The organism is Streptomyces sp. NBRC 110028, from assembly GCF_001417735.1.
Taxonomy (GTDB): Bacteria; Actinomycetota; Actinomycetes; order Streptomycetales; family Streptomycetaceae; genus Streptomyces.
Genome location: NZ_BBUZ01000033.1, coordinates 1 through 54,154 on the forward strand (window position 1 = coordinate 1; position 54,154 = coordinate 54,154).

61 protein-coding genes and 6 pseudogenes (1 of these 67 cut by a window edge) are annotated in these 54,154 nt (G+C 68.3%); 39 read left to right on the forward strand and 28 right to left on the reverse strand.

What is annotated here, in order from left to right:
* The first annotated feature begins 13 nt into the window (after positions 1-13).
* The 9 genes and pseudogenes from ASC60_RS25450 to ASC60_RS41010 all read left to right on the forward strand — a co-directional run.
* Positions 14-763 carry an enoyl-CoA hydratase/isomerase family protein gene (locus ASC60_RS25450; protein WP_055555172.1) on the forward strand — a complete coding sequence of 250 codons (750 nt, stop codon included), beginning with the start codon at positions 14-16 and terminating at the stop codon, positions 761-763.
* A 12-nt stretch (positions 764-775) separates the two neighbouring features.
* Positions 776-1,555 (forward strand): enoyl-CoA hydratase/isomerase family protein, encoded by a 780-nt coding sequence (locus tag ASC60_RS25455; protein WP_055554846.1) that lies wholly within the window; start codon positions 776-778, stop codon positions 1,553-1,555.
* Positions 1,548-2,048, forward strand: coding sequence for a flavin reductase family protein (locus tag ASC60_RS25460; protein WP_055554848.1), 501 nt, complete (start codon positions 1,548-1,550; stop codon positions 2,046-2,048). The genes ASC60_RS25455 and ASC60_RS25460 overlap by 8 nt, the downstream gene beginning before the upstream one ends.
* A 46-nt stretch (positions 2,049-2,094) precedes the next feature.
* Positions 2,095-3,924 (forward strand): long-chain fatty acid--CoA ligase, encoded by a 1,830-nt coding sequence (locus ASC60_RS25465; RefSeq protein WP_055554849.1) that lies wholly within the window; start codon positions 2,095-2,097, stop codon positions 3,922-3,924.
* A gap of 170 nt (positions 3,925-4,094) precedes the next feature.
* Positions 4,095-4,190, forward strand: a pseudogene (locus tag ASC60_RS43165) (IS982 family transposase); the annotation flags it as partial.
* Positions 4,191-4,250: 60 nt separating this feature from the next.
* A complete protein-coding gene (locus ASC60_RS25470) occupies positions 4,251-5,234 on the forward strand; it encodes a LysR family transcriptional regulator (RefSeq protein WP_055554851.1) in 984 nt (327 codons plus the stop codon).
* 295 nt (positions 5,235-5,529) lie between these two features.
* Complete coding sequence (locus ASC60_RS25475) at positions 5,530-5,730, forward strand: hypothetical protein (RefSeq protein WP_055554853.1); 201 nt, start codon at positions 5,530-5,532, stop codon at positions 5,728-5,730.
* 50 nt (positions 5,731-5,780) lie between these two features.
* The gene (locus ASC60_RS25480; protein ID WP_055554855.1) at positions 5,781-6,638 is read left to right on the forward strand and encodes a MerR family transcriptional regulator; all 858 of its coding nucleotides are present in this window, start codon (positions 5,781-5,783) and stop codon (positions 6,636-6,638) included.
* Positions 6,639-6,997: 359 nt separating this feature from the next.
* Positions 6,998-7,300, forward strand: a pseudogene (locus tag ASC60_RS41010) (AMP-binding protein); the annotation flags it as partial.
* A 229-nt stretch (positions 7,301-7,529) separates the two neighbouring features.
* Here the strand turns inward: ASC60_RS41010 and ASC60_RS25485 are convergent.
* Together ASC60_RS25485 and rpmF are read right to left on the reverse strand one after the other, a co-directional pair.
* The gene (locus ASC60_RS25485) at positions 7,530-8,750 is read right to left on the reverse strand and encodes a GTP-binding protein (protein WP_055554857.1); all 1,221 of its coding nucleotides are present in this window, start codon (positions 8,748-8,750) and stop codon (positions 7,530-7,532) included.
* A 6-nt stretch (positions 8,751-8,756) separates the two neighbouring features.
* Positions 8,757-8,927, reverse strand: coding sequence for a 50S ribosomal protein L32 (rpmF, locus tag ASC60_RS25490; protein ID WP_055554859.1), 171 nt, complete (start codon positions 8,925-8,927; stop codon positions 8,757-8,759).
* Between the two features lie 255 nt (positions 8,928-9,182).
* Between rpmF and ASC60_RS43175 the strand changes: the two genes are divergently transcribed.
* Positions 9,183-9,539, forward strand: coding sequence for a hypothetical protein (locus tag ASC60_RS43175; RefSeq protein WP_055554861.1), 357 nt, complete (start codon positions 9,183-9,185; stop codon positions 9,537-9,539).
* A 575-nt stretch (positions 9,540-10,114) separates the two neighbouring features.
* Here ASC60_RS43175 and rpsN read toward each other — a convergent pair.
* Positions 10,115-10,420: a 30S ribosomal protein S14 gene (gene rpsN, locus ASC60_RS25500; RefSeq protein ID WP_055554863.1), complete on the reverse strand. Its 306-nt coding sequence runs from the start codon at positions 10,418-10,420 to the stop codon at positions 10,115-10,117.
* Complete coding sequence (gene rpmB / locus ASC60_RS25505) at positions 10,420-10,656, reverse strand: 50S ribosomal protein L28 (protein ID WP_055554865.1); 237 nt, start codon at positions 10,654-10,656, stop codon at positions 10,420-10,422. The genes rpsN and rpmB overlap by 1 nt, the downstream gene beginning before the upstream one ends.
* Before the next feature lie 89 nt (positions 10,657-10,745).
* Between rpmB and rpmG the strand changes: the two genes are divergently transcribed.
* The 5 genes from rpmG (at position 10,746) to ASC60_RS42310 (ending at position 13,023) form a co-directional block, all read left to right on the forward strand.
* Positions 10,746-10,910, forward strand: coding sequence for a 50S ribosomal protein L33 (rpmG, locus tag ASC60_RS25510; protein ID WP_055555174.1), 165 nt, complete (start codon positions 10,746-10,748; stop codon positions 10,908-10,910).
* 5 nt (positions 10,911-10,915) lie between these two features.
* Positions 10,916-11,173: a type B 50S ribosomal protein L31 gene (locus ASC60_RS25515; RefSeq protein ID WP_055554866.1), complete on the forward strand. Its 258-nt coding sequence runs from the start codon at positions 10,916-10,918 to the stop codon at positions 11,171-11,173.
* Positions 11,170-12,336, forward strand: a complete 1,167-nt coding sequence (locus ASC60_RS25520) for a GTP-binding protein (protein WP_055554868.1) — start codon at positions 11,170-11,172, stop codon at positions 12,334-12,336. The genes ASC60_RS25515 and ASC60_RS25520 overlap by 4 nt, the downstream gene beginning before the upstream one ends.
* A gap of 36 nt (positions 12,337-12,372) precedes the next feature.
* Positions 12,373-12,615 carry a 30S ribosomal protein S18 gene (gene rpsR, locus ASC60_RS25525; RefSeq protein WP_055554870.1) on the forward strand — a complete coding sequence of 81 codons (243 nt, stop codon included), beginning with the start codon at positions 12,373-12,375 and terminating at the stop codon, positions 12,613-12,615.
* Positions 12,616-12,723: 108 nt separating this feature from the next.
* Entirely contained in the window at positions 12,724-13,023 is a 300-nt protein-coding gene (locus ASC60_RS42310; RefSeq protein WP_234357123.1) for a hypothetical protein, read from the forward strand.
* 133 nt (positions 13,024-13,156) lie between these two features.
* Here ASC60_RS42310 and ASC60_RS25535 read toward each other — a convergent pair whose 3' ends face one another.
* Positions 13,157-13,360, reverse strand: a complete 204-nt coding sequence (locus ASC60_RS25535) for an ArsR family transcriptional regulator (protein WP_055554875.1) — start codon at positions 13,358-13,360, stop codon at positions 13,157-13,159.
* A 235-nt stretch (positions 13,361-13,595) separates the two neighbouring features.
* Positions 13,596-13,838, reverse strand: a complete 243-nt coding sequence (locus ASC60_RS44150) for a Fur family transcriptional regulator (protein WP_370592964.1) — start codon at positions 13,836-13,838, stop codon at positions 13,596-13,598.
* A 102-nt stretch (positions 13,839-13,940) separates the two neighbouring features.
* On the opposite strand from ASC60_RS44150, the gene ASC60_RS25545 reads away from it, so the two are divergent.
* Together ASC60_RS25545 and ASC60_RS25550 are read left to right on the forward strand one after the other, a co-directional pair.
* A complete protein-coding gene (locus tag ASC60_RS25545; protein WP_055554877.1) occupies positions 13,941-15,011 on the forward strand; it encodes a permease in 1,071 nt (356 codons plus the stop codon).
* Complete coding sequence (locus ASC60_RS25550) at positions 15,008-15,778, forward strand: TIGR03943 family protein (RefSeq protein ID WP_055554879.1); 771 nt, start codon at positions 15,008-15,010, stop codon at positions 15,776-15,778. The genes ASC60_RS25545 and ASC60_RS25550 overlap by 4 nt, the downstream gene beginning before the upstream one ends.
* Positions 15,779-15,844: 66 nt before the next feature.
* Here ASC60_RS25550 and ASC60_RS25555 read toward each other — a convergent pair whose 3' ends face one another.
* From ASC60_RS25555 to ASC60_RS39690, 3 genes are read right to left on the reverse strand one after another with little or no spacing between them, the layout of a single operon-like run.
* Entirely contained in the window at positions 15,845-16,237 is a 393-nt protein-coding gene (locus tag ASC60_RS25555) for an SCO5389 family protein (protein WP_055554881.1), read from the reverse strand.
* Between the two features lie 45 nt (positions 16,238-16,282).
* A complete protein-coding gene (locus tag ASC60_RS25560; protein WP_055554883.1) occupies positions 16,283-17,272 on the reverse strand; it encodes an AAA family ATPase in 990 nt (329 codons plus the stop codon).
* 32 nt (positions 17,273-17,304) lie between these two features.
* Positions 17,305-17,838 carry an integrase core domain-containing protein gene (locus ASC60_RS39690; RefSeq protein ID WP_234357124.1) on the reverse strand — a complete coding sequence of 178 codons (534 nt, stop codon included), beginning with the start codon at positions 17,836-17,838 and terminating at the stop codon, positions 17,305-17,307.
* 219 nt (positions 17,839-18,057) lie between these two features.
* Here ASC60_RS39690 and ASC60_RS43180 point away from each other — a divergent pair, with 219 nt between their 5' ends.
* From ASC60_RS43180 to ASC60_RS25580, 4 genes are all read left to right on the forward strand, one after another.
* The gene (locus tag ASC60_RS43180) at positions 18,058-19,155 is read left to right on the forward strand and encodes a helix-turn-helix domain-containing protein (RefSeq protein WP_234357125.1); all 1,098 of its coding nucleotides are present in this window, start codon (positions 18,058-18,060) and stop codon (positions 19,153-19,155) included.
* Between the two features lie 286 nt (positions 19,156-19,441).
* Entirely contained in the window at positions 19,442-19,912 is a 471-nt protein-coding gene (locus ASC60_RS25570; protein ID WP_055554887.1) for a hypothetical protein, read from the forward strand.
* Between the two features lie 478 nt (positions 19,913-20,390).
* The gene (locus ASC60_RS25575) at positions 20,391-21,056 is read left to right on the forward strand and encodes a hemerythrin domain-containing protein (protein WP_055554889.1); all 666 of its coding nucleotides are present in this window, start codon (positions 20,391-20,393) and stop codon (positions 21,054-21,056) included.
* A 159-nt stretch (positions 21,057-21,215) separates the two neighbouring features.
* On the forward strand, positions 21,216-22,070 hold the full coding sequence (locus ASC60_RS25580; RefSeq protein ID WP_055554891.1) for an LLM class flavin-dependent oxidoreductase: 855 nt from the start codon (positions 21,216-21,218) through the stop codon (positions 22,068-22,070).
* Between the two features lie 412 nt (positions 22,071-22,482).
* On the opposite strand, the gene ASC60_RS42315 is transcribed toward ASC60_RS25580, so the two are convergent.
* On the reverse strand, positions 22,483-22,707 hold the full coding sequence (locus ASC60_RS42315) for a hypothetical protein (protein WP_199831044.1): 225 nt from the start codon (positions 22,705-22,707) through the stop codon (positions 22,483-22,485).
* On the opposite strand from ASC60_RS42315, the pseudogene ASC60_RS43185 reads away from it, so the two are divergent.
* A pseudogene (locus tag ASC60_RS43185) lies at positions 22,645-23,435 on the forward strand (integrase). The gene ASC60_RS42315 and the pseudogene ASC60_RS43185 sit on opposite strands and share 63 nt — an antisense overlap.
* A 255-nt stretch (positions 23,436-23,690) precedes the next feature.
* Here ASC60_RS43185 and ASC60_RS25595 read toward each other — a convergent pair.
* Positions 23,691-24,155: a MarR family winged helix-turn-helix transcriptional regulator gene (locus ASC60_RS25595; protein WP_055554895.1), complete on the reverse strand. Its 465-nt coding sequence runs from the start codon at positions 24,153-24,155 to the stop codon at positions 23,691-23,693.
* Positions 24,156-24,288: 133 nt separating this feature from the next.
* Here ASC60_RS25595 and ASC60_RS25600 point away from each other — a divergent pair, with 133 nt between their 5' ends.
* A complete protein-coding gene (locus ASC60_RS25600; protein ID WP_055554897.1) occupies positions 24,289-25,026 on the forward strand; it encodes an SDR family oxidoreductase in 738 nt (245 codons plus the stop codon).
* A gap of 157 nt (positions 25,027-25,183) precedes the next feature.
* Positions 25,184-26,077, forward strand: coding sequence for an LLM class flavin-dependent oxidoreductase (locus ASC60_RS25605; protein ID WP_055554899.1), 894 nt, complete (start codon positions 25,184-25,186; stop codon positions 26,075-26,077).
* Positions 26,078-26,526: 449 nt separating this feature from the next.
* On the opposite strand, the gene ASC60_RS39700 is transcribed toward ASC60_RS25605, so the two are convergent.
* The 3 genes from ASC60_RS39700 to ASC60_RS25615 form a co-directional block, all read right to left on the reverse strand.
* Positions 26,527-26,964, reverse strand: coding sequence for a hypothetical protein (locus tag ASC60_RS39700; protein WP_199831045.1), 438 nt, complete (start codon positions 26,962-26,964; stop codon positions 26,527-26,529).
* A 125-nt stretch (positions 26,965-27,089) separates the two neighbouring features.
* Complete coding sequence (locus ASC60_RS25610) at positions 27,090-27,338, reverse strand: hypothetical protein (RefSeq protein WP_055554901.1); 249 nt, start codon at positions 27,336-27,338, stop codon at positions 27,090-27,092.
* 113 nt (positions 27,339-27,451) lie between these two features.
* Positions 27,452-28,297 (reverse strand): enoyl-CoA hydratase/isomerase family protein, encoded by an 846-nt coding sequence (locus ASC60_RS25615; protein ID WP_055554903.1) that lies wholly within the window; start codon positions 28,295-28,297, stop codon positions 27,452-27,454.
* 333 nt (positions 28,298-28,630) lie between these two features.
* Here ASC60_RS25615 and ASC60_RS25620 point away from each other — a divergent pair, with 333 nt between their 5' ends.
* The 5 genes and pseudogenes from ASC60_RS25620 to ASC60_RS25635 all read left to right on the forward strand — a co-directional run bounded on the left by ASC60_RS25620 (position 28,631) and on the right by ASC60_RS25635 (position 32,345).
* A complete protein-coding gene (locus tag ASC60_RS25620; RefSeq protein ID WP_063787205.1) occupies positions 28,631-29,686 on the forward strand; it encodes an Lrp/AsnC family transcriptional regulator in 1,056 nt (351 codons plus the stop codon).
* A 135-nt stretch (positions 29,687-29,821) separates the two neighbouring features.
* Positions 29,822-30,001: pseudogene (locus tag ASC60_RS43900) on the forward strand (serine dehydratase beta chain); the annotation flags it as partial.
* A 1-nt stretch (position 30,002) separates the two neighbouring features.
* A complete protein-coding gene (locus ASC60_RS39705) occupies positions 30,003-30,497 on the forward strand; it encodes an L-serine ammonia-lyase, iron-sulfur-dependent, subunit alpha (protein ID WP_304956810.1) in 495 nt (164 codons plus the stop codon).
* 60 nt (positions 30,498-30,557) lie between these two features.
* Positions 30,558-31,769 (forward strand): amidohydrolase family protein, encoded by a 1,212-nt coding sequence (locus ASC60_RS25630; protein ID WP_055554907.1) that lies wholly within the window; start codon positions 30,558-30,560, stop codon positions 31,767-31,769.
* Between the two features lie 12 nt (positions 31,770-31,781).
* Complete coding sequence (locus ASC60_RS25635; RefSeq protein ID WP_159043310.1) at positions 31,782-32,345, forward strand: carboxymuconolactone decarboxylase family protein; 564 nt, start codon at positions 31,782-31,784, stop codon at positions 32,343-32,345.
* 1,855 nt (positions 32,346-34,200) lie between these two features.
* Here ASC60_RS25635 and ASC60_RS25645 read toward each other — a convergent pair.
* Both ASC60_RS25645 and ASC60_RS25650 read right to left on the reverse strand, forming a co-directional pair.
* The gene (locus ASC60_RS25645; protein ID WP_063787206.1) at positions 34,201-34,944 is read right to left on the reverse strand and encodes a short chain dehydrogenase; all 744 of its coding nucleotides are present in this window, start codon (positions 34,942-34,944) and stop codon (positions 34,201-34,203) included.
* 14 nt (positions 34,945-34,958) lie between these two features.
* The gene (locus tag ASC60_RS25650; RefSeq protein WP_159043311.1) at positions 34,959-35,402 is read right to left on the reverse strand and encodes a nuclear transport factor 2 family protein; all 444 of its coding nucleotides are present in this window, start codon (positions 35,400-35,402) and stop codon (positions 34,959-34,961) included.
* Between the two features lie 104 nt (positions 35,403-35,506).
* Between ASC60_RS25650 and ASC60_RS25655 the strand changes: the two genes are divergently transcribed.
* Positions 35,507-36,454, forward strand: coding sequence for a LysR family transcriptional regulator (locus ASC60_RS25655; protein WP_063787208.1), 948 nt, complete (start codon positions 35,507-35,509; stop codon positions 36,452-36,454).
* Positions 36,455-36,655: 201 nt separating this feature from the next.
* Positions 36,656-36,826, forward strand: coding sequence for an integrase core domain-containing protein (locus tag ASC60_RS39710; protein WP_234357126.1), 171 nt, complete (start codon positions 36,656-36,658; stop codon positions 36,824-36,826).
* Positions 36,827-37,047: 221 nt separating this feature from the next.
* On the opposite strand, the gene ASC60_RS25660 is transcribed toward ASC60_RS39710, so the two are convergent.
* Positions 37,048-37,989, reverse strand: a complete 942-nt coding sequence (locus tag ASC60_RS25660) for an AraC family transcriptional regulator (protein ID WP_055554914.1) — start codon at positions 37,987-37,989, stop codon at positions 37,048-37,050.
* Between the two features lie 81 nt (positions 37,990-38,070).
* Between ASC60_RS25660 and ASC60_RS25665 the strand changes: the two genes are divergently transcribed.
* Together ASC60_RS25665 and ASC60_RS25670 are read left to right on the forward strand one after the other, a co-directional pair.
* On the forward strand, positions 38,071-38,910 hold the full coding sequence (locus tag ASC60_RS25665) for an NAD(P)H-binding protein (protein ID WP_055554916.1): 840 nt from the start codon (positions 38,071-38,073) through the stop codon (positions 38,908-38,910).
* Positions 38,911-39,028: 118 nt separating this feature from the next.
* Entirely contained in the window at positions 39,029-39,652 is a 624-nt protein-coding gene (locus ASC60_RS25670; RefSeq protein WP_055554918.1) for an NAD(P)H-dependent oxidoreductase, read from the forward strand.
* A gap of 598 nt (positions 39,653-40,250) precedes the next feature.
* Here the strand turns inward: ASC60_RS25670 and ASC60_RS43790 are convergent.
* From ASC60_RS43790 to ASC60_RS25685, 4 genes are all read right to left on the reverse strand, one after another.
* Complete coding sequence (locus tag ASC60_RS43790) at positions 40,251-40,385, reverse strand: hypothetical protein (RefSeq protein WP_267892823.1); 135 nt, start codon at positions 40,383-40,385, stop codon at positions 40,251-40,253.
* Between the two features lie 119 nt (positions 40,386-40,504).
* Entirely contained in the window at positions 40,505-42,865 is a 2,361-nt protein-coding gene (gene secD / locus ASC60_RS25675; RefSeq protein ID WP_234357127.1) for a protein translocase subunit SecD, read from the reverse strand.
* A gap of 619 nt (positions 42,866-43,484) precedes the next feature.
* Entirely contained in the window at positions 43,485-44,192 is a 708-nt protein-coding gene (locus tag ASC60_RS25680) for a response regulator transcription factor (protein ID WP_055554920.1), read from the reverse strand.
* A 2-nt stretch (positions 44,193-44,194) separates the two neighbouring features.
* The gene (locus tag ASC60_RS25685) at positions 44,195-45,157 is read right to left on the reverse strand and encodes a HAMP domain-containing sensor histidine kinase (RefSeq protein WP_055554922.1); all 963 of its coding nucleotides are present in this window, start codon (positions 45,155-45,157) and stop codon (positions 44,195-44,197) included.
* Between the two features lie 375 nt (positions 45,158-45,532).
* Here ASC60_RS25685 and ASC60_RS25690 point away from each other — a divergent pair, with 375 nt between their 5' ends.
* From ASC60_RS25690 to ASC60_RS25705, 4 genes are all read left to right on the forward strand, one after another.
* A complete protein-coding gene (locus ASC60_RS25690) occupies positions 45,533-45,862 on the forward strand; it encodes a TraR/DksA C4-type zinc finger protein (RefSeq protein WP_055554924.1) in 330 nt (109 codons plus the stop codon).
* A 51-nt stretch (positions 45,863-45,913) separates the two neighbouring features.
* Entirely contained in the window at positions 45,914-46,282 is a 369-nt protein-coding gene (locus tag ASC60_RS25695) for a TraR/DksA C4-type zinc finger protein (protein ID WP_055554926.1), read from the forward strand.
* On the forward strand, positions 46,279-47,118 hold the full coding sequence (locus tag ASC60_RS25700; protein WP_055554928.1) for a rod shape-determining protein: 840 nt from the start codon (positions 46,279-46,281) through the stop codon (positions 47,116-47,118). Before ASC60_RS25695 ends, ASC60_RS25700 begins: the two co-directional genes overlap by 4 nt.
* A 96-nt stretch (positions 47,119-47,214) precedes the next feature.
* Positions 47,215-47,841, forward strand: coding sequence for a hypothetical protein (locus ASC60_RS25705; RefSeq protein WP_107097174.1), 627 nt, complete (start codon positions 47,215-47,217; stop codon positions 47,839-47,841).
* A gap of 186 nt (positions 47,842-48,027) precedes the next feature.
* On the opposite strand, the pseudogene ASC60_RS25710 reads toward ASC60_RS25705, so the two are convergent.
* Positions 48,028-48,351 (reverse strand): annotated as a pseudogene (locus ASC60_RS25710) (transposase); the annotation flags it as partial.
* Positions 48,352-48,539: 188 nt separating this feature from the next.
* Here ASC60_RS25710 and ASC60_RS25715 point away from each other — a divergent pair.
* A complete protein-coding gene (locus ASC60_RS25715; RefSeq protein ID WP_055555176.1) occupies positions 48,540-48,971 on the forward strand; it encodes a nitroreductase family deazaflavin-dependent oxidoreductase in 432 nt (143 codons plus the stop codon).
* Between the two features lie 124 nt (positions 48,972-49,095).
* On the opposite strand, the gene ASC60_RS43195 is transcribed toward ASC60_RS25715, so the two are convergent.
* From ASC60_RS43195 to ASC60_RS25730, 4 genes are all read right to left on the reverse strand, one after another.
* Positions 49,096-49,371: a transposase gene (locus ASC60_RS43195; protein WP_234357147.1), complete on the reverse strand. Its 276-nt coding sequence runs from the start codon at positions 49,369-49,371 to the stop codon at positions 49,096-49,098.
* A complete protein-coding gene (locus ASC60_RS43200) occupies positions 49,299-49,940 on the reverse strand; it encodes an IS3 family transposase (protein ID WP_234357128.1) in 642 nt (213 codons plus the stop codon). Before ASC60_RS43200 ends, ASC60_RS43195 begins: the two co-directional genes overlap by 73 nt.
* 460 nt (positions 49,941-50,400) lie before the next feature.
* Positions 50,401-51,162: an SDR family NAD(P)-dependent oxidoreductase gene (locus tag ASC60_RS25725; RefSeq protein WP_055554931.1), complete on the reverse strand. Its 762-nt coding sequence runs from the start codon at positions 51,160-51,162 to the stop codon at positions 50,401-50,403.
* Positions 51,163-51,222: 60 nt separating this feature from the next.
* Positions 51,223-52,362, reverse strand: coding sequence for an acyl-CoA dehydrogenase family protein (locus ASC60_RS25730; RefSeq protein ID WP_055554933.1), 1,140 nt, complete (start codon positions 52,360-52,362; stop codon positions 51,223-51,225).
* A 90-nt stretch (positions 52,363-52,452) separates the two neighbouring features.
* Here ASC60_RS25730 and ASC60_RS25735 point away from each other — a divergent pair, with 90 nt between their 5' ends.
* Positions 52,453-53,055: a TetR/AcrR family transcriptional regulator gene (locus ASC60_RS25735; RefSeq protein ID WP_055554935.1), complete on the forward strand. Its 603-nt coding sequence runs from the start codon at positions 52,453-52,455 to the stop codon at positions 53,053-53,055.
* 191 nt (positions 53,056-53,246) lie between these two features.
* On the opposite strand, the pseudogene ASC60_RS43205 reads toward ASC60_RS25735, so the two are convergent.
* Positions 53,247-53,351 (reverse strand): annotated as a pseudogene (locus ASC60_RS43205) (XRE family transcriptional regulator); the annotation flags it as partial.
* Between the two features lie 293 nt (positions 53,352-53,644).
* Positions 53,645-54,154, reverse strand: partial view of a glycosyl hydrolase 53 family protein gene (locus ASC60_RS25740; RefSeq protein WP_234357129.1) — the 3' end only. 621 nt of this gene lie beyond the right edge of the window; only the last 510 of its 1,131 coding nucleotides appear in the window; its start codon lies beyond the right edge, outside the window; its stop codon occupies positions 53,645-53,647.

Consider the following 54,154-nt stretch of genomic DNA (forward strand, 5'->3'; position numbering starts at 1 on the left):
CGGCGTCCTCCAGATCACGATCAATCGACCCGACCGGTACAACTCGCTCACCCTGCCGATGTTCGAGGAGATGAACCAGATCTGGGCCGACGTCGAGCGCGACGACCAGACCCGGGTCGTCGTCATCACCGGGGCCGGCAAGGCCTTCTGTACCGGGATGGACGTCGCTCAGCCCGATCCCACGCCCCAGGACGCGCTCGCGATGCTGGAGACCGAACGCAAGCGGGTCGCGACGATGTTGCGCATCGAGAAGCCGATCATCTCCGCGATCAACGGCCCCGCGGTCGGCTACGGGCTGTCGACCGCGCTTCTCGCCGACATCAGCATCGCCGCGGACGACGCGGTGCTGATCGAAGGCCATACCAAGGTCGGTGTGACCGCCGGCGACCACGCCGCGCTCATCTGGCCGTTGCTTGTCGGCATGGCCAAGACAAAGTACTACGTGCTCACCTCCGAGAAGCTGACGGGCGCCGAGGCCGAGCGGATCGGGCTCGTGAGCCTGTCCGTTCCCCGCGAGCAGGTGCTGCCCCGCGCCCTTGAGGTCGCGTCCCAGCTGGCCCGCGGTTCCCAGCAGGCGCTCCGTTTCACCAAGCGTGCGCTCAATGCCTGGCTCACCAACGCGGTGCCTCAGCACGAGCTGTCCGCGGCGCTCGAGATCCTCGACTTCGCCGGTGCCGACTACGCCGAAGCACGCCAGGCTTTCCGGGAGAAGCGCCCCGTGGACTTCCCCTCCGCTCGCACCGCCGGCGGACCGGCGAACTGAGGGAAGGCGAGCATGAGCATTGCCTCGCACAACACAGCGCCCAGCGCTGTGCACGCGTCCGACGAAGTGGACGGCGTGGTTGTACTCACCCTGAACCACCCGCCGGCGAACGCGCTCAGCAATTCGCTCGTCAGCGAGCTGACAACGACCCTGGAAACCCTCGCCGGCGGACCCCGCACCCCCGCGGTGGTCTTGACGGGAGCTGGTGAGCGCTTCTTCTGCGCGGGTGGCGACATCAAGGAAGCCATCGGCTTCGGCGCCGATTCGATGGTCGAACGGATGGCGTCGTTTCACGCGCTGCTCTGCGCACTGGAGGACTTTCCCCGGCCGCTGGTGTGTGCGGTCAACGGCTGGTGCGTCGGTGGCGGCATCGAAATGGCCCTGTTCGCCGACACGGTGTACGCGTCGACTGAGGCGCGTTTCGTCTTCCCCGAGATCAACCACGGGATGCTGCCGGCCGTGAAGGGGATCACTCGGGTGCGCGGGGTCCTGGGCGACCGCGCGGCCCGGCGCCTCCTGCTGGGCGGAGAGCCCGTCGACGCGTTCGACGCGGAGCGGATGGGCATCGTCGACCAGGTGGTCGAGCAGGGCGACCTGCTCGCGATCGCGATGGCGGACGCGCGGGCGGCAGCGGCGAAACCACCTGCCGTGTTCGCGGCGCTGAAACGGGCCCTGCACTCAGGAACTTCCCGTTGGCCGGTCGAAGAGCAGCTCCGCGTCACGGTCGCCGACGCGCGCACGGTCTTCGACGACCCTGCCGCCCGAGCCGCCCGCGAGGGATTTCATGGTTGATCGATTTCAAGGGCTGGACCCGGACGCCTTCCGTTCGGCGTTGGCCCGCTTCCCCTCAGGCGTGACGATCGTGACGACGCGAAGCGCGTCAGGCACGCTGCACGGGTTCACCGCGAGTTCCTTCGCGGCGCTGTCGCTCGATCCACCGCTCGTCCTGGTGTGCCTGGACCGAGGAGCGGACTGCTCCCCCGTCTTCACTGCGGCCGAGCGGTTCATCGTCAACATCGTGACTCCCGCGCACGCCGAGTTGGCGATCAAGTTCGCGACAAAGGGTGAAAACAAGTTCGCGAACGGAGCCTTCGAATTCGACGAAAGCGGTCACCCGCTACTGCCCGATGCGGCGGCAGTCATCCATTGTGAACTGGAGCACGTCGCACCCGGCGGAGATCACGTCATCCTCATCGGCCGTGTACACGACGCACGGACAGGTAGCGGCAAGCCGGTGACGTGGTACCGAGGTGGCTTCCTGCACCTCGGGGAGAGTGCCGCATGAATCTCATCGGGCCCGGGATTGTCGGCTCTGGAAGAGAGGCCGTGTGATGAATCTGACCAGTTTCGAGCCAACCCGGACGCTACCGGGGCTGCTGCTCGATCGCGCGAACAAGGAACCCGACGCCCTCGCGCTGCGCTACTGGCGTGACGGGGTGATGCAGACGATCACGTGGCGGACGTACCGGGATCGCGTGCAAGATCTCGCGCTCGGCCTTGTCGCGCAAGGTGTGCGGCACGGCGATCGCGTCGCGGTGATGAGCAGCGCACGCCCGGAGTGGGTGTTCGCCGCGCTGGCCGTGCAGAGTGTCGGCGGCGTCGTGATCGGCGTCTATCCGACCAACTCACCTGCCGAGATCGAGCAACTCCTCGTACACAGCGAGGCCGTCGCCTTCATCGGCGAGACGACGACGGAGCTCAGCAAGGTGGCGAAGGTCGCCGCACACACGCCGAAGCTGCGGCTCGTGGTCGGAATCGACGCCACTCCGCCGGAGCTACCCGAGGTGATCAGAGGGACACCGTGGGAAGCGCTGTGCGAAGAAGGAACACAGTACGCCGACGACAGCGCCGATCCTCTGTCCGAGCTGGTCGACGGCGGCTCCCTCGACGATGCCGCCGTGCTGTTCTACACGTCGGGATCCACGGGAGCTCCGAAAGGCGTCACCCACTCGCACCGCACGCTTCAGCACGCGGTTCAGACCTTCGTCGGCCTCTACCCGCAGCTCCTCCGCCACGAGCACGATGCCGTGGGCTTCCTGCCGTTGGCCCACGTGGCGCCAGCGTTGGTGTCGGTGTTCGCGCCACTGCTCTCACGGCTGATGGTCACATACTGCCCCATTGGTGACTACGAAGACGTGTTGCGCTCGGTGCGGCCGACAGCAGTGCTCTGGCCGCCGCGGTTCTACGAGAAGATCGCCAGCGAACTGATCGCACAGACGGAGGTCTGGCCGCGACTTCGTCGCTACGCCTATGGCGCCGCCATGTGGGTCGGCCGCAGAGTAGCCGAACGCCGTTGGTCCCACCGCCGGCCCTCGGTACCGCTGCGGATCGCGTACGCTGCCGCACTTCGTTGGGTGTTCTTGCCACTGCGGGCAACCGTCGGAATGGATCGCATCCGGGTTGCCTACACCGCGTCTGCCGCGATGCCCGAAAGCGTCATCGCGATTTGGCAGATCTGGGGGCTCGATCTTCGTGAGAACTACGGTCTCACCGAGACCGCCGGGTGTCCGATAGCTCATTTCAACCATCCGTTCCCCCGTCCGGGCTCCATCGGCAGGGAATTCCCGGACCCACGGTTCCAGGTGAAAGTCGCGGACGATGGCGAAATGCTGCTCCGCGCGCCGTTGCTCTTCGACGGATACTGGCGCAACCCGGCGGAGACCGAGGCTGCTTACCAGGATGGTTGGTTCCGCACCGGTGACCTGATAGAGCGCACACCCCGCGGCGACATCCGGCTCATCGGCCGGAAGAAGGACGTGATCATCACCCGAGGCGGCAAAACGATCAATCCTCAGCCCATCGAAACCCGGTTGAAGGAGAGCTCACTGATCAACGAAGCGATCATCGTCGGCGACTCCCGTAAGTACCTCACCGTCCTGCTCGAGCCGAGCGCAACCGCAGCCGCCCGGTCGGCAGAGGTGCTGGCCGAACGCCTGCGGGCGGAGGTCGATCGGGTCAACGCGGACCTCGCGCGGGTGGAGCAGTTGAAGGACTTTCGCGTTCTGCCGCGGCCCCTGGAAGTCGAGCGCGGCGAACGGACCGCGAACGGCAAGATCAAGCGCAATGCCGTCGTGAGCTCGTTCGCCACGTTGATCGACGACATGTACGGCGCGAACGACGATGCGGCGATCGCGAACCATGTGCGCTCGAGGCCGAACTAGGTGGTCGATCGCATGGAGATCGCGTGAAGAAGTGAGATCGGTCCGCAGGCGTGGGAGGAGGGCGTTCAGCTTGATGTGTGAGCGAAAAACCGAACACCCCTCTGATGGCACTCTACGTGCTGATCTACGACCAGGTGGTCGTATCCCGTGCCTGCCGTGGCCATCACCCGTTGTTGTCCGCCACCCCTGTGCCCCGCGGCATGTCGCGGGAAACGGTCAAGCGCTCGGAGCCGGCCGGGCACGCCGACAACGGCTACTACGCCGCCGGACCGCAGGTTCAGTCACGATTGCCACGTCCACCCGCGTGTACGGCAAGAGGTGGAGCCATGCCGATCCCTGACCTCACGCTGCAGCAGCTTCGCGCAGTCCGGACACTCGCCGCCTCCGGCAGTTTCACGAAAGCGGCCGCCGCAGAGCACATCTCTCAGTCGGTCCTCAGCAGAAGGATCAAGGAAGTCGAGCGTCTCCTGCGGGTGCGGTTGTTCGACCGAACCACTCGGCAACTCGACATGACGGCCGCGGGGCATGCCTTTCTCCTCATGACGGGCACCGTCCTCGACGACATGGACATGCGACTGAGCCGCTTCATGTCGTACGTAGCGGCCCAGTCCGGAACCATCGCCGTAGCCGCACTTCCGTCACTCGCAGCGGCTGTGCTGCCGGACATGATGCGCGGCTTCATGCTGGATCACCCCGAGGTGGAGTTCGAGATCATCGACGGGGCCGCGGATGAAGTTGTCGAACGGCTCGAAGGCGGGACTGTCGAACTCGTCCTGACCGCCCACGGTGACCTGCCGGACGGCCTGTGCTTCACACCACTGCTGCGGGAACAGTTCTACGGCGTCGCGCACCACAGCCATCCTTGGTCGACGCGGAGTTCCCTCTCGTGGGCGGACTTCAACGGTGAGACCGTGGTCGCGACGCGGCCCGGAACCAGCATCCGAGCGATCACCGACACCGCGTTCAACAGGTACTCGATCTCGGTGAGCCACCACTTCAATGCCTGTAGCGCGGCGACGATCCGCGGGCTACTGAGGGCCGGCGTGGGCGTAGCAGCTCTGCCGGCCTTTGAGTTGCGGGGTTTCGCTCTGGATGATCTCGTCGCGGTACCCGTGGATTCTCCGGGAGCAACCAGGGTCACCGGCGTGATGTACCGCTGCTCTCAGGATCTCTCGCCCGTCGCGGCTCGCTTTCTGGATTTCATGCGCGCCTCCGAGATCGATCCCCCGCGAGGAGTCTCCCGCGTTCACGAAGGCCACACCGGCGGACCAGACACATCGAGCCACGCGGGGGCGCAGCTCGCAAAATGAGGGTGGCAATCGTCTCGGGCCGGGTGGATCAGGGTCGGCACCACCTGCTGCTCCTGCAGCATCAGGTCGGCAAGCCGACCTTCACCGACAGCGACCGCGCCATCGGGGATATCGCCGGATCCACGACGAACTCACCGCGCTGGGGATCAAGGTCGCCGCCTCCACCGTCTGTGAAATCCTCCGCCAGCGCGGCATCCCACCCGCGCCCGAGCGGCAGAGAACCACCTGGACCGACTTCCTCCGCAGCCAGCCCACCTGCCCGGCCGGGCCGGCGCCCGGGCAGGTGGGCGGCCGCGTGGTGATGATGATCCCGCACCGCACGTCCGGCGTGGAGGAGACCATGCTCCCGCCGGACGACCAGCGTGTCCTGGCCATCGTGCGGGAGGCTGCCGGGCCGGTCATGGCTCGGCAGGTCGGCGAGGCAGCGGTCCGTACGACCTTGATGGTGCGGGAGCGACCGGCACACCCACGGCAGCGGGGTTTGCACGTGCCGTAGCGGCATGTGATCCAGTAGGCGGCGAACACGACATTGAGAGGTTCCCTCGCATGCCCCTTCCTCCGATTCCCCGCCGGGTCAAGATCGGCGATGCCGCCGCGTTCGCCGGGACCACACCCCGCGCCATCCGCCACTACCACGCCATCGGGCTTCTCCCCGAGCCGGAACGCGGCGGTGATGACCGCCGCCGCTACGGATACGACGACATGATCCGCCTGCTGTGGATCCGCAAGATGGCTGATGCGGGTATCTCCCTGGACGACATCCGGGCCGGCTTTGAGGGCACCACCGCCATCGAGCAGTCCCTGGCCCGGCTGGAGGAAACCCTCGCCTCCAAGGCGGCCGCCATCGAAGCCCAGCGGACCGCCGTGCACCGCCTCCGCGAGGCGGGCAGCCCCCTGGGCCTGCTCTCACCGTTGGTCAGCGGCCGCCTGCGCGATCTGCCGCCCGGAGCCCTGCGCTCGACCGATCTCGACACCCTTCTGGTCACGGAGCGTATCTTCGGCCCGGTGGGCGCCGCCGTCCAGGTCGACCGGTTCATCGTCCTGGCCACCCACCCCGAGTTGCGGGCCGAGGAGGACCGCCTGGCCGAGGCCGAGTCGGCCCTGGACGACACCATGTCCCCCGACGACCCCCGCATCGAAGACCTGGCTGCCCAGCGATGTGCTCATGAGACCGCCTTGGTAGCCACCATCGACAGAGCCGGCCTGGACGAGGCCCTCGACGACCTCCTGGACCAGCACGACGAGCACGCCGGCGAGGAAGAAGCAGAGGCGACGATGAGCACACTGGAGGCCATCGGCAAGATGCCGTACGACTTCTCCCCGGCCCGTGTCCGGTACGAGGAACGCGTCATCGAACTGCTCCACCCGGCCGATCAGGACAGCGACACCCCACAGACCTGCTGACCGGCCTCCCCCGCCCAGGGCCAGCCCGACAAGAGCACCCGGAGTGGTGCAGCGCGAACGTAACCACGGTGCCCCCGGCGGCCGTTGGGCACTGGGTGAAGAGAGCCGAAGAGCACGTCGAGGACACCTGCCCGCTTGTCCACCGGTGCCGTCTGCCGCTGTCCACGCGCGGGTCAAGGCCGCCTCCGCTACTTGCGAAAACGGCCTCCGACCTGCGAAAAAGCTGGTCGGGACGACAGCATTTGAACCTGCGCCCCCTTGCCCCCAGCAGTGCGGCAACTCTCCTCGACGATCCGTACCGGACTGTAGCCAGTCGTCGGGGCTTCGTACGCCGCCGTACGACGCAATGGAGACACGTCATCGCTCGCCCGCGCCAAAGGACACCCGTACCACGCGCGTACGGCGATCTGCGCACCCGCGCCAATCAGGTCGCCCAGGTGCTCACCGCGGACCTGGGCCTGATACCGGGGCAGCGCGTGATGCTGCGCTCGCCCAACAACCCCTGGATGGTGGCGGCCTGGCTCGGCGTGCTCAAGGCCGGCGGCGTGGTCGTCACGACCATGGCCGCCCTGCGTGCCCGGGAGCCCGCCCCGCTCGTCGAGCGGACCCGCCCCTCGATCGCGCTCGTGGACCACCGGTTCGCCGAGGACGTATACGCCGTCCCTGGGCGACGCCGTCCGCCAGCACCGCCTCACCCACAACCCCGCGCGCCCCGCCGTCCTACCCCGGCCACCCACCGCCGAGCGACGGATCTGGACAGCCGAGGGAGCAACCCGCTTCCTGCGCTACCAGGTCGACAAGCGTGAGCAGAGGCAAGCTCGGCCGGCGGCTCAGAGGCAGCAGGCGCCGCTTCGGCCGCTCCGGTGGGAGCGGCGGGCGCCGCACCGAACTTCAGTGCTGGGGTATGGGTTCGGCCTCGTCAGGACCGTGTTCGTGGTCGCAGGTCTCGTCGAGGCCGTAGGTCTCCCAGGCGGGGAAGGGGTCGCCCCAGGCCGACCAGCCCTGGGGGCCCAGCGCGTACTCGTCGTCGGTGAGCAGGCATGTGGAGAGGGCGTGGTGCAGGGTGGTGGGGTGCAGTCCGGTGCCGATGAAGACGAGTTCCTGGCCGTGGCCGGTGTTGTCCCCGGCTTCGCTTCGGCTGTCGTGTGCTCCGGACGGCTCGAACCGGGCGACGGCGCCCGCCTGTGACCACAGCCCGGTCACACCAGGACGTGTGGCCAGGCGGAAGAAGCCCTTGGAGCGCAGCACACTGCCGTGGGTGTCGCTGTCCAGGTCGGTGGCGATGAAGTCCCACAGCCGGGCCGGGTGGAAGGGCCGGGTGGCGCGGAAGACGGTGCTGGAGATGCCGTACTCCTCGGTCTCCGGCACATGGTCGCCGTTGAGCTCCATGACCCAGCCAGGGGCCTGCTGGGCGCGTTCGAGGTCGAAGCGGCCGGTGCCGAGCACTTCCGCGGGGGCGACCCGGCCATGGGTGGCGGGCACGAGATGGGCGGCCGGGTTGAGCCGGGACAGCGTCGCTGCCAGGCGTTCAGCGGACTCGGCGGTCACCAGGTCGAGCTTGTTGAGGACGATGACGTCGGCGAACTCGATCTGGTCCATGAGGAGATCGCTGACGGTGCGCTCGTCGTCCTCGTACTGGTCGAGTCCCCGCTCCATCAGCTCGTCCCCGCCGGTCAGCTCCGGCAGGAAGTTCGCGGCGTCGACGACGGTGACCATGGTGTCGAGCCGCGCGACCTCGCCCAGCGTGGCGCCGTCGTCGCGCGGGAAGGCGAAGGTGGCTGCGACAGGCATGGGCTCGGAGATGCCGCTGGACTCGATGAGGAGATAGTCGAACCGCCCCTCTCCGGCGAGCCGGCCCACCTCCTCCAGCAGGTCGTCGCGCAGGGTGCAGCAGATGCAGCCGTTCGTCATCTCGACGAGGCGCTCTTCGGTGCGGGAGAGGGCGGCGTCACCGTCGCGGACGAGCGCGGCGTCGATGTTCACCTCGCTCATGTCGTTGACGATGACCGCGACCCGCAGCCCTTCGCGGTTGTTGAGGAGATGGTTGAGGAGTGTGGTCTTGCCGGATCCCAAAAAACCCGACAGGACCGTCACGGGAAGCTGGACAGACATGGCGGGTCAGCCCTCGGGGCGCAGCAGTCCGCGCTGGTAGGCGGGGACGAGTCGTCGCGGCACCCGGTGTTCGCGGCCGTCGACGGTGATCGTCACCAGCTCGGGCGCGCTCGCCTTCCACTGCGCGCGGCGGTGACGGGTGTTGCTCCGGGACATCTTCCGCTTGGGCACGGCCATGATGCACGGGTCCTTTCCGGTGGGCGGTGTCCCATTCACCGTATATGAAAATGGGTACCGTTTCCATGTAGCGTAGTGGTGGCCGCTGCGAGGTCGTCAGCCAGGAGGAAGAAGTGCCGTTGGTGATGTTGCGGGCGCGCAGGACCGCTTATGCGCTCATCACCGCCGTCGGAGGGATGGCGGAGTGAGAGCCGGGAGAGAGGGCCAGGGGTTGCTGGGGCTGGTGTCCGGCAACTCCCCCGAATCCCGGGCCGGGTGCTGGACCTGCTGCTGCGCGCCTCGCCGGACGCACTGGTGCTCTCGTTCTCGATTCACGGCGACGAGGCGGGGCGGTATCCCTTCGTACCGCGCTTCGCCACAGGCGGCGACGAACGGCAGCGAGCCTCACTATCGCAAGCGGCGACGGGTAACCCGGCGGTGATCGTGCGTCAGGATCTGCGCGCCATCGCACGGGCCGACGCAGGGGCGCACGTCGTGCTCGCGCTCCCTGGCAACGTTGACGCCGCGGCGTTCCTGGCCGAGCCGAGGCAGAACCCCTGGGCAGGTCTCCGCTGTCGGACCACTATGACCTGGCACCGATCGCGGTCGGCCTCGATCCCGGCCGGCTGCTGAGCGATCTGGGGTGTGTACACCGCGCCGTCCACGTCTTCGGCGACGTCCGCATGCCGTACCCCTCACGGTCACCGAAGCCGCCGCCCGACATGTAGAGGCCGCCCAGGCGGTGGCCCTGACAGAGGGGCGGCGGCAGGACGACGGCCGCGGGGAAGGCTCCCGCGCCCTGCTCGCCCGTCTCAACCCGTCCGCGACGGTGCTCCGCGACCAAGGGGAGGACGGCGGCACCGCCTCGCTGATGAATCTGACACGTCCCGCTTCCGGGTGGGCCGCAGCCGACCCGGCGACCCGGCTCGATGTCGTCGCTCCGGTCATACGCCGCCGCGGCGTCGACCACGATGTGGCCTCGGTGCAAGGAGGACAGGCCGCGCGCCACGCTGGACGCCGCCGTACTGGACGACCGTGAACTGGCTCTCGGTCGTCCAACGCTGGGCCCGCCTGCCCGATCCGCTGCTCGGCACGGCGGCACAGGGCCCGGAGGGCTGAGCCGCCGGTGGGGCCCGACTCACGGCCGGGCCCCACCGGCGGTGAGTGGATCAGCGACGAGGCTCGGCTTCAGGGGACCTGACGAGGACTCACCAGCTGCTCTTGGTCACACCGGGGAGTTCACCCGCGTGGGCCATTTCGCGCAGCCGGATGCGCGAGAGACCGAAGGCGCGCAGATGGCCACGGGGGCGGCCGTCAATGGAGTCGCGGTTGCGCACCCGAGTGGCGCTGGCGTCGCGGGGCTGACGGCGCAGTTCCCGCTGGGCGTCGAGGCGTTCCTCATCCGAGGTCCCAGGATCGGCGATGACCGCCTTCAGTTCGGTGCGGCGCTTGGCGTAGCGGGCCACGATCACCCGGCGCTGTTCGTTCTTGACGATCTTGCTCTTCTTGGCCATCAGACCTTTCCTCCTCGTGCGCGGATGCGGGTCACGGCGGCCTCGATGCCGATGGCGTCCACGGTCTTGATCGCCCTGGTGCTGAGCGTGAGCCGGATGTGGCGCCCCTCGCTGGGCAGCCAGTAGCGCTTGCGCTGGATGTTGGGGTCGAACCGGCGCTTGGTGCGGCGGTGTGAGTGGGAGACGTGGTTGCCGAAGCCGGGTTGCCGGCCGGTGAGCTGACAGTGGGCGGACACGGTTCCTCCTGGTTCTCGTTGCCTTATGAGGTCGCAGCACCGTAACACCTAGATGAAAATGAAAACCAACTCCATGTATGCTGTCGGGCATGGCCCGGAACGAACTACGCCCGATCATCAAGCTGAGGTCCACCGCCGGCACCGGCTACACGTACGTGACCCGCAAGAGCCGACGGAACGACCCCGACCGCATGACCCTCCGCAAGTACGACCCGGTCGTCGGCCGCCATGTCGACTTCCGCGAGGAGCGCTGACCACCATGAAGCCCGGCATTCACCCCGCCTACAGGCCCGTCGTCTTCCGTGACCGGTCCGCCGACTTCGCCTTCCTCAGCCGCTCCACCGCCACCAGCGACAAGACCGTTGAGTGGGAGGACGGCCGCACCTATCCGGTCATCGACGTCGAGATCTCCTCGGCGAGCCACCCCTTCTACACCGGCACCCAGCGGGTCCTGGACACCGCGGGTCGTGTCGAGCGGTTCGAGCGTCGCTACGGAGGCGGTCGGAGGGGCCGGTGAACGCGGACGACACCCGGCTGGCCGTCGCGGTTGTCGGCGGGCTGCACGCCGACGCCCGCCGCGCCGCCGTCGAGGAGATCCTGCGCACGGTGCCCGGCGCCGTCGCCCTGCACCACGACCTGTCGGCCGCCACCAACAACGCCGTGCACCGCACCGTGCGGGACGCCACGGGGCTGCTCGACAGCGGCGAGGCGCCATTGGTGAACGACTGCGCGTGCTGTGCGCTGCGCGAGGACATGGTCCCCGAACTGCTTCGCCTGGCCGCGGGCGGCGCCCACCGGCTGGCTGTCGTGGAGCTGTGGGACTCGGTCGAGCCGCAGGCCATGGCCACCGTCATCGCCTCTGCGGGCGCGCCCCTGACGCTGACCGGGGTGGCCACCGTCATCGACCCGGCCCTGATGGTGCCGTACCTGTCCAACGGCGACGACCTGGCCGACGTCGGCCTGGCCGCGGCCCCGGCCGATCAGCGCACCGTGGCCGACACCTTCGCCCGGCAAGTGGAGTACCCCACCGTGATCGCCATCGCCGAGGACACCACAGGTGAGGAGCCCGCGGACGACGGCGACCACGCGTTGCTCACCCAGCTCACACCGGGCGCACGGCAGGTGCGGCTCGACGAGGGTGCCCTGGGATCGGCCCTTCTCCAGGGCTTCGACGTCGACGCGGCGGCCACGCGTCAGCACCCGGCGTGTGCGTTGCTGCCCCAGGACAGTGACGAGCACGGCGTGAGCACCCTCGTCTGGCGCCGCGAACGCCCCTTCCACCCGGGCCGTCTCCACGCCGCGCTGGAGGACCTGAGCTGCGCGGCCGCCCGCAGCCGCGGCCGCTTCTGGCTGGCCGACCGGCCCGACACCTTGCTGTCGTGGGACGCGGCCGGCGGTGCGCTGTGCGTAGAGTCCGCCGGCCCCTGGCTGGCCGCTCTCCCGGACGCCGCCTGGGACATGGTCCCCGCGGAACGCCGCGTCGCCGCCTCCCTCGAGTGGCATCCCGACCACGGCGACCGCTGCCAGCACCTCACCTTCACCTCGCCCGGCCTCGACCGGGACAACCTGCTCGCGCTGCTCGACTCGTGCCTGCTCACCGACGACGAGTACACGGCGGGCCCGGACGGCTGGAAGAACCTCTCCCACGCCTTCGACGACCTGCTCGATCCCGTGGTGTGAAGCGCGCCTCGAGCACAGCACAGAAAGGGACGCATCATGTCTCAACGCCTCGGCTCCAAGCGCCAGGACACCAAGCGCCGCCGCATCAACCCACTCGACGCCGCGGGCATCACCTACGTCGACTACAAGGACACCGATCTGCTGAGGAAGTTCATTTCCGACCGTGGCAAGATCCGCAGTCGCCGGGTGACCCATGTGACGCGCCGGCAGCAGCGGCAGATAGCCCGCGCCATCAAGAACGCCCGCGAAATGGCCCTGATCCCCTACAGCTCCCGATAGCCCCATGAAGGAGCCCAAAAAATGCCGCGTGGAGCACTCGGTCGTCCGAACTGCCCCTTCACGCTTGCCGTCTGCGTGAGCTGTCACGAGGGAGCCGACGGTGGTGAGGTGATGGAGAGCCTGCGGAAGGCTGTCCAAAGCTCTTCGCACGGAGTGCTGGTTTCCACCGGCTGCCTCGGCAAGATCCTGGACTGCCGTCGCCCTCATCATGGGCTCTACGCTGCCGTGCAGCAGTGTGCGGTGGACCGCAAGCCCAGCGGGCCTGTGGTGCGGGTCGGTCCGATCGTCACCGTCGCCGACGCCGACGCGCTGGGAACGTGGCTACGGCGAGGGATGCCGGACGACGGCGCACAGCCTGACCGGCTGCGTGCGGCCCCTGCTCCGTCGCACGTCGCCCACCTCGACTGACTGCCTCATATACCCAGCAGGGGCACCTCTCCCGCGCCGAGGCCGGGGCTCGATGGCCGTGCCGTCGGGCCCCGGCCCCGCGGTATTGGTGATCTTTCGGCGACATGCCGCAGCGGGTGATCAGGCCGAGGGTTCACAGAAGCCGGAGGTGATGGGAGACGGCGGACTGCGCCATGCCGACTTCGGTGGCGAGTTCGGTGACGGAGTGCAGGGTCCAACGGTGGACCCGGCCCTCCAGGGGAAAGACAGCGATGGCCGTCTCCAGGGGCGGGGTGCCGGATTCGGTGCAGGCGAGTTGCCGGATGACAACGGCGCTGTCCTCGTCGAGTCCGAGCACCTGCCGTACGGCCTGCCCTCAGCTCGCGCACTTGTGGACTCGGCCCCGGCGGGGCTCCCAGCGGCATGACGGTGGTTCTCCTTCGTCGGTGGCGAGTTGACAGTCGCCGCAGATGCCGGTGAGTTCGACGGTGTGCTCCACCGCGGCGAATCCGGTGTCCGCGCCGGTCCCGTCCGTCCAGCGCTCTACGACCTCGGAGTCCACCGGGCGGCTGCGGCCGAGCAGCAGCGGCAGATCAGGTGGTGGCGGTGCCCGTCGGCGGGCGCCGGCGGTAGAGCCGCTCCCCCGCGTCGTCGCGGACGACGTCGGCGCCGCCCGCCGCCTCCAGGTCCCGCAGGGCGCGGTAGACGGTGGTCAGCCCTATGGAGATGTCGGCGGCGGTCAGCAGCGTGTGCAGTTCCTGCGCCGAGACGAAGTCCTGACACCCGGTGAGGACGCGCAGAACGGCGCTTGTCTGCCGGGTTACCCGGCTGGTCATGGCGGATCACCTCTACTGACGCGTGGCGCCGCGGGTCCGCGCGTGCGACTAAGGTGGGTCACCGTATGTCGGCGTGGTGAAGTTCCGGTGAGGGGAGGCAGGTTGGGCAGCGATGTCGGCCTCGCGCCGCCGCCGTCGTCCGCAGACCGCGACGGTGGTGGGGTGGCGTCTCCCTCCGAGGAGGCCGGAGGGATGCGCACGGCGGTGCGCATCGCCTCTCATGCGCTGATCGCGGGCCTCCCGGTGGTGCTGCTCGGCGGTGTCGCCCTCGCGCTGGGGCCGAAGATCACCACCGCGCTCGACGATCGGGGGGTGGCGGCGTGGCGGACGGTGTTCACCGCGATCGTGATCCAGGGGGTGCCGTTTCTGCTGTTGGGCACGCTGGTGTCGGCCGCGATCAGCGCGTTCGTACCCGCCTGGGTCTTCACCCGGGTGCTGCCGCGCAACCCGGCGCTCGCGGTGCCCGTGGCGGGCGTCGCCGGGGCGGTGCTGCCGGGCTGTGAATGCGCCTCTGTTCCGGTGGCCAGCAGCCTGATGCGGCGCGGAGTGGCCCCGGCGGCCGCGCTGGCCTTCCTGCTCTCGGCCCCGGCCATCAACCCGATCGTGCTGGTGGCGACCTATGTGGCCTTCCCCGGCAACCCGCAGATGGTCGTCGCCCGCCTGATCGCCTCGCTGCTGACGTCCGTTGCCATGGGCTGGCTGTGGATCCGGGCGGGCCGGCAGGAGTGGCTGCGGTCGCCCAAGGGGCCGACCGGGCACGCGCCCGGCGCGAGCCGGGTGGAAGAGTTCCGGGTCTCGCTGCAGCATGACTTCCTGCACGCCGGGGGGTTCCTCGTCCTCGGCTCGGCGGCCGCGGCCACCTTCAACGTCGCGGTACCGCACTCGGTGCTGCGCACCTTCTCCGACTCCCTGTGGCTGTCACTGCCCCTGCTGGGGCTGCTCGCGGTGATCCTCGCGGTCTGCTCCGAGGCGGACGCATTCGTGGCCGCCTCGCTCACCGGCTTCTCCCCCACCGCCCGGCTCGCCTTCATGGTGGTCGGCCCGATGGTCGACCTGAAACTGATCGCATTGCAGTCGGGCACCTTCGGGCGCGCCTTCGCGCTGCGCTTCTCGTCGGCCACCTGGGTCACGGCGATGGTGTGCAGCGCTCTGGTGGGGTGGTGGCTGCTGTGAAGCGCAACATCCAGGTGCTGCTGCTCCTCTTCCTCGGCGTCGGTCTGCTGCACATCTCCCTGCTGACCGATCTGTATCTGCGCTATGTGCGGGCAGGTCTCAGGCCCGCGCTCATCGCCTCGGGCGTGTTGCTGATCGCGCTCGGCACGGTCGCCGCCGTCCGTGACGGCTTCCCGTTCAACCGCCCCCGCACCGACCACGAGCAGGACCACGAATACGAGCACGGCCACGGTCACGCGGGCGGCCCGAAGGTCGCCTGGCTGCTGTACGTACCGGCCCTGACCATCCTGTTCCTGGCCCCGCCCGCCCTCGGCTCATACACCGCCTCGCGAGACGACGCCGAGGCACCGAAGGCGCCCGCCTCCGCCACCGGCGACAGCCTCTACCCCGCACTGCCGGGCAAAGGCGTGGTCGAGATGTCGCTGAACGACTTCACCTCCCGTGCGGTCTGGGACACCGACGGCTCGCTCAAGGGCCACACCGTGCGCCTCACCGGATTCGTCACCCCCGGACGCCACGGCACCTGGTACGTCAGCCGCCTGGCCATCAGCTGCTGCGCCGCCGACGCCACGGTGCGCAAGGTACGGGTGCACGAGGCCGCCGCCCCGCCCGCCGACACCTGGGTGACCGTCATCGGCACCTGGCACCCGACCGGAAAGATCGGCACGGACGGCGCGAGCCCGGCCCTGGACGCCACCACGGTCCGGCGCATCCCCGCACCCAAGGACCCGTACAACGATGTGGTGGCCACTCCGGCGGGCTCGTGAGCCCGAAGCGCGGATGAGCCCCAGGCCAGTGGCCTGAGGCTCGGCGCTATTCCGCGCGGCTCGATGTCAGCAGTCGCGGAACTCGGGCGACTGGTTGAGGATCTGGGACCGCGTGGAGGTGAACTTCGCGTAGGTCGAACCCTCTTCGGTGCCCGGGCGGAACACGGCCACCCGGTGGCAGTTCATGAAGGCGAGAGTGACGCCGAAGTGGCGTTCCAGGCTGCCGCGGATGGCGTCGCTGGCGAGTGCGCGCAGCAGTTGGCCACGCTCGGCCTCGGACGGGGGCGGAGTCTGGTTGTCGGCGAACTCGGCATCCCCCTCACGGAGCGTGCCCGCCAGCCCGGCGATGAGGTCGTAGGCGTACGGCAGCGATTCCCGGACGGTGGCGACGAAGTCCTGTTCAGGGACCTCACCCTGCTCGGCCCGGGCGAGGAGTTCCGGTGCGACGTTGAGCGACATGACGGATCAGTGTCCAATCGTTGCGGGTGAGGAAGCGTTGGGTGTTCAGCCGACGGGGGCGGAGTGGGTCCCGGGCTCGGGGTGTGCGGGCAGCGCGGCCGGCCCGTGCCGGAAATCCGGATCGACCTGGGCGCTCAGGTCCTGGCCGGTGGAGCGGTTCGCCCAGGCGTGAGCGTTGCGCAGGTGGAACTCGATCGCCTGCCGCTGGAAGGTCTCCCAGTCCTTGGTGCGGGAGTCCACGGCGATCCGCAGCTCCCCCAGTGCGAGGCGGTGTTCGGGCTCGAGGTCGCCGGTGTGACGGCCCTGTTCGCGGGCGCGGACCCAGTCCGAGTGGCCGAAGCAGGCCAGCAGGTCCTCGCCGATGTGTTCCTTGAGGAAGAGGCGGTCGTCCTCGCCGGCCACCTTGTTGCCGACCACGGCGAGAGGCACGCCGAACTCGGCGGCGTGGTCCTTGTACTGGCGGTAGACGGACACGCCCTTGCGGGTGGGCTCGGCGACCAGGAAGGTCATGTCGAAGCGGGTGAAGAGCCCGGAGGCGAAGGAGTCCGCCCCGGCGGTCATGTCGACGACGGCGTACTCGCCGGGGCCGTCCACCAGGTGGTTGAGATACAGCTCGACGGCGCCGAGCTTGGAGTGGTAGCACGCCACGCCGAGGTCATCCTCGGTGAACACGCCGGTGGTCATCAGCCGGACTCCGGCGACTTCCCGGACATGGCGGGCGTGCACCGGATCGGCGCCGAGCAGGCGCAGCAGACGGGAGCCGCTACCCGGCGGGGTGGTCTTGACCATGGCGTCGACCGAAGGGATACGGGGGTTGTCGCCCCGCAGATACTCCTTGATCTCGGCGAGGCCGGTGTTGAGCGGGACGACCTCGCGCAACTCGTCCTCGTCCAGTCCCAGGGCGGCCCCCAGATGCTGATTGATATCGGCGTCGATGGCGACGACCGGGGCCCCTGAGCGGGCAAGATGCCGGGCGAAGAGGCCGGAGAGCGTGGTCTTGCCGCTCCCGCCCTTGCCGACGAACGCGATGCGCATGGCCGTGCATCACCTCCAGGTGAATATGAATGTCATGTTTGACAGTGAAGGCTTCCCGGGATGCGGCTCCCTGTCAAGTCGCCGTCGCCCAGAGGGAGATGGGCACGGACGGCCTGAAGGGTTTCAATATTCCGATCAGGCTGCTGAGCTGGTCGTTTCCTGTAGATGGTGAGGCGGTCGGGATGGCGTGGTGTGGTACTCGTCGAGCAATCCGCCAACACCTGTCGACGCCTGACCGCGGCAGCGGGCAGGGAGACGACGTTCGGGTCGTCGTCGGGTGCTCGTAGGCCGAGGCCGCGGTGGGCCCGTCCCGCGTTGTAGTGCTCGGCGTACTGGTTGAGGACAGCGCGCAGGTGTCGCTCGCCGGTGATCAGGAGTCGGTCGGTGCACTCGGCGCGGACTGTGCGTATCCATCGTTCGGCGAACGCGTCAGACCGGGGACTTTGCGGCGGAGTCGGTATGACGGCTGTGCCGTTGCCCGCGAAGACGGCGTCGAACGCGGCGGTGAAGTCGGGGACGTTCGACGAATACCCGCGACGACTACGCGTCTTTGTACGCGTCGTCACTCGTCAGTAGTGCTCCCACCGCTTCGCCACTGGCCTCGCCCTTCATGTCAGGTTGGGCGGACCGGGGCGGGACTCGACCGGAAGGGCAACTCCGCCACGCCCAGAATTGCTTGCGAAGCCGACACCCAAGACGTGGGAAAAAGCCAGCTCAATCAGGGTGTCAAATCGTGTGAACACCACACTGTAATCTCTGCACTGCGCTCGTGAACAGGAGGAGCCATGGCCACCGTCACCGCAGCCACGCCGGCCTGGGCCCAGCGGGGAACGGACCTGACCGGTGACCGTCCTCGTCGTCGGTGGAGCGAGCCGCGAATGGAACCGGACCCACTAGTGGTGAACAGCACTGGAGCGGAGACCGATGCATGGCGCGGGGCATTCTTGCTGGAGTCCGCCGCCCCCGGCAACGCACCGGAAAAATTCGATGTCTTACAGCGCGTGTGGGACACACAGCTCGGTGCTGTCTTCCCCATGCCGGCCTTGAGCCCGGCCTCAGTCGATGGCATCCGGGCCCGGGGACGCTTGGCCAGGATCCGCGACGTGGCCATCGTCGATGTCCATGGCCCGACGGCCATCCGGAGCCCGGACACCTTTGTGGGCGCTGAGGATTTGGTGGGGGTGTCCGTGGTGCGGCGAGGCGCATGGACGTTCGGTGGACCTCGCGATCGTTTCCAACACACCATTTCGGCCGGGCAGTTCTTACTACGGCACTTCGGGACGTTTCCGTGCTTCAAGACAGCGCCCAACACGACGACGCAGTTCCTGATTCTGCCGCTCGCGACGTTCAAACCACTGCTCGGGGACCGGAGCATCGCCGGGCCGCTGGACTCGGCCGAGATGCGTCTGCTGGTCACCCACGCGAACATGGTCCATGCGACCGTGGCCGACCTCGGGCCGGCCGGTCTGCATGCCGCCCACGGCGCCCTGATCGAGCTGGCCAAGGCGGTGGTGAAGGGGCGGTTCGACGATGTGGAACCCCGGCTGGCTCCCGCGCTCGCCCAGGCGGCGAAGGACCTCGCGGACAGTCATCTCACCGATCCCGAGCTCGGTACGGCGATGCTGGCGCGTGAGCTCAACGTCTCCGTGAGTACCCTCCAGCGGGCGTTCGCGAGGGTGGAAGACTCAGTGAGCGCCTACATACGCCGTCGGCGGCTGGAGGAGGCCCGGCTCGCCCTCACCGCCCCGCACGGCGGGCTGAAGGTCTCGGAGATCGCCGCCCACTGGCACTTCGCCGACAGCAGCCACTTCATCCGCGCCTTCAAGAAGCGCTACGGCCAGACGCCCACCGAATACGCCCGCTCAGCCCGGGGCGGCCGGTGACTGAACCGATCCAATAGCGCCCCCTCGGTCTGCGGCCAGAGCGAAAGCGAACGGAGCCCGGGCGACACGTGGCCGGTGTTCATGCCCACGCATGCCGCTTCGAGCGCACGAACCGCATGCGTACGCATGCGAATGGATACGCGTCACCGGAGTACGCGCCACCCGACCGACGCCTGGTTGAGCCGCCGCCACGGCGACTAGCTTCCGCCGGGTACAGCCCCGCTCGATCACAGCCGGTATCTGCTCCACGACGTCCTCGGCGGAGGGTGCGCTTGCACGGTCTGGCGTGCCCACGACGATCTACTGGACCGCCCGTTTGCCGCCAAAACTGCAGATCCTCAGGGAGAGCGTCTTCGCGTGGTTCCTCGCCAGCGTCGACACCCCGTGGTGCGCCACGAGCGGCAGCGGAAGCTGCAAGTGGAGACCGGCGGTACGCCCGCCCATCGAGCACCTGGCGCTGTGGCTGGGTCTCAAGGAGTACGCCGACGACTGCGAAGTGGCGCACCTCGCACCGATTCTGGCCGGCACCCGGCTGCCGGCGGTGAAGCGTCTGGCCCTGCACAACAGCGAGATACAGGACGACTTCTGCGCGGCCCTCGCCGCCGCGCCCGTCGTGGCGCGGCTCGACGAGATCAGCATATCCACGGGCGTGCTGACCGACGACGGCGCGACCGCGCTGCTGACAGGCCAGCCGCTCACCCACCTGAAAATCGCTGGACATGCCCCACAACTTCCCCAGCGACGTGTGCGCATCTGATCGAGGCCGGGCTGAAGTCCGGCATGGCTCCGACGTTGTCCTTATGACGCTCAGGTTCAATCCGGATGCTGCCGTGGTTCAAGCGCACGCCGCGCCGATCTTCCTAGACTACGGCCGTAGGGGCAATCCGTGTGGTTCTGGGCCCCTACGCATACGAAAGACGAGACGTTCGTGAACCAAGAGAGCACCAGAGGTGTGGTCGCCATCACTCGTGCCCGCACCGGCGCGCGCTCCGCCACGCACGACATTGCGTGGCCCAGCAGGGGACCGAGCTGACCGGCGACCGTTCCGTGGACGGTGCCATCAATGATGTGGCGGCCCACCCCCATCGTCATCAGACTTCCCGTACGCCACCATTCCGGCTGCCGGGGAGGGCAATCCGGTCTCGGGGCCCGCGGGCCGACGCCGGGAGTCGTGGACAGCCGTGGCCGCCCTCCGGGCACTCCGTCCGTGTACGTACAGTAAGGATTGAAAGAGCATGACGAAGCAGGACACGCGATCTGCGGACAGCAGGGACATGTACGCGGTCCACACCATGTTCCGGCGTGAATTCGCTGCGCTGCCGACGCTGATCCGCAGCGTTTCGGCGCATGACCAGAAGCGGACACGGACTGTCGCTGATCACGTCGCTCTGCTGGTGGATCTGTTGCACGCGCATCACCACAGCGAGGACGACCACTGCTGGGCCAAGTTGGCAAGCCGGGGGCCGCATGACGTGGCGCCCGTCGTCGAACTGATGCAGTCACAGCACCAGGCTGTCGACACGGCGCTCCAGGACACCGAACGGCAGACTGCCGCGTGGCGGGCGTCGGCAACAGCGGAGGACCGCGACGCGCTCGCCCACACGATCGACGGAATGCTTCCCCTGCTCGGCGAGCACCTCAACGCCGAGGAGGAGAAGATGCTCCCGCTCATCGACCGGTATCTGACCGCTGATGAGTGGGCCGAGGTCGGCAACAAGGGACTCGGCAATGTTCCCCGCACCAAGGTTCCCGTGTTGTTCGGAATGCTGCTGCAGGAGGCCTCCGACGAGCATCGCGAACTGTTCAAGGAAGCCGTCTCCCCTCCAGTATTCGCGGTGATGTCCAGGGTCGGCCCGATGGCCCTGAAGCGTTACCAGCGCAAGGTGTTCGCATTTCGCTGACATCGTCGCGTCGACCACCACCGTGGTGGACGAGGGTTTCCAGAACCGAGCGGGGTGCGGCCGGGGGCACATCGAGAAATCGGTAGCCACCTCACATGACCCGATGTCACCGTCACCGTGCCGGTAGGTCAATTTGGCGCACAGTAAGGAGTTACGGACATGAAAATCGGTATAGGACTGCCCAATCAGGTGCGCGAGCTGCCACCGTCGATCATCCCCGAGTGGGCGTCACAGGCCGAGAAGGCAGGATTCTCGTCGCTCGGATCCGTCGGCCGCGTCTCGTACCCGGGCCTCATGGACACCGTCGCGCTCGCCGCCGCGGCCGGCGCCACCAGCACGATCGGGCTGATCAGCCATATCACGATCGCGACAGCGTGGCCGGCGGTGCTGCTGGCGAAGGAAGCAGCCGGTATCGACGCGGTATCCGGCAACCGTTTCACTTTCGGTCTCAGCGTCGGCGAACGTCCCGACGACTTTCTCGTCGACGGGCTGGGGTTGCGCGGCAGGGGCAAGCGGCTTGACCGCGACCTGGAGGTCTACCGGAGCGTCTGGCGCGGAGAATCCGTTGACGGCGCGTTGAATCGCCTGGTGCCCACGGGTACACGCGACGTGCCCATGATGTTCGGCGGCATGTCCCCCGCCTCCTTCGAACGCATGGCGCGCTGGGGTGAGGGATACATCGGCCCGTCGGTGCCCGCGGGAATGGCCGCCCCGCTGTTCGACGCAGCCAGATCCGCGTGGCAGAACGCGGGCCGCGAAGGATCCCCGCGGCTTGTCGCCATCGCGTACTTCGTGTTGGGCGATATCGAGCAGGGACGCGCCAACGTACAGCACTACTACAACGCCTCGGGCGAACAGATCGTGGACCTCGTCAACAGTGGCATCTGCGCCGAGCCCGACGCGGTGCGCGACGCGGTGAAGACTTACTCGGACCTCGGAGTCGACGAGCTCATCTTCATCCCGGCGCTCGCCGACATCCATGAGGTGGGGCGACTTGCCGAAGTCGCCCTCTGAGCTTCGCGACCCGGCCCGTACACCTGTCGGGCTGTGAGCCCGCCCGATCCCGTTGCCGCTTGAGGTTATGCGGTGAGCGGTGCTCCGGTCGGGTGAGTTGGCTGGTGCGGGTGCGGTTCGCCCCAGCCGATCGAGTATTTCCGGCAGCCCTGATGCACCGGCTCCCCACGGACGTCCTACGCAGCGTGCGGCTGCTGGGGCGTCCGGAGACGGTGCTGCGCCGGCACCGCGACGTGCTGACCCCGCGGGGTGCCGATACATCATCCACGCAGGCCGGGAGCCTGATCACGGATCTTCGGTTCTCCTCGACGGTTCACCCCGGGGTCTTCACCAGCGCAGGGCCCTGGCGGCATCAGGATCTGTCGTGCTGCTGCGTCTGGCCTACCTCGCCGTGGCCAACGCCCTGGCGTTCCTACGCCTCCTGCCGATGAGCGACAGGGAGAAGGACGTCGAGATCCTCGTGCTCCGGCACCGGCTGCTGGTCCTGCAACGCCAGGTCGGCAAGCCGACCTTCACCGACGCAGACCGCGCCATCCTGCTCCACCACCTCCCCAAAGACAGGCTGCGGCACCTTCTGCTCCTGGTCCGCCCCGACACGGTCCTGCGCCGGCATCGCAACCTGCTCAGGCAGCGTCATGCCGCAACCCGCGTACCCAGAACGACGCTGACGCCCACGCACGATCCCATCGATCCGCTCCCTGGTCCTGCGCCTGGCCACAGAGAACGCCTCGTGGGGGGTATCGCCGGATCCACGGCGAACTCGCAGCCCTGGGGATCAAGGTCGCCGCCTCCACCGTCTGGGAAATCCTCCGCCGGCACGGCATCCCACCCGCGCCCGAGCGGCAGAGCACCACCTGGGCGGACTTCCTCCGCAGCCAGGCCAAGGCCCTACTCGCCTGCGCTCTCTTCGAAGTCCGCACGCTGACCGGCGCGCGCCTGTACGTCTTCGCCGTCATCGAGCACGGCACCAGGCGCCTGAGAATCCTCGGCGCCACCGCACACCCCACCGCGGAGTGAATCGTGCAGCTTGGTCGCAACCTCTTCATGGATCTCGAGGACGCAGACAGCAAGGCGAAGTTCCTGATCCGCGACCGCGACTCGAAGTTCACGACCGCCTTCGACACCTGATGACCGATTCCGGCGTGAAGGTCGTCACCACCGGCATTCGAGTACCGCGGATGAACTCGCTCATGGAGCGCTGGACACAAACCTGCCGCAGGGGGCTGCTGGACCGGAACCTTGAGCTGGAACCAGCGCCACCTCCTCCACGCCCTACGAGAGTTCGAGGCGTTCCACGACTCCCATCGACCGCATCAGGGCATCGCGAACGCCTGGCCAGACATGCCGCGTGACCTGCGCGGATGAGCATTCGGCAACGCCGTCGACCACGAGGTGTACGCCCTGCTGACCGTCTACCAGGCCCTCATACGGATCACCGCCGACGCCGCGGCCAGCGAGCCAAGGCCCGAACCCGAAAGAACCCGACCAGCAAGTACGGCAAGAACTCCCTCCAGCACCCTGCCACCGCTCAGCACTACACCCTCGAAGCCGAGGTCACGGTGATGGAAGGCGGCTTGAAGGCCAGGTCAAAGCGCTGAATCACATGTAGAGACTGGAGTACTAGCCGGCTCGGGAGTCCGGAGGGTCTGCGCCGCGGCGCCGGGCGATGAGTTCGTGCTCGATGCGCCGGAGTGTGGCGTTGACGGTCTCGATGGTGGCGGGGTCGTCGACGATGCCCCGGAGGGTCTGGGCCCAGTTGTCGCGGAGGTATTGCAGATTCTGGTGGGCCTTTTCCGTGGGGTACAGGCACACGCCTCGCGCGTTGCTGCTGTCCACCACGCGGTCCACCAGGCCCCTTTTCTCCAAGCCGCGCAGCACGCGGCTGAAGTTGCTCGACGGGAGCAGGGCCGCCGCCGCCGCGGCACGCGCCGAGGTGCCGGGGTGGTGGTGGATGTACCGCATGACGCTGATCTCGATCGGCGTGCACGGCTCGAACGAGGGATCGGCCGGGGGGCGCAGCTGTCGCCCCACGGCGAAGATCAGGTCGGCCAGCTCGTGGAGGCCGGCGGCTTCGACATCGCTCATACCGTGACGACGCCTTTCCTATTGCATGATAGCTATTGCGTGATAGTGTCGCTGGTGAGTTTACCGAACGATCTGGCGCCATAGCTATGGCATCTTCCGGGGAGCTCCCCGGTCCACAGAGGAGGAACCGTTCATGGACATCAACGGAGCCGTCGTGCTTGTGACTGGAGCGTCGTCGGGTATCGGAGCGGCCACTGCCCGAGCCGCCTCCCTCGCCGGGGCGCGAGTGGTGCTCATCGCACGCCGCGAGGAGCGCATCCGGCAGCTCGCTGAGGAACTGGGCGATGACGTGGCCCTGGCGGTGCCGTGCGATGTGACGGACCGAACTCAGGTCGAGGCGGCCGTACGTGCAGCGACGGGGAAGTTCGGGCGGATCGATGTGCTGGTGAACAATGCCGGCCAGGGGCTGCAGGCCACTGTTGACGCCATCGACCCCGACGACTTCCGGGCTCTCCTTGAGCTCAATCTCATCGCGCCTCTGGTGCTGATGCAGGCGGTCCTTCCGCAGATGCGCGAGCGGGCAACGGGAGCCATCGTCAACGTGAGCTCTGGCATCACCTGGTCGACACTGCCCGGGTCCGGTGCCTATGCCGCATCCAAGGCGGCTCTGCAGAAGCTCTCGGCCATCGCCCGCGCCGAGGCCGCCGACGCCGGCGTCGCCGTGTCGTTGATGTTCCCGTCGATCACCAAGACCGAGTTCGTCGGGACGGTCCGCGGCAGCGTCGAGGACGCGCTGCAGATGGAAGCCTCCAGTGGACTGCAACCGCAGTCGCCCGAGGGCGTTGCCGACGCGATCCTCGACCTGATCAGGAGCGGCGACGAGCAGGCCGACTTGGTTCCGGAGGAGTTCGGCGGCACGGTCAAGGGCTGACCCGTCGCGAACCGGAAGCACCCTCAGCACACGACAGAGGCGCGGTGAGCCGCGCCCGCGGCCAGGGCAGATCATCCGCCTCGCCCGCTGCTGACGAAGCGCGCCTGTCAGCAGGTGGGGGCGGCATCGCATCCAGGCCGCTTCGAAGGAGGAAACAGTGGAGATCGGGATAGGGCTGCCCGGTCACGTCACAGGGGTCGAGGGACACACCTTGGTGGCGTGGGCGCGGCGGGCCGAGGAACGGGGATTTGCCTCACTGATCGCCAGTGACCGTCTGGCCTGGACCACCCCGGAGCCTCTGATCACGTTGGCAGCGGCAGCCGGGGCCACCGGACGCATCCGGTTGGTCACCAGCGTGCTGATCGCCCCGCTGCACACCAACCCTGCGCTGTTCGCCAAGGCGGCGGCGACCTTGGACCGGATCGCTGGCCCCGGGCGGCTGCAGCTGGGCGTTGCTCCCGGAGCCAGGGAGGACGACTACCGGGCAAGCGGCCTGGACTTCACGGCCCGAGGACGCGCCTTGGACCTGCTGGTGGAACGGGTCGCCGCCATCTGGCGAGGCGAACAGGAAGTGGGGCCGGACCCGGTCACCCCCGGGGGGCCAGCATGGTGGTTCGGGGGTACATCCCAGGCGACGCTGCGACGCATCGCCTCCCACGGAACCGGATGGATCGCCGGAACCGGCGACATCGACGAATTCACCGCCTTCGCCGCGCGCGTCCGAGGCCAGTGGGCGCAGGCAGGCAGACAAGGCCGCCCGCGTACCAGAGCCACCGTGATGTTCGCCCTCGGCGACCACGCCCACACGTCGCTCGCTCGCGCCGTCAGCGACTACTACGCCTTCGCCGGCCCCGACTACGTCCGGCACGTCATCGACACGGCGGCCACCACCCCCGACCAGATCCGCGCAACCATCGCCGCCTACGACGCAGCCGGACTCGACGAACTCATCTTCGTGGGCAACGATGTCAACCCCCGGCAGATCGACCTGCTCGCCGACCTCCTCGGCGACAAACTCACATCCCAGGTACCCCCGGTGCGCACGGGCTGACCCGGCACCCCAGAGGCCCTCGGCCAATGGCAGGAGACCGGCACACTCGGCCTCGCAGCCACGGCAGGTCGACAGCCTCGGCTGCACGGTCCAGGCCTGCCTGAAGAAGAACGACGTCCCTTTCTGGCCGGACCCGGGCAAATCCCGTGAGGGCTAGATCAACCACAATGACTCGGGTTCTTTCGGGTTCGGGCCTTGGCTCGCCGGCGGCGGCGGGCGGGCAGGAGGCTGTCCAGGATGGCGTGGCCGATCGCACCGACCAGGGTGATCTCGCCGGGAAGGATCCCAGCGGCAGTGGTGACCTGGTCGTGGGCCTGAAGGGTGTCAATATGCACATCAGGCTGCTGAGCTGGGCGTTTGCTGTGGATGATGAGGCGGTCGGGGTGGCGTGGTGTGGTGCTCGTCGAGCAGTCCGCCGAGTACCTGGCGGCGCCTGACCGCAGCAGCGGTCAGGGGGATGACGTTCGGATCGTCGTCGGGTGCTCGTAGGAAGACGGCGTCGAACGCGGCGGTGAACTTGCTGTCCCGGTCACGGATGAGGAACCGGAAGCACCCAGCTCTCTCCTCAAGGTCCATGAGCAGCCGGATCCGACCGCCGTCTGGCGCCACTTCCAGCGCACCAGACGGCGGTGCCAGGTCAGCAGGGTGCCCGGGGTAACCAGCCGATGGCGGCGTAAGACTGATGGCAGGTGCCGTGCGAGAGCGGAGAGCACGGCACGATCAGCCCGTGAAAGCCGCGGCCGCTCGACCTGTCGACGCAGCGCAGCGACCTCATGACGAAGGGCAAGGATCTCGGCGTTGTTCGCGGCGGTCGAGCGGCCCAGCGAAAGGAAGCAGCCCAGCAGGCCGCAGAAGATCAGGTAGAGAAGTCGCAGACGCACGATCACTGATCAGGCCCACACCTGGACGAGCGCAAAGTCCCAGGTCAACCACCGTACGCCAATAAGGACACCCTTCAGGTGTCGTAGATCTCTCAGGACGCGGCGCACCGTCTCGAAGGCGGCCCGCGCGGTCAGCTCCGCCAACTCTCTTCTGCCCGTTCCATGGCTCGCTCTGCGTTCGCGGCTTCCCGCACTCGGGTCTGCGCGACCGCGAAGTCGGCGGCGGCGCCCGCGATCCGGTCCTCGTTCTCGGTGCGGCCGTGCGCGGCGGTCGGGTTGGCGCGGGCCGGCAGTTCTCGGGCCAGCTGGGCATTCCGGGTCGTGACGGCCTCGTCCAGGCGCGCGAACAGTCGCCCCGCTCTGATCGACGACTGTTTCACCGGCGCTCGCCTGAAACTGACTTGCCGTCCGACAACACCCCGAGGAGATCAGTGGACAAGGGTCGGCCGCCGTCCGTGACGGCGGCCGACAACCTGCTTCGCCCCTCAGGTTCTCACCAGATTTTGCGTGAACGCGCCTCGACGACCAGGTCGGGGTCGGGAACCTGTCGCTTGGCAGCGACGGTGGCAAGCATCTGTTGCGAGAAGTGGAAACCGAAGTCTTCGGCAACGAGCTTGCGCCAGGGGCGAGACGCGATGTTGTGGGTTGCCCAGCGAGCGAACCGCGGGCGCTTCATGATGTCGCCTGCGATCGCCCACGCCTTCGGCAGGAGCTCCTCGCGCGGAAGTACGTCGCTGACGAGCCCGTAGTCGAGTGCTTTCCGCGCGGGGATGGAGCGGCCACTGTAGAGGTCGTAGGCCGCCCGCTTCGTGCCCATCAGGTGCTGCAGGGCGAGCGAGAGTCCGTCTCCCGGCGCGGTGCCCGCCATGAAGTGCGGGTCCATGAAGTCTGCGTCTTCCGCGGCCAGAGTGATGTCGCAGAGCAGCGCGAACTCGGTGTGGATCCCGGGACCGTTTACCGCCGCGATCGTCGGGATGTCGAGGTTGTTGACGAAGTTCTCGATCAGCTTCCACGCATCGATGGTTTGCTGAAAGATGTAGTCGGGCTCCTCGTCGACGATGGGCCGCGGCCACGTTTCCTCGGGGTCGCCTCGGAACCAGGTCTCGCCGGTGCCGGTCAGGATGAGGACATGGTTGTCGGGGTCGTTGCCCACGTCCTGCCACACCCGGTTCCACGCGTTGTGGGCGGCCCAGTTGTGGATGTACGGACCGCCGTCCGTGTGGAGCCGAAGCTCGATGATCCCGTTCTCCCTGCGCATCTTGAAGAAGGCGGCGTACTTCTCTGAGTACTCCTCAAATGCGGTCGGTGGAACGTGGCCTTCCCACCGGGGGTCTGACATGGTCGCCAAGGTCGTCCTCCTTCGTCAGCGCCGGGATACCGACGCTCTCGCACTAATGCGAAGATCATTGCTCCGCGAGGAAGCCGCATGACCGGCAACGCAGGAAAAATCCCCAGAAGCCTGCCGCGATGAAGGTTGACGGCAGGCAGGCGCGCCCCTCTGCCGCAATTCGGCCAGCGTCACGAGCTCCACGCCGGCACTCAAAGGCCATCGCGAGTTGCGGCGTCTGGAATCTCCGCACGGAGCCACGTCAGGATGCTTCGGCACACTGCACTTGAACAACCGCATGCCCGCCGAAACATCAACCTTTCCCGTAACATAGAGTCACATCTCATGAGTCATTTGGACGAGAGTCGGCAGGACTACGACCTCGATGAGCTCGATCGGCGGCTCATCCATGCCCTCCAGATCAACCCGCGAGCACGCTGGTCCGCGCTGGCGCCGATTATCGGGGTCGACGCGGTCACCCTCGCCCGGCGCTGGGAACGCATCGTCGAGGCTGGCATCGCGTGGGTGTCCGGACATCCCGGCCCGGAGCTGAGAGGGCCGTCGGCCATATTGGAAATAGAAGCCCACCCTGCCGCCACGCTCGGTCTCGCACAGGCGATCTCGGCGGACAGTGAAGCGTTCACGGTGGACCTCACGGCCGGGGGACGCGAGATGCTCGTGCTGGTGGCCACATCCAGCATGGATGCCCTCACGGAGTATTTGATGACGCGGGTACCGAAACTTGACGGGATTCGGGCGGCCCGGGCCCACTTGTTCACGTCACCCTTCGTGGACGGAGGTCAGTGGCGTCTTCGGTCCCTGTCAGTCGAGGAGATCGCTGCGGTAGAGCGGAGCATCGAGGTCTCGCGACCCCCGAGGGGCCGCGTCGACTCTCAGCTGGAGGACCAACTCCTTCGCCTTCTGGGACCGGATGGCAGGGCGACAGTGGCTTTCCTGGCGAGGACCGTCGGCGTGGGCCAACGTCGGGTACGGCAGGCGGTCGCGGCCATGACTGCACAAGGGCGGTTGGACACCCGCCTGGATATGGCAAAAGCGCAATCGGGCCGGCCGGTTCATGCGTGGTACTTCCTCCGTGTCCCTGCCGCGCTCGTGCAGCGCGTCGGGTCGGTGCTCACACGTATCGGCGAGATCCGCCTCGCGGTTTCAACTGTCGGCCAGTACAACCTCATCCTCGCCGTGTGGTTGCCGGCGCTGGCTGACGTGCAGCGGCTCGAGGTCGTCCTCGAGGAGAGACTTCCCGGCGTCAGCATCGCCGACCGTTCCGTCGTGCTGCGCACGGTCAAGAAGGAAGGACACCGCCTCGATGCCCATGGACACGCCACTGGCGAATTCAGCCCTCTGCTGACCAATATGCCTCAGCCAAACCCGTCTTTCGAGTGAAATCCTGCAACAGGCCGGGACCATGACACACGCGGACTACCGTCCCGCTTCATGACCACTTCGACAGCTCCTGTCAGTGCCTCCGACCTGTTCGCGATCGGGATTGGGCCCTCAAGTTCGCACACTGTCGGAGCGATGAAGGCAGCCTCCGCCTTTGCGAGGGACCTACGACGAGCGGGCACGGCGGATAGCGTCGATTCAGTGCGAGTGGAGATATTCGGCTCGCTCGCCGCGACCGGACACGGGCACGGCACGTTCACCGCAGTGCTTCTCGGCCTCGATGGTGCGCAATCAGCCAGGATCGACTCCGGCGAAGTTGAGCGAAGACAGGCGGACATCACGGCATCCGGCACGGTGGGCCTCGGCACAGGGCAACGACATCGTCGAGAGGTTTCTGCTCACCGCCACGGCGGTGGGCACCCTCTGTATGGCCAACGCCTCGATCTCCGGTGCCGAGGTGGGTTGTCAAGGTGAGGTTGGCTCTGCGTCGGCGATGGCTGCGGCCGGACTGACCGAGATCCTCGGTGGCGCCCCACGCCAGGTGGAGAACGCCGCCGAGATCGCGCTGGAACACAATCTCGGGCTGCCCCGTGGTCCCGTTGCCGGCCTCGTACAGGTGCCCTGCATCGAACGCAGCGCGATCGCTGCGGTGAAAGCGATCAACGCCGCGCGAATGGCGCTCTGGGGCGACGGCAACCATCAGATCTCGCTGGACCAGGTCATCGCCACCCTGCGTGAGACCGGCGCAGACATGAACCACAAGTACAAGGAGAAGGCCCCGGGCGGGCCGTCAACGTTCGTCAAGTGCTGAGGCCTCGTCGGACACCCCGCGCCCAACCTGCGCAGTCGAACATTCATGAAATGAGGAGCAATGGCAATCCGCACAGTCTTCAAGAATGGGACCGTCTTCGACGGAACCGAAGCAGGCATAGCCGACCTCGTCATCGAAGGCCGCCACGTCGTCGATGTCGGGACCGATCTGGACGGTGATCACGTTGTGGACTGCTCCGGAAAGTCGGTCCTCCCCGGGCTGTTCGACTGCCACGTGCACGTGATGACCCGAGACTTCAACCTCGCACGCGCCGAACAACAAGCCTTCTCCCTTCAGTATTACGAAGCAAAGCGCAACCTGTCGCTCCTGCTCGACCAAGGCATCACCTCTGCCCGAGATGCCGCAGGCGCAGACCTAGGAGTGAAGCAAGCGATCGCACAGGAGCTCATCGAGGGACCGCGACTGCAGATCGCGATCTCGATGCTGTCCCAAACGGGCGGGCACGGCGATGTCCATCTCCCCTCGGGAGGTCATCGATCGATCCCGATGATGACGGCACACCCCGGACGGCCCAACCCGATCGTCGACGGCCCGGACGGAGTACGGCGAGGAGTTCGTGAAGTCCTGCGCGCGGGAGCCGACGCAGTCAAGATCGCCACCACCGGCGGAGTCATGTCTTCAGGCGACAATCCCCGCCACTCCCAGTTTCGCGCCGACGAGCTAGCGGTGATCGTCGCCGAAGCCGCCGCGGCCGACACCTACGTATTCGCCCACGCGCAGGGGACCGAGGGAATCAAGGCAGCCTTGCGGGCCGGCGTCCGTTCCATCGAACACGGCTACTACCTGGACGACGAAGCAGTCGACCTCATGCTCGAGCGTGGCGCCTGGCTCGTTCCCACGCTGTCAGCAACACGCGCCATCATTGACGCCGCTGACAGCGGCATACCGATCCCGGAAGAGAACGCCAACCTTGCCCGTGAGGCCGTCGAAGCTCATCAGGCGAGCTTCGCACTCGCCGTCCAGGCAGGAGTGAAGATCGCCATGGGGACCGACAGCCCGCCCTACTGGAGCCCGGCAGCGAGCAACCTCAGAGAACTCGCTCTGATGGTGGACTCCTCGTCGATGTCCGCGCTGGATGCCTGGCGCGCCACGACGTCGAGCCCGGCCGAACTCCTTCGATTCGACACCGCCGGAAAGTTGGCAGCCGGCAAGCTCGCGGATGTGGTCGTCATCACGGGCAGTCTGTCCGATCTCGACGACCTTCGCGGCCGGGTCCATCAGGTGTGGCTCGACGGCACGCAGGTACGGTGACGCGCTGTGCGCATGCCCTCGATCAAGCCCAGCGAACTGACAGCCGAGCAGCGCTCGCTCGACAGTCACGTCCGATCGCTCATGGCCGGGTTGCCCGCGCCGTTTACCTCGACTGATCCCGACGGCGCGCTGATCGGCCCGTTCCCGGTGATGCTCCGCTTTCCCGGGCTCGCCCGCCCGCTGCTGGAGTGGTTCACGGCCGGCACCAGTGCCTCAGTGCTGCCCGCCCGGGTTCGCGAGGTTGCGATTCTCACCACGGGCTCGCGGTATGCCGCGGCCTACGAGCTGTACTCGCACTCCCGGGTTGCGCTCGACGTCGGTCTGCCGGAGGACATCATCGAAGGCCTGGTCGCCGGGCAGCGCCCGGCAGGCATGACCGCCGAGGAAACGGTCGCTCACGATGTTGCTGCCCGGCTGCACAGCGGCGCGCCTTTGCCGGGAGCGCTTTACCGAGCCGCGGTCCGCACCTTCGGCGACTCCGGTACGGCTGAACTCGTCTTCCTTGTCGCGCAGTATGCCGCCATCTCGGCGATCCTCAACGCGTACGACGTGCCACTGCCACCCGACGGCGACTGACTCTGCGTCAGCGAGCCCCGGGACGGCAGACCGGGTGTCCGCCGCTTCCCTGGCCAGGTGCGGCTGTCACACCCCGGCGCTATTTCCGACGGGATTTGTCAGCCTGCCCGCGCATTTCGTCTGACTTGTACCCCGTCGGCGATCTTCAAGCGTTGCGCCGCGTTTGGTGCTTTCATCAGGATCGCGGCGGATGGCGGGAGCCTGCCGGGCGTCCGGATCCGGGGATGCTGGGCTTGATGCCCCGGCGGTCTCGCGGCGCGTGCCCGGTCACGTCCACACCGGCGAGGCGGACAAGGGCGCCGATGAGGTAAAAACACCATCGGCACGTGTCGTGGCGCCCAGGACTGGGAGCCGGAGGGCCTGACCCGGGCTCCGGGTCTGACCCGGAGCCCGGGTGACGACGATGTTGTCCGGGGCGCTGAAGCGTCCCGGGGAACGTGTGTGAGCGGCAGCGGCGGGCCAACTGGCCCGGTCTCCTGTCTGACCCACGGTGCAAAGTAGCGGCGCGCCCGGATGGCCCCTCGCCGGACCGCTACGGCCGCTCGCCTCCGGGGACCTCGTTAACGTCAGTGCCGAACTACGCGCCGCGACCGAGGCATCGGTTCCCAGCCCCCGCACGAGGCATTCGCCACCACCCCGGGCGGGCACCTGACTCTGCGCGTCCTGCTCAGCGTCGCAGGCGCTACGCCGTGGCCTGCGGAGTCAGCGACTGGTTCGACGACCCCGAACCAACTTTCACCGCCCTCACCCCGGCACTGGCGGACCTGCAAGTTCTGCTTCTGGACCTCCTGAGCGGGGAGGTTCCAGCCGAGCTCGCGTTCCACCGGTTCGCCGATCTGCAAGTCGCCGCCTCTCTGATCCAGGCGGGCTGGCCCACCGCGGCCGACCTCGCCCCCACCGAGATCCGGGCGACTCTGGAAGCGCATCTCGCACCCCGGCCGCAGACCAGCCGCGGTCGCCGCCCAGCGGCCACAACAGCCGACACCACATCCGCGACTCCATGGCACACACCGCCCGGGGACGCCCGCGCCACCGCAGCTCTCTTGTCCGCGGCCTACCACCTGCTCGCCCAAGATCCCGCCGAACCTCGCAGCACCATGCCACGGCTGCTGCGGCACCTGCCCACCCGCAACGACCTGCGCTGGGGGGAACCTGGCACATCCTGGCGAACGAGGCTTCTCCCTCCCTCCGACACCAGGTCGATCAGGTCTTCCGACACGAGCTCCCCTCAGACTGGATCCGGCAAGGAGCTCCGACGCTGCGGATCGACAGGGCAAGTTCCACCCGGAAGCTCTTCGCCCCCACCCACAGCCTCAAAGACCTCGTACTCGCTCCCGAGTACATCCCGCAGAGACTGCCCGCCTCCTGGCTGCTTGCCGCCAACCTCGGAGACACCGTGCCCGCCTTGCAGGCAGCCGCTACCTCCGGCGGGTTCTCCCCGTTCACCTGGTCCAAGCAATCAGCAACCTGAACTTCCTGGAAGCGGCAGCATTCCTCGGCATCCCCATTTCCTGGACCACCCAGGAGCCCCGGCGGGTCAAACCACTGGTCCCTCACCGAGACCTGAAAGATCACGACCTTCCGACCACCCTCACACGGCTTGCCCACCACATCCTCGGCCAGGAGAAGGTCGACTACCAGGCCCGACGCACGCAGTTCGCCAACTGTCATCGATGACCCAACATGGGGCGAGCTTCGTCAGCTCCACGACTCGCGCAGAGGCAGGATGCCGACCGATCGAACTCGCGAAGCCGCATCCGCTCTCGTCGGGAGCCGCGTCACCGGAAGCGAGTTTCAGCTCGCGCCGGTCTTCCGACCGCCGATGTCCCCACCTGATCGACAGCTGAGCGCGGAATCACCAGAGATGGTGATCGTCAGAAACTGGGAACAGCGGAGCCGCTACATGTCCTACCCCGAGATCCTTGAGGCCCTGGAAGCCCTCGCAGCCCGGATCACGGGCAATTCCGGGTAGCGCTGTCATCTTTGATTGTCGGCACTCCGGCTGTCGGCGGGGTGACGGGGTCAAGGTCTGCCCCCGCATCGATCCTGTGACTGCCTTGAGGTAGGCGTGGACAACATCGCTCAACGGTGTGCCTCCCTCGCTGTCCATACCGAGCTTTTCAAGGGTCTCCCTCACCCAGCCTGGGCTGATGACGTTCACTCTGAGCCCGCGGGGCAGCTCGATGGCCGCAGCCTGGACGAAGGCCTCCAGGCCGGCATTGACGAGAGCCCCGAACGAACTGCCCGGCGTCGGTTCCTCGAAGGTGCCGCTAGTGAGTGTGATGGAGCCGCCGTCGCGCACATGGTCAAGAGCACGGCGCAGCAGCATCACCTGGCCCAGCAGTTTGCCTTTCAGGCCGAGGGTGAACTCGTCGTCGGAAGGAGATGTGAGCGGCGTCAGCTGACCGCTGGCCGCGCAGCAGATGACCGCGTCCACCTCGCCGACGGCATCGAAGAGGGTGTCGATAGAGTCCGGTATTTCCAGGTCGACGCGTGTGCTGCCGTTGCGTGAGGCCCGTATGACCTCATGCTCGGGCTCCAGTGCGTCGGCGACCGTGCGGCCGATGGTGCCGGTCGCACCGATCACGATGATCTTCATGCTGATTCCGCCGGTTACCGGGCGAGGCGGGCCGGCAGGGGTGCCAGGGGGAAGTTGGCCCAGACGTAGGCGTCCATCTGGTGCTGGTCTCCGCTGAGGTTGTCCACCCGGTCGACTTGGCCGTCGGCGTCGAAGTGCCACACCAGCGCCCACATCGTGTCGACCTGCCCCATACCCTGGGTCGTCCAGCCCCGGTGGATGTCGACGACGTAGTCACCGTTGCTGCCTAGAAACACGGGCTCGGCCTGGAAGCCCACCTTACCGAGCTGGTCGAAGAAGCTGACCACCTCGTCGAGTCCGCGCTTGGTGCCTGAAAGCGGATGGTGGCCGGGGATGCTCCACTCGATGCCCGGAGCCAGGATCGTGCTCATCCCCGTGACGTCATTGGCAGCGTAGGCAGAGAAGAAGTGGTTGATGGCCTCGACCTTGGGGTCGGACACGGCTGCACTCGTCGTCACCTGGATACTCCCTGATGGTTCGGTACCGGTCTGTCCGGTCGCGTGATCAACGATCACGCCAGTCCGCCGTGGCCGTCCAATACCTGCTTCCATAACCTGGCGGCATGGATATCGACACCCGTCTGCTGCGCTACTTCGCCGCAGTGGTCGAGGAAGGCAACCTCACACGGGCCGCTGAACGACTCTACGTCTCACAGCCCGCGCTGACGAAGCAGATCCGGCGGCTGGAAGCCCAGCTCGGCACGGCCCTGTTCGTCCGTTCCCGCACCGGGATGACCCCCACCGAAGCCGGGGAGGCACTCGCCGCACACGCCGGCGCCGTACTGACCGCTTGGGACGGTGCTCTGCGCATCACGCGAGTCGCCACGGCCCGGGCCTCACGCACGCTCCGGGTCGGCTTCGTCGCCAGCGCAGCCAATGAACACACCCAGCCGATCATGGCCGATTTCGCCCGGCGCCGCCCCGGCTGGCGGGTCCAGATGCGGCAGGCCGAATGGACTGACCCCACCGCCGGACTGGCAACCGGCGAAGCAGATGTGGCACTGCTACGCCTGCCATTGCCTGCCCAAAGCGACTTCAACATCGAGGTCCTGCTGACCGAGCCACGCTGGATCGCCCTGCCGGCAGGGCATCACCTTGCGGCGGAGGACCGCGTCAGGTTCGAGGATGTGTACGACGAACCGTTCGTGGCGACTCCCGCCACATCGGGGACATGGCGCAACTACTGGCTCGCCACCGACGAACGCGGGGGCCACCCGGTGCTTATCGGCGCGGTCGCGCACCACCCCGACGAATGGCTCAATGCCATCGCCCACGGCCAAGGCATCAGTCTCACACCTGAAGCGACCGCCCGCTTCTACCAACGCCCCGACGTCGTCTACCGACCCGTGACGGGCGTCAGCCCCAGCCAGATCGCTGTCGCCTGGCCCCGCACACAACCGGTTGACGACACCGTCGATGCCTTCGTTCTCAGCTGCCGCGCCGTATGCAACAACAGCCACCTCGCACATACCAGGCCAGCGTCACAGAACCTCACAGATCACCGGATCTGACACAGCTTCTGGCTTCTCCGGGATGCAGATCCGCAAGATGAAACGCTCAAGATCCGCAATCTGCAATCCCCGCCACTCCCACGACCAGCACTGCCCCAACCAAGATCCGCAAACCGTGAATCCCGGTCACAGACCTGTTCGATGCCGTCTAGCGCGGATGCGGGGATCAAGGCCGTCCTCAGCGGCGTTCAGATGCCGAGAATGAACTCGATCACGGAACGGTGGGTGCAGACCTGCCGACGGGAACTCCTGGACCGCACCTTGATCTGGAACCGTCGGCACCTGCTCCACGCCCTACGGGTGTTCGAGCATTTTTACAACGGACACCGACCACACCTGGGCATCGCCAACGCCCACCCACTGCACCCATGACCTGCGCGGATGAAGGTATCGGCAATGTGGCCGGCCGGGTCGCCAACACGGACGGTGGCGGTGTCCGCTACGTACGGGGCCGACACCCGGTCCGGGAACCTCTGCATGGAAGGCTCCCGGCGACGTCGCCAAGCCGAGCCCGCGCCGGTCACCTTCCGCCCCGAGGGCACCCGGCCGTATGACGACCGGTGCTTGAGTCGGGCCGTGCGCCGAGCTGACGGTCAGGCTTCGGCTGTGCGGCGGAAGTCGCTCGGGTTGATTCCCCGGACTCTCTTGAACGCCACGCTGAACGCGAACGGATCGGTGTAGCCGACGGCGCGGGCGACATGAGCGACGGTCGAAGGCTCTCGTTCGACCAGGAGATCCGCCGCCAGCGTCATCCGCCAGCGGGTCAGGTAGGCCAGCGGTGGCTCGCCGAGCAGATCGGCAAACCGTTTCGCCAGTGTCGAGCGGGACACCCCCGTACGCCGAGCCAGCTCACCCACCGTCCATGGCGCCGCCGGCTCGGCGTGCAAGAGACGCAGCGCTTGGCCGACCACCGAGTCCTTCTGGGCGGTCCACCAGGCCGGGGGGTGGCCGCCTGGCCGGTCCAGCCAGGCACGCAGCGTGCAAACCAGCATCCAGTCGAGGAGCCGGTCGAGCACGACCTGCTGGCCCGGTTCGTCGCGGGCGATCTCCGAGGCGAGGTGGTCCAGCACCGGGTCACCGCTGCCTCCGGCGTCCACGCGCAGCACGACGGGCAGCGCGTCCATCAACGGTCGGCCGATCTCGCCGCGGACCGGATAGGCACCGACCACAAAAGTGGTCGCGCCACTGTCGTCGCTGCTCCCCTCGCCGGGATCGTGCCAGCCCAGACGGTGCCGTGTGCCACCCTGTTCGGGCGTCGCGCAGTGCTGCCCACAGGCAATCGGCTCTGCCGTACTGCCGGGCTCGTCGACGAAGGTGAACGTCGTTGGACCACGCACCACGATCGTGTCGTGGGCGCCGAGGCGTTCAGGCGGATGCCCCTCCGGCACGATCCAGCCTGCCCCGGTGAGGACAGTGCACAGGGTCAGCGGCGCACCGTCCACGAAGTGCAGTGACCAGGGTGGGGACAGCGTCGAACTGCCGAACAGGGAGCCGCGAGCCCGCACCCCGCGGAAGAGATCACTGATGACGTCCACACCTACAAGGTAGACGATCGCAAAGGTATTGCGGCTTCTTGCCCATGTGAATGTCTGGCTCCTACGTGTTCAGTAGTTGTCATGACGCAAAAGACTCACCTCGTTCTCGGTGCGACCGGAAAAACGGGTCGCAGAATCGCCGCTCGACTACGGCTGCGCGACACACCGGTACGAGCCGCCTCCAGGTCGAGCCGGGTCCGGTTCGACTGGTCCGAGCCCGACAGTTGGGACACTGTCCTGCGGAACGTTGACGTGGCCTACGTAGTACCCCCGCCCGTGCCGGGGCCGGTGCACGAGTTCGTGGGGCGGGCCGAAGCTGCCGGAGTGCGGCGGCTGGTACTGCTCTCCGGACGCGGTGCGGACAGCTGGGGCGACTCCGCTTTCGGACGGCACATGCGCTCGGCTGAGGAGGCCGTACGCGGATCGTCACTGGGATGGACCATCCTGCGGGCGTCGAACTTCGCTCAGAACTTCGACGAGGACGTCTTCCACGCGCCGCTGGTCGCAGGCGCACTGGCACTTCCGGCCGGCGAAGTTCCCGAACCCTTCGTCGACGTCGACGACCTGGCCGCCGCCGCTGTCACGGTGATGACCGAAGGACACCGGCACGCCGGGCAGGTGTACGAGTTGAGCGGTCCTCACTCCCTCACCTTCGCCGAAGCCGTTGAGCTGATCTCCCGGGCGTCCGGACGACCTCTCACCTATCGTCGAATCACCCGGGACGAGTACATCTCGTCCCTCACCGGGCAGGGCCTGAGCCGGCACGACGCCGAGGACGTCGCCGCCATGTTCGCACTCATGGAGAGCGGGCTGATCGCCGGGACGACTGACGGACTGGCCTCCATATTGGGCCGGGCGCCTCGGACCTTCGAGGAGTACGCCATCCGGGCGGCCGCGGCGGGCGCCTGGGACGAACGATGAACCACCAGGCACTACGCCTCCGGGCGCAGCCGACGCCGCCGTGTGCACCGGTTGCCCATGACGGTCGACGCGACGCCTCGCATCCTCGGATCCCCACCTCGTGGACGGAAACACTGACATGAGTACTGATGACAGCAACTCACTGACCCTGCTGGTCACGGCACATCCGGACTCCGGCTCCCTGACTCACCACGTGGCAGAACGACTCGTCTCGGCCCTCCATCCCCGGGCGGTCGAGGTGGCGGACCTGTACCGCGAGCAGTTCGACCCCAGGTTCACCCCGGTGGATCGCCAGGCTTACCACGAAGGCGGCAACTATCCTCCCGACGTCGCCCGCGAACACCGTCGTCTCGACCGCGCCACCGACCTCGTCCTGGTCTTTCCCGTGTACTGGTGGTCCATGCCGGCGCTGCTGAAGGGATGGATCGACCGTGTGTTCGTCAATGGCTGGGCTTTCGAGTACTCGGCCGAGTCGGGTCTGCGCCAGAGGCTCCAACGGCTCACGACGCATCTGCTGCCCATCGCTGGTGCCGACTCCGGCACCTACGAGCGCCACGGATATGAACAGGCGCTGCGGACACAGATCGAGCACGGCATCGTCGGCTACGTCGGAAGCCGCCGCGGTGCCACCGCATTCATCCACGAATCCGAGCAGCTTTCCTCCACAGCCACGGCGACGAGTGTCACTCGCGCTGTACGCGCCGTCAGCGAAGCCATACAGACCGGCTCGTCGGCAGGGTGACCTCTCCGGTCTCTCACAAGGAGGCGGCACCGACAGGGCCCGTTGAACTCGGCGCCACTGGCATCGAGGCACGGCCGGCGGGACGAGAGTTCCCTCAGAAGGTTGCGGTCTTTGGAAGTGGTGTACCGGGTTCCGCCTGATCCGGGGGTTTTCCTCGGCGTCGGGGTGAGGGCCCGGATAGACAGACGGCCGCCGGCTGATCCTTCGAGAACGACGAAGATCTTGAAGGAGATCAGCACGATGACCGCACCTGACAGTGTGCCTCTACACGCCCTGACCGAGGACAATCTCGCTCGTCGAGTCCGGATCTGCTCCGCCCGGTGATCAAAGGATTCGCCGACGCACTGATGCCCGCCGAGGCCGATGCCCTATGCGGTGCCGAGTCGGTGTGCCGTTCAGCAATGCGTCGTTGCAGGTCGTAGGGGTCTGGTGATACTCGGGTCCAGTGCGCTACGAGTCGGTGGACCGACTGTGGTTCGGCGCGCTGTCCTCCCTGACACCCCGGCGCATGCGGCTGGGACTACAGCAGTGGCCGGGCGGCCGGGGCCGACGGAAAGGCGGGCGCCTCCGGTCCGGAAGCGCCCGCGGTGCGGTCATGTCAGCCCGTGTTGTCGGCGCGCCAGGTGACTGTGTGCACGGTGGTCGGGTTGTAGAAGAACTGTCTGCTCGCCCTGCTCGTCGTGACGCACACCGCGCCGTCCACCGGGACGGTCCCGTCGTTCGGGTACGTCACCAGGACCGGGTTTCCGACGGGTGGGGGGTAGGACGCGAAGGTGTGGCACGTGGTCGGTGCGGCGGGCGTCGTGGGGAAGCGTCGTGGGGAAGGACGTGAGCTCGGAAACGACGGTGACCCTATCGAGGGGCTTCCTCGGAAGTCGACACCACGTTCTGCCCCGAGGAGGAGTGCCGCCGGGTGAACCGCGACGGCCGCTGCCCTGACGCCTTCCGGGGCGGGTGCAGTTCGATGGTGAGTGAGGCGGCGGTGAAGACGGAGGAGTAGGTGCCGGCCGCCAGGCCGATGAGCAGGGCGAGGGCGAAGTCGGCGAGGGTGTCGTCGGCGAGGACGGCGAGTGCGGTGAGGATGAGTGCCGCGCCCATGCCCGTGTTGACGGTACGGGGCAGGGTCTGCAGGATCGCCCGGTTCGTCAGGCGGGGAAGCGGTGTGGTGCGGTCGCGGTCGAGCAGTTCGCGGACGCGGTCGAAGAGGACGACGGAGTCGTTGACCGAGTAGCCGATGACGGTCAGCAGGGCGGCCAGGAAGACCCCGTCGATGGGCTTGCCGAGCCAGGCGAAGGCGCCGATGACGATCACCACGTCGTGGGCGAGCGCGACGACGGCCGCGGCCCCGAAGAACCAGCGGAAGCGCACCGCGAGGTACAGCAGTTGGGCGCCCAGTGCGAGGGAGAGCGCGATGAGGGCGTTGCGGCGCAGTTCGTCGCCCATGCTGGGGCCGATCAGCTCGTCGCGGATCTTCTTCGTCTCGCCGCCGAGGTTGCTGATGGTTTCGGTGACGGTGGCCTCGTCGGCGTTGGTCAGGTTCTCGGCGCGCACCGTGAGCCCGGTGTCACCGGAGGACTGCACCACCGCGCGGGGGAACCCGGCGTCGGTGAGGGCGGTGCGGGCCCGGCCGGGGTCGACGGAGGTGCTGGTGGCGTACTCGATCAGCCGGCCGCCGGTGAACTCGATGCCGAAGTCCAGGCCGCGGACGAGGATGCCCAACGCGGCCATGACGGCGAGTGCGGCGGAGGCGGCCAGCCAGCGGCGCGGACGGCGCATCAGGAACGGGTCGCGGCGCAGCAGCCGGTCGCGGACCCAGCCGGTGCTCGCGATGCCGGTGACGCGGGTTCGGCGGAAGACCGCGGGGCGGTTGGCCGCGTACTCGGCGAGCATCCGGCTGATCACCAGGACGCTGACCATCGAGGCGAGGACGCCGACGGCGAGGGTGATGCCGAAGCCGCGCACCGGGCCGGAGGCGAAGGCGAACAGGAGAGCCGCGGCGATCAATGTGGTGATGTTGGAGTCGGCGATCGCGCTGAGGGCTCCGCGGAACCCGGCCGTCAGTGCCGATCGGGGGGTGGGGCGGCTGCGGGCCGCGTACTCTTCGCGGGTCCGTTCGAAGACCAGGACGTTGGCGTCCACGGCCATGCCGATCGCCAGGACGAACCCGGCGAGGCCCGGCAGGGTCAGTGTGGCGCCGAGCGCGGCCAGGGCGGCGTAGGAGACGAGGGCGTAGCAGGCCAGGGCCACGGTCGCGAGCAGGCCCATGAGCCGGTAGACGGCGATGATGAACAGCGCGGTCAGCGCGGTGCCGATGCCGGCGGCCCAGGCCGCGGCCTCGATGGCCGCATCGCCGAGCGTGGCGCCGATGGTGCGCTGTTCCACGGTCTCGACCGGTACGGGCAGGGCTCCGCCGGAGATGAGCAGGGCCAGTTCGCGGGCTTCGGTGTCGTCGAAGGAGCCGGTGATCTGGGTGGTGCCGCCCGGGATGCCGGTCCCGCACGGTACGGAGGGGTCGACCTGCGGCGAGGAGATGATCTTGTTGTCGAGGACGATGGCGACCCGGCGCTGCGGATCACCGGCCGGGTGACAGGCGGCCCGTGCGGTGATCTGCCGCCATTGGTCCTGGCCGGTCTTGGAGAAGTCGACCGCGACGTGCCATCCGGCACCGCCCTGCTGGTCGAAGCGGGCGTCGGCGCCTTCGAGGTCCCGTCCGGTCAGATCGGCGGCCCGCAGGCGCAGGGGCTGTCCGGACTCGTCCGGCAGAACGCGCTCCTTGGCCGGATCGGTCGCCGGGGCGGTGGCGCCGTCGGCGGTGCGGGCCGGGCCGAGGACCGCGTGGACGGTGAGCTGCGCGGTGCGGCCCAGCACGTCGGCGGCTTTCTTCGGGTCAGACACGCCGGGCAGCTCGACGAGGATGCGGTGGTCGCCGGAGCGGACGAGGGTCGGTTCGGCGACGCCGAGCGCGTCGATGCGGCCGCGCAGCACTTCCACGGTGCGGTCGGTGGCCGCGGCGTCGGCGTCGGTGGTGGGGGTGGAGCGGGTTTCCAGCATGATCTGGGTGCCGCCGCGCAGGTCGAGGCCGAGGCGGACGGGCGTGGTGAGGGCGATGGCCAGCGATCCGGCGATCACGGCGAGGGCGAGTAGCGCACGCACGCGCAAGGACTTGGTGCGGTTGGTCCGGCGGTTGTTCTGGCGGTTGTTCCGGCGTTTCAACACGAGCCTCCGGCAGGCACGCCGCGGCAGCGGCCCGCGCGGCCGCGACGGAGAAAAGGGTGATGGTCGCGTCAGGTACCTGCGGGTGCCGGAGGGGCCCGGCCGCGGTCGTGGGCCGACCGGCCGGGAGAGGCGGGTGCGCACGCGGAAGGCGCTGAAGCACGGGTACCGACAGCCGGGCCGGCATCCGCGTCAGGGAGGTCGGTGGCGTGGTGATCCGGTGGGCACGGGCGCTCACCGAGGTGGTCGTGGCGGACCCTGGCCTGGGCCGCGCAGCCGACGGCCCACGGGTCGTCCGCGTGGGGACCGGTGTCGGGGCGCTCGGCGCCCGTGGCCGCCGGGGCCGGATCGAGCACCGGAACGGAAGCCGCGGGCACCGGAACGGAAGCCGCGCGCGCGGCATCGGCGGGAACCAACGCCAGCAGGACGGCGAGGAGCGCGATGAGCGTCCCCGCGAGCGGGTGAACTGCGCTCGGGGTGCTGCGGGGTGCTGGGCGCATGCACCGTCCCCTTCCTGCGGGGTGCTCGACTCCTGCCGTGTGCTCGGCGTGGGGTGCCGGCCCGGGGCTCCGGCCGGGGAGTGGACGACCAGAGCCCGGACGTCGGTGCGGGGCGGGCGTCAGGGTTCGATGAGACCTGCGCGGATGGCGTAGCGGGTCAGCTCCAGCCGGTCGTGCAGACCGAGCTTGTGCAGGAGGTTGGCCCGGTGGCGGTGCACGGTCTTGACGCTGATGAACAGGATCTCGGCGATCTCCTTGGAGGAGTGCCCTTCGGCGACGAGTTTGAGGACCTCCTCTTCACGAGGGGTGAGGAACTGGTCGGGGTCTTCCTCGCCGTGGCGGACGCGCTCCAGGTAGTTGCGGATGAGGGCGGTGACCGCGCCGGGGTAGAGGAACGGCTCGTTGCGCATCGCGGCCCGGCAGGCGGCCACCAGGTCGCGGTCGGCAACCGACTTCAGCACATAGCCACAGGCCCCGGCCTTGAGTGCCTGGAACAGGTACTGCTCGTTGTCGTGCATGGTCAGCATCAGAATGCGCAGACCCGGCTTGAGCGCCACCAGCTCCCGGGTGGCCTGAAGACCGGTCAGGCGCGGCATGGCGATGTCCAGCACGGCCAGGTCGATCTCCTGGCTCCGGGCCGCCTCGATGGCCTCGGCACCGTCCCCGGCCTCGGCGACGACCTCCAGGTCGGGTTCCCTGTCGAGGATCAGGCGTACGCCGCGGCGTACGAGAGCGTGGTCGTCGGCGAGCAGGATGCGGATCGGCTTCCCGGCCGTGGCGGACGGTGCCGAGGCCGTGGTGGGTCCGGGCGGGGTCGGATCGGGCATGGTCAGAGCTGCTTCCTGAGAGCGGGTGTCATGAGGCGGATCCGGGTACCGGTGCCAGGCGTCGAGATGATGTCGAGGGTGGCCCCGGCGAGCAGGGCCCGTTCGCGCATGCCGCGGATCCCGGCGCCTTCGCAGGCGGCCTCGATGCCGCGGCCGTCGTCGGCGATCTCCAGCACCACCGCCTCGCCCACCCGGTGCAGGCTCACCTCGACCTGCCGCGCGTCCGCATGGCGGGCCGCGTTGGTCAGGCTCTCCTGAGCCACCCGGTACAGCACGAGCTCGCTCTCCCGGTCGAGGGTGGGCGGATCGGGATCGAGGCGGCGCACGACGCGCAGCCCGGTGTGGGTGGCGAAGTCCTGCGTGAGCGAGGTCAGTGCGCTGACCAGGCCCAGGTCCTCCAGGACTCCGGGCCGCAGGCGGCGCACCAGGCGGCGGACCTCGTCCAGGCTCTCCCGGGTGATCTCCTGGGCCTGCTGGAGGTCCTCGCGCAGTGGTTCGGGGGCGTCGTCCGCGGTGCGCCCCAGCACCAGCAGGATCGCGGTCATGCTCTGCCCGACCTCGTCGTGGAGTTCCTGGGCGATGCGGCGGCGTTCCGCCTCCTGGGCCAGCAGCGCCCGGGTGCTGGACGTGGCGCGTTCGTGCTCCAGCCGGTCGAGCATTGCGTTGAAGGTGCGGATCAGCTCGGACACCTCGCTACCGGCGCCGGCGCCGGGCACGGGCAGCCGCTGGCCCGGGCGCAGCAGGTCGACGGTGGTCATCAGCCTGGTCAGCCGGTCCAGCGGGGCCAGGCCCCAGCGCAGCAGGGTGCCGTTGGCGACCAGCATGACGGCGAGACCGCCGACCAGGATGATCGCCTCGGTCAGCAGCACCGGCACGGAGACGGTCACCGGCGCCCACAGCAGCAGCGCCGTAGCGGTGCCCAGCACCAGGGCGTTGAGCCCGAAGATCCGCCAGAACAGCGACACCGGGGAAGTTCCTCCTTCTGCGTTCCGCGTGTGATCAGCTCTACTGTCGCCCATCGGACCCCGGCGGAGCCGCCACAACTGATCACGACCGAGCCTGACACAGCCTGCCTCCCGCACCGCGCGCGGTCGATGGGGCCCGTCACCCATATCCGAGGTCATCGGGTACCCACGCGCCCTTTCCCGCCATCGCCCCGTGGTCACCGCTGCCCCGGGCAAATGGGGTCCGCGCCCGATGGGCTTCCGACGCCGGGTCGAGCAGAGTCGAAGGTGCTCGAGCCGTCCGGTACGGCCAGTGCGCGGGGTCCTGGAGACCGCGGCCGGCGGAACCGGGCGGCTGCTGCCGCGCCTGGCGCGCTTTCACGAAAGGACCTCATCGTGCCGCTCGACACCGCCCAGACCGGCCCCCGCTCCCGGCGGCTGACCTCTCATGAAACCCGTCAGCGCCTCGAACACGCCCGCAACAGCCGCCTGGCTCAGCTGCGTGCCCTCGACGAGAGCGCCCAGAGCACGGACGCCCATCTGGTGTCCGCGCAGACGGAGGCGATCCAGCGAGTCCTCACCGAGATCGACGAGGCGTTCGCCCGCGTGGAGGACGACACCTACGGCATCTGCCAGGGCTGCGCCAAGCCCATCCCCGCCGAACGCCTGGAGATCCTCCCCTACACCCGGTACTGCGTCGCCTGCCAGGGCCGCGCCACCGCCTGACCCGCCCCGTCCGCCTCCTGTTTTCGTCTCCGCCCTGCTCAAAGGGGTGAAGTGGTGAACCACCAGACCATCGGCGACCGTGCCGCGCACCTGTCGCCCGAGGACCTCGCCGCGCTGCGGGAGAACCTCCACGAACAGCGCCTGTTCCGCCAGGAACAGCTGCGGCAGATCGCCGCGGCGCCCCGCGCCGAGGACCTGCTCCGGCGCCGCTCCGCGGCACAGGCCGAAGTGCACGTCAAAGTCGCCGCCTCCGCGCGCATGGTCCTCGCCGACGTGGAGGCGGCGCTGCGACGCATCGCCGAGGGCCGCTACGGCACGTGCCATCTGTGCCGTCGCCCTGTCGAGCGCGACCGGCTGATGATCGTTCCGCAGGCCCGCTACTGCGCACGGTGCCAGCAGGTGCGGGAGGCCGGACGATGACCGTCCCCCGCCGCTTCCGGTCCGGCTCCCCCACCGGGCACCGGCACCGGCCCTGGCCGTTGTGCCGGCACTGCTGCGGCCTCGCCCTGGACCTGGGCAGTGCCCGCACCCGCGCCTGGATAGCCGGCCGCGGGATGGTCCTCGACGTACCCACCATCACCTTCCGCGGTGCTGGGGCGGTGTATCCGGTCCAGCGCGGCGCCATCGTCGACGTTCCGGGAACGGCCCGGATGCTCGACCGGCTCCTCAGCCACCGCCTGCCCCGCCTCACCCGCCCGCTGGTGGTGGTCACCGCGCCGGTGCTGGACGGCCCCGACTACCGGGAACGGGCCCGCGCCGCCGTGGAAGTGCTCCGCCCCCGCGCGGTCCTGACCGTCCCCACCGCGCGCGCCATCGCCCTGGCCGCGGGCGCCGACCTCTCCCTGCCGCTGCTCGTGGTGGACATCGGCGCCCATCTCACCGAGGTGGTCCTCCTCGTCGACGGCCTGGTCTTCGACGCCCGCCGCACCGCCCTGGGCACCACCGACCTCGCGGACGCCGACGCCACGGCGGAGATCAGCGAAGCCATCAGCACCATGTTCACCTCCATGCTCCGGCAGGACCGCACGTCCCTCACCGCCGAGGCCCTGGGCCGGGGTGCCCTCCTGGCCGGTGGCGGCGCACTGCGCCCCGACCTCACTCACCGGCTCGTCGGCGGCACGCACGCGCCCCTGCGGGCGGTTCCCACACCGCATACCGCGGCGGTCCGCGGCGCCGCCACGATGTTGCGGGCCGCGCACGGACATCCGTCGGCCAGGGGCACGTCCCCACCCGGGCCTGGCCCGCTCTTCCGCTGACCTCGCCGACCTCGCTGCCCCCTGACCCCGCCACCTCACCGGCCGGGGTCTGCTGTACGCCACCCCCTGCTCCGGAAAGGAGAACCTGTGTCCGGCGTGCCACCACCCGCACAGCCCCCGGATCCCCCGCACCACGGGCTCGTGCACCCCCTGTCGCTGTGGCGCTGGCGGCACAATCCGCTGTACCGGCGCACCGACCGCCTCCAGGGCCGGATCGCCCTGGCGATGTTGCTGCTCGTACCGATCCTGGGGCTCGGTGCCATGTTCGCCATCGGTGACGCCGCCCACCGGCACTACCGCGCGGCCGCCGAGCACCAGAGGCAGACCCTGCGCCTCACCACCGCCGTCCTCACCCACGACGCCCCGGACCATCCGGAGCCGGGATCGGCGGAGGCGAGAGAGAACCGCTATCCGGCCACGGTCCGCTACACCGGCCCGGACGGACGGATCCGCACCGCCGAGACCGACGTCCTGCCCGGGCTCAGCGCGGGCAGCTCCGTCGACGTGTGGGTCGACGCGGACGGAGCGATCGCCGAGCCGCCCATGCCCGCCGAGCAGATCCGCAGCCGGACCATGGGCTGGGCGCTCATCGGCTTCCTGACCGTGGCCCTCGCCGGTGCCGCCGCCTACCGCGGCGTCGCCGTGGTCCTGCGTCGGCGCAATCTCGCCCAGTGGGACGCCAAGTGGGCCGAGACCGCGCCACGCTGGACCACGTCCCCCTGAGCCTGCGCAAACGTTCACGCCTGCCCGGACCGACCACCCTGGACGAGCGCAGCCGAGCCATGTCGTCCCCGGCCGCGGGGCGGACGGCCGGGCAGGTCGTCGACGGGCCGCCGAGCCGACAGCGGCGGCGGCCACCGGGCCGCGGCCGCTACGTGCACCTCATGGCGGAGAACACTGCCCTTGCCGGTCGAGCTCCAGCCCGACGATCCGGTCGTAGGACTCCAGCGCGATCTGCTTGAGCCGCGTGAAGACGCCCATGGCGATCCACTCGTCGCGACGGTTGCGGATCGTGGTGGCCGAGCAGGTCGTGTCTGCGATCACCTGGTAGGAGCAGCCGAAACGCAGGAGCTGCAGCATCTTGTTGAAGACGATCCGATCGCCGATGCGCCGGCGATGGCAGCCCAGCGGATGGTCCGGGTGGTCCTCCGGCCGTTCGGGCAGCAGGGCCGCGAATTGGCCCCAGAGGGGTTCGGCCAGCCATGATGACAGCACAGGCGCAGGTCTCCCCAATGAGTGGTGTGCGGGCGTGCGACGGAAGTCGCACGGCGCCAGGGCCCTGCCGAAGCCAAGGAACGGCGTGATTCATCGACTCGCACACCGAGACCCCTGTGGCCGTGCTGGCGCCGCCACTTGAGTCGTTCGCCTCCGGCGCGAAAGGCTGCGGAATATATCGGGAGCCCGACGGGTTCTGGGCCGACATGAGCGACGAGAAAGCAGAGTTCAGCGTGCCGAACTGGGTCGGTGAACAGATCGAGAGGATCCGGCAGACCGGGACGACGGAGGGCATTGAGGTGCTTGGCTCGCCCGTCGTGCTGCTGACGCTGCGCGGGGCGAGGTCCGGCAAGCTCCGCCACACGCCGGTGATGCGTGTGGAGCACGACGGCAGTTATGCGGTCGTCGCCTCGAAGGGCGGCGCACCCGAGAACCCCGTCTGGTACCACAACATCAAGGCGCACCCGGAGATCCAGCTTCAGGACGGGACCGTGACGAAGACCTACGTCGCCCGTGAGGCATCCGGCACCGAGCGCGCGCAGTGGTGGGAGCGGGCCGTAATAGCCTTTCCGTCCTACGCGGAGTACCAGATCAAGACGGACCGTCAGATCCCGGTCTTCGTACTCGACCCAAAGTGAAGTGTCGGGGCGGCGGGTTCCGGCGCGCCGCCCCGGGTGGCGATGTACCGGGACGTGCTCGCAGCGGTGTGCCGTTCAGAAACGTGTCACTGCTGGTCATGCTTGAAGGATGTCAATATTCCGATCAGGCTGCTGAGCTGGGCGTTCCCTGTGGTTGGTGAGGCGGTCGGGGCGACGTGGTGTGGTACTCGTCGAGCAGTCCGCCAAGTACCTGACGGCGCCTGACCGTGGCGGCGGGCAGGGGGATGATGTTCGGGAGGTCGTCTGGGGCTCGTAGGTCGAGGCCGCGGTGGGCTCGTCCGGCGTTGTAGTGCTCGGCGTACCTGGTCAGGACCGTACACAGGTGTCGTTCGCCGGTGATGAGGAGTCGGTCGGTGCACTCGGCGCGGGCTGTGCGTATCCATCGTTCCGCGTAGGCGTTGGACCTTGTGGCGGAGTCGGGATGACAGCTGTGCCGTTGCCGGCGAAGACGGCGTCGAACGCGGCGGTGAACTTGCTGTCCCGGTCACGGATGAGGAACCGGAAGCACCCAGCCCTCTCCTGAAGGTCCATGAGCAGATTGCAGGCGAGTCGGGCGCCCCATGCACCGGTCGGGTGGGCGGTGACGCCCAGGACGTGAACGCGCCGGGTGGCGATCTCCATGACGAAGAAGACATAGAGACGTCGGAGGAAGACGGTCTCCACGTGCATGAAGTCGCAGGCGAGCAGCGTGTGGGCCTGGGCTTGGAGGAAGATGCGCCAGGTCTGCTGGGAGGCACGCTGCGGCGCGGGCGGTAGACCGGAGCGACGCAGGACGCGCCGGACCGTGGCGGCGGCGACCCGATGGCCGAGCCGTCGCAGTTCACCCTGGATCCTGACGTATCCCCACGTCGGGTTCTCTCGCGCCAGGCGCTGGATGAGCGCAGCTGTCTCTTCCGCCAGCGGTGGTCGGCCGGGTCCGACCGCCGTCTGGTGCCACTTCCAGGGCACCAGACGGCGGTGCCAGGTCAGCAGTGTGCCCGGGGGTGACCAGCCGATGGCGGCGTAAGGCAGGTGTCAGGTGCCGTGCGAGAGCGGAGAGCACTGCACGCTCGGCCCATGAGGGCCGCGGCCGCTGGACCTGTCGACGCAGCACACCAACCTCAGCCTCCTGCTCAAGGCGGGCGCGGACGCCACCAAGGCGTGCAACGGCGGCACCAAGGTGATCATCCACACCGCGAACGCGGACAGCGACGGAGGCGTGTCCTTGTGCGTCAGGCGCGCCCGAAGGGCCTGGCCACAGGCATCTCGTCAGCGGCCTATCCAACCGGATGCCGGTAGCCGAAAGGCAGCAGGAAACCTGGACCGAGAACTGGTTCCTCCGTCAGCTGCAATCCGCCGGGGACAGAGCCCAGCGCCGACAGTAAGTTCTTTCTGCTCTTTCTGCCGAGGTCCTTCGGAAAGGTGAAATTCACCGGGCACCCATCCGAAGGGCGCCGTCCATACGGATGGTCTCGCCGTTGAGGTAGTCGTGCTCGGCGATCACGGTGACCAGAAGCGCGTACTCGCTGGGCTGAGCGAGGCGTTGGGGGAAGGGCACGCTCCCCGCGAGGCTGGCTCGTACGTCGTCGTCAAAGCCGGCCATCATGGGGGTGTCCACGATGCCGGGGGCGATGGTGACCACGCGGATGCCGTGCCGGGCCAAGTCGCGGGCCGCGGTGACGGTCATGCCTGCGACGCCGGCTTTAGAAGCGGAGTAGGCGATCTGGCCGACCTGTCCTTCGAACGCGGCGATTGACGCGGTGTTGACAATGACCCCGCGCTGGCCGTTTCTGTCCGGCTCGTGCCGAGCGATCGTCTCGGCTGCCAGGCGCAGAACGTTGAAGGTCCCCAGGAGGTTGACCTTGAGCACGGTGTGGAAGAGGTCAAGGTTGTGCGGGCCGCCGCGACCCAGTATGCGAGCCGACGGAGCGATTCCGGCGCAATTGACAGCGAGTCGCAGTTCCGCGCCGTCGGTCTCGATGCGTGCCAGCGCCCGTCGGACCGGCCCCTCCTCGGTGACATCGGCGGCCAGCAGGGTGATGCCGTCCGGCTGCGGGCCGGCCGCGGTCACAGCCTTCTCGAGATCCAAGCCGTAGACAGCGGCACCGCGCGCGGCCAAGGCGGCGGCGGTCGCGGCGCCCAGACCCGAGGCCGCGCCGGTGACCAGCGCCGCGGTTCCGGAAAGGTCCATGGTTCTCCCTTGCGAAGGCCGTGAGGCTGCGGGATGAGGTGTTGACGGGGTGTTCGGGCGTCAGCGGGCGAGACAGCGGGTGATGACCAGTCGCTGGATCTGATTCGTGCCCTCGAAGATCTGCATGATCTTTGCCTCACGCATGTATCGCTCGACAGGGAAGTCGCGGGTGTAGCCGTAGCCGCCCAGTACTTGGACGGCGTCGGTGGTGACCTTCATCGCTGCGTCTGTGGCCACCAGTTTCGCGACGCTGGCCTGGCGGCTGAAGGGGCGTCCCAGGTCGTGCCGACGCGCAGCGTCCACATAGGTGGCACGGGCGGAGTCCACCGCGGCGGCCATGTCGGCGAGAAGGAAGCCCAGACCTTGATGATCGACGATCTTGCGGCCGAAGGTGGTGCGCTCGTTGGCGTAGGCGACGGCCGTGTCCAGAGCTGCCTGGGCGAGCCCAGTGGCGCAGGCGGCGATGCCCAGTCGCCCGCTGTCCAGGGCGCTGAACGCGATCTCAAGGCCCTGTCCCTCGTCGCCGATCAGTCGGTCGGAATCAATGACCGCACCGTCCCACATCGCTGAGGTGGTCGGGATGGCGTTCAGGCCCATCTTGCGTTCGGGCCGGCCGAAGGTGAGGCCCTCTGCCGCACCTGGCGCGAGGAAGCAGGAGATGCCACGAGTACCCGGCGCCGTTCGGGCGAAGAGGGCGTAGAAGTCGGCCTTGCCGCCGTGGGTGATCCACGCCTTGGTCCCGCTGATGCGGTATCCGTCTTCGACGCGTTCGGCCTTGCAGGTCAGGGCTGCCGCGTCTGAGCCGGCTTGGGGCTCGGACAGGCTGTAGCCGCCGAGGAGTTCGCCGGCCAGCATGCGGGGCAGCCAGCGTTCCTGCTGTGCCGAGGTGCCGAAGGCGTGCAAGGGGTGGCAGGCCAAAGTGTGCACACTGGTGGCCACTGCGACGGCGGCCCACTGGGTCGCCAGTTCTTCCAGAACTTGCAGGTATACCTCGTACGGCTGGCCTCCGCCGCCGTGCTCCTCCGGGTACGGCAGGCCCAGAAGTCCAGCCCGTCCGAGCAGCGCAAATAGCCCGTCCGGGTAGCGCTCGTCCACCTCGTGCTCCTCGACCCGTTTGCCGAGTTCCTTCTCGGCGAGTTCGCGGGCCAGGTCGATCAGATCCTCGGCCTCCTGCGTGGGAAGCATGCGGTCGACGGCCATCACAGCTCCAAGCGGTACTTAAAGCGGTACGTCAGTACCGCTCAAGGTAGCGCTTAATGGTCGTGGTGTCACCCCTGGGATACTTACCGGATGATCAAGGCCTCCCCACCAACCGGCCCGAAGCTCACAGGCCGGGGTTCCGCCCGGCGCTCCGAGCTGTTCGAGGAGCTCGTGGCACTGCTGACCGAGGAAGGTTTCGCCCGCTTCACTCTGGACGAGGTGGCGGCACGTCTTCGCTGCTCCAAGCGCACCCTGTACGGGTTGGCCGACAGTAAGGAGCAGCTGGTCCGCGCCGCGGTAGTGCACTTCTTCCGGGGAGCCACCGAGCGCGTCGAGGCCGCCGTGGCCGCCGAGAGTGATCCCGCGGCCCGGCTGGCGGCATATCTCCACTCCGTGGCGGCCGAGCTCGGCCCGCTGTCTCCTCAGTTCTTCGAAGATGTGGCCGTTTTCGAGCCTGCCGCGGAGATCTATGAGCGCAACACGCGCGCGGCCGCTCGCCGCGTGGAGCAGTTGATCGACGAGGGCGTCACAGCGGGTGTGTTCCGCGATGTGCACGTGGCGTTCGCCGCCGATGTCATCACTGCGGTGATGGTGCGGATCCAACAGCGCCAGGTAGCCGCAGCCACCGGCCTCGGCGATGCCGATGCCTACGCTCAGCTCTCAGAGCTCCTGATGCGCGGTTTGGCCCGCTAGTTGCACTGACCTGGAGGGCTGCCGAGTGGAGAAAGGGTGTGCGGGCTTCGGCTCGCCCGGTGCTGCTGGTGCAGGGCCGGGCGTCGGACCCGTTCCCTGAGCCGCCGCACACCCAACCTCATGCCCAGTGCGTTGAGGCGAACTCGGCGGCGGGTGAGCGATTGAAGTTGTTCGCGGACCTGAGCGTCCACTGTGGGGTGCGCGTCATCGCCTTCCGCGTCCAGGCTCGCGAGCAGGCGCAGCCCGTCCTCGGCGGGGCCGCCGGGGGCCGCGGAGAGCACAAGCAGCTCCATGCCCGGCCGCAACGCCCGCGACCCTCGCCGCCCCCGGGACCACGCCAGGGAGGGCGGGCACGCTACAGGTACCGTGTCGTGGACCGTGGACCGTGGCCCGCACCCAAACCCGAGGACATGTTGATCGAGCGGTCCGTGCCGGTTATCTCCGCTCCTGCCCGTCCTGACAAGACGCCGGTGTCGAAGCGGTGGTTGCGTACGTCCCAACGCCCAGGCAGCAGCGCACCCATCATCGCGCATAGTGGAGGCCCTGGGTAATCGGCCATGCGTGCGAATCGCCCGTCGCCTGCCCGGTGCTACGCGGTCCATCTGATGGCGGGGTTCAGTCGCCCGGTCCAGTTGAAGACGGCCATGTTGTCCCAGCCGTCCCCGCTGTTGTTGATGTCGGCCGGATCCCAGCCGTTGCCCGGGACCGCGTACCAGGTGGGCTCCCAGTAGAAGACACCGATCGCACCGGCGTTGCGGGCGGTGTTCTGTACGTCGGTGAAGTTGGCGGCCTGACCCGTCCAGGTGAGTGGATAGCCCGAGCAGCCGGAGGTGACCGAGTTGCCGGTGCTGTCGGCGTTCGCCGTGGTGAAGGGGTACGCGGTCTCGGTGATGACCACGTCCTTGCCGTACCGGGACCTCATGTCGGCGACGACGTCGTACAGGGTGGACAGCGTGCCGTGCCACATGCAGTAGTACGACAGCCCGGTGATGTCCCAGTTGACGCCCTTCGCCTTGATCCCGTCGTAGAACCAGCGCGCATGGGCGTCGCTGTCCGCGTTCGCGGTGTGGATGATCACCTTGGTGCCGCCGTCGCACGC

What these genes read in the sequence shown, in the direction of transcription:
- ASC60_RS25515 (WP_055554866.1), top strand. Translation starts at nt 10,916, where the DNA reads ATGAAGCCCGGCATTCACCCCGCCTACAGGCCCGTCGTCTTCCGTGAC.
- ASC60_RS25730 (WP_055554933.1), bottom strand. Translation starts at nt 52,362, where the DNA reads ATGGCCGTCGACCGCATGCTTCCCACGCAGGAGGCCGAGGATCTGATC.
- ASC60_RS25615 (WP_055554903.1), bottom strand. Translation starts at nt 28,297, where the DNA reads ATGTCAGACCCCCGGTGGGAAGGCCACGTTCCACCGACCGCATTTGAG.
- ASC60_RS39710 (WP_234357126.1), top strand. Translation starts at nt 36,656, where the DNA reads ATGAACTCGATCACGGAACGGTGGGTGCAGACCTGCCGACGGGAACTC.
- ASC60_RS25580 (WP_055554891.1), top strand. Translation starts at nt 21,216, where the DNA reads ATGAAAATCGGTATAGGACTGCCCAATCAGGTGCGCGAGCTGCCACCG.
- rpmG (WP_055555174.1), top strand. Translation starts at nt 10,746, where the DNA reads ATGGCCCGGAACGAACTACGCCCGATCATCAAGCTGAGGTCCACCGCC.
- ASC60_RS25725 (WP_055554931.1), bottom strand. Translation starts at nt 51,162, where the DNA reads ATGGACCTTTCCGGAACCGCGGCGCTGGTCACCGGCGCGGCCTCGGGT.
- ASC60_RS25665 (WP_055554916.1), top strand. Translation starts at nt 38,071, where the DNA reads ATGACGCAAAAGACTCACCTCGTTCTCGGTGCGACCGGAAAAACGGGT.
- ASC60_RS42315 (WP_199831044.1), bottom strand. Translation starts at nt 22,707, where the DNA reads ATGACGCTGCCTGAGCAGGTTGCGATGCCGGCGCAGGACCGTGTCGGG.
- ASC60_RS25465 (WP_055554849.1), top strand. Translation starts at nt 2,095, where the DNA reads ATGAATCTGACCAGTTTCGAGCCAACCCGGACGCTACCGGGGCTGCTG.
- ASC60_RS25645 (WP_063787206.1), bottom strand. Translation starts at nt 34,944, where the DNA reads ATGAAGATCATCGTGATCGGTGCGACCGGCACCATCGGCCGCACGGTC.
- ASC60_RS25655 (WP_063787208.1), top strand. Translation starts at nt 35,507, where the DNA reads ATGGATATCGACACCCGTCTGCTGCGCTACTTCGCCGCAGTGGTCGAG.
- ASC60_RS43180 (WP_234357125.1), top strand. Translation starts at nt 18,058, where the DNA reads ATGGCCACCGTCACCGCAGCCACGCCGGCCTGGGCCCAGCGGGGAACG.
- ASC60_RS25485 (WP_055554857.1), bottom strand. Translation starts at nt 8,750, where the DNA reads ATGTCTGTCCAGCTTCCCGTGACGGTCCTGTCGGGTTTTTTGGGATCC.
- ASC60_RS25670 (WP_055554918.1), top strand. Translation starts at nt 39,029, where the DNA reads ATGAGTACTGATGACAGCAACTCACTGACCCTGCTGGTCACGGCACAT.
- rpsN (WP_055554863.1), bottom strand. Translation starts at nt 10,420, where the DNA reads ATGGCCAAGAAGAGCAAGATCGTCAAGAACGAACAGCGCCGGGTGATC.
- ASC60_RS25470 (WP_055554851.1), top strand. Translation starts at nt 4,251, where the DNA reads ATGCCGATCCCTGACCTCACGCTGCAGCAGCTTCGCGCAGTCCGGACA.
- ASC60_RS25680 (WP_055554920.1), bottom strand. Translation starts at nt 44,192, where the DNA reads ATGCCCGATCCGACCCCGCCCGGACCCACCACGGCCTCGGCACCGTCC.
- ASC60_RS25575 (WP_055554889.1), top strand. Translation starts at nt 20,391, where the DNA reads ATGACGAAGCAGGACACGCGATCTGCGGACAGCAGGGACATGTACGCG.
- ASC60_RS25630 (WP_055554907.1), top strand. Translation starts at nt 30,558, where the DNA reads ATGGCAATCCGCACAGTCTTCAAGAATGGGACCGTCTTCGACGGAACC.
- ASC60_RS25595 (WP_055554895.1), bottom strand. Translation starts at nt 24,155, where the DNA reads ATGAGCGATGTCGAAGCCGCCGGCCTCCACGAGCTGGCCGACCTGATC.
- ASC60_RS25455 (WP_055554846.1), top strand. Translation starts at nt 776, where the DNA reads ATGAGCATTGCCTCGCACAACACAGCGCCCAGCGCTGTGCACGCGTCC.
- ASC60_RS25560 (WP_055554883.1), bottom strand. Translation starts at nt 17,272, where the DNA reads ATGCGCATCGCGTTCGTCGGCAAGGGCGGGAGCGGCAAGACCACGCTC.
- ASC60_RS25600 (WP_055554897.1), top strand. Translation starts at nt 24,289, where the DNA reads ATGGACATCAACGGAGCCGTCGTGCTTGTGACTGGAGCGTCGTCGGGT.
- ASC60_RS25635 (WP_159043310.1), top strand. Translation starts at nt 31,782, where the DNA reads ATGCCCTCGATCAAGCCCAGCGAACTGACAGCCGAGCAGCGCTCGCTC.
- rpsR (WP_055554870.1), top strand. Translation starts at nt 12,373, where the DNA reads ATGTCTCAACGCCTCGGCTCCAAGCGCCAGGACACCAAGCGCCGCCGC.
- ASC60_RS25480 (WP_055554855.1), top strand. Translation starts at nt 5,781, where the DNA reads ATGCCCCTTCCTCCGATTCCCCGCCGGGTCAAGATCGGCGATGCCGCC.
- ASC60_RS25735 (WP_055554935.1), top strand. Translation starts at nt 52,453, where the DNA reads ATGATCAAGGCCTCCCCACCAACCGGCCCGAAGCTCACAGGCCGGGGT.
- ASC60_RS25620 (WP_063787205.1), top strand. Translation starts at nt 28,631, where the DNA reads ATGAGTCATTTGGACGAGAGTCGGCAGGACTACGACCTCGATGAGCTC.
- ASC60_RS25700 (WP_055554928.1), top strand. Translation starts at nt 46,279, where the DNA reads ATGACCGTCCCCCGCCGCTTCCGGTCCGGCTCCCCCACCGGGCACCGG.
- rpmF (WP_055554859.1), bottom strand. Translation starts at nt 8,927, where the DNA reads ATGGCCGTGCCCAAGCGGAAGATGTCCCGGAGCAACACCCGTCACCGC.
- ASC60_RS25460 (WP_055554848.1), top strand. Translation starts at nt 1,548, where the DNA reads ATGGTTGATCGATTTCAAGGGCTGGACCCGGACGCCTTCCGTTCGGCG.
- ASC60_RS25555 (WP_055554881.1), bottom strand. Translation starts at nt 16,237, where the DNA reads ATGTCGCTCAACGTCGCACCGGAACTCCTCGCCCGGGCCGAGCAGGGT.
- ASC60_RS44150 (WP_370592964.1), bottom strand. Translation starts at nt 13,838, where the DNA reads ATGACCAGCCGGGTAACCCGGCAGACAAGCGCCGTTCTGCGCGTCCTC.
- ASC60_RS25715 (WP_055555176.1), top strand. Translation starts at nt 48,540, where the DNA reads ATGAGCGACGAGAAAGCAGAGTTCAGCGTGCCGAACTGGGTCGGTGAA.